General features: G+C 59.4%; 57 protein-coding genes, 1 tRNA gene and 1 pseudogene (2 of these 59 cut by a window edge). 28 read left to right on the top strand and 31 right to left on the bottom strand.

Annotated features, from left to right (window positions below; all coding sequences use genetic code 11):
* The 3 genes from ACR0JN_RS15215 to ACR0JN_RS15205 form a co-directional block, all read left to right on the top strand.
* Positions 1-838, top strand: partial view of an NADPH:quinone oxidoreductase family protein gene (locus ACR0JN_RS15215; RefSeq protein WP_480886778.1) — the 3' portion only. The gene continues 164 nt to the left of window position 1, outside the view; only the last 838 of its 1,002 coding nucleotides appear in the window; its start codon lies off the left edge, out of view; the stop codon is at positions 836-838.
* Positions 839-964: 126 nt separating this feature from the next.
* On the top strand, positions 965-1,414 hold the full coding sequence (aroQ, locus tag ACR0JN_RS15210; protein WP_480886775.1) for a type II 3-dehydroquinate dehydratase: 450 nt from the start codon (positions 965-967) through the stop codon (positions 1,412-1,414).
* Positions 1,411-2,166, top strand: a complete 756-nt coding sequence (locus tag ACR0JN_RS15205) for an autoinducer binding domain-containing protein (RefSeq protein WP_480816870.1) — start codon at positions 1,411-1,413, stop codon at positions 2,164-2,166. The genes aroQ and ACR0JN_RS15205 overlap by 4 nt, the downstream gene beginning before the upstream one ends.
* Positions 2,167-2,538: 372 nt before the next feature.
* On the opposite strand, the gene tsf is transcribed toward ACR0JN_RS15205, so the two are convergent.
* The 5 genes from tsf to ACR0JN_RS15180 all read right to left on the bottom strand — a co-directional run bounded on the left by tsf (position 2,539) and on the right by ACR0JN_RS15180 (position 6,358).
* Positions 2,539-3,414 (bottom strand): translation elongation factor Ts, encoded by an 876-nt coding sequence (gene tsf, locus ACR0JN_RS15200; protein ID WP_480816871.1) that lies wholly within the window; start codon positions 3,412-3,414, stop codon positions 2,539-2,541.
* Positions 3,415-3,490: 76 nt separating this feature from the next.
* Positions 3,491-4,291, bottom strand: coding sequence for a 30S ribosomal protein S2 (gene rpsB, locus ACR0JN_RS15195; protein ID WP_480498298.1), 801 nt, complete (start codon positions 4,289-4,291; stop codon positions 3,491-3,493).
* 192 nt (positions 4,292-4,483) lie between these two features.
* Complete coding sequence (gene olsA / locus ACR0JN_RS15190; protein ID WP_480886769.1) at positions 4,484-5,335, bottom strand: lyso-ornithine lipid O-acyltransferase; 852 nt, start codon at positions 5,333-5,335, stop codon at positions 4,484-4,486.
* Positions 5,322-6,077: an L-ornithine N(alpha)-acyltransferase gene (olsB, locus tag ACR0JN_RS15185; protein WP_480886765.1), complete on the bottom strand. Its 756-nt coding sequence runs from the start codon at positions 6,075-6,077 to the stop codon at positions 5,322-5,324. The genes olsA and olsB overlap by 14 nt, the downstream gene beginning before the upstream one ends.
* Positions 6,078-6,175: 98 nt before the next feature.
* A complete protein-coding gene (locus tag ACR0JN_RS15180) occupies positions 6,176-6,358 on the bottom strand; it encodes a DUF3553 domain-containing protein (protein ID WP_170430504.1) in 183 nt (60 codons plus the stop codon).
* Between the two features lie 42 nt (positions 6,359-6,400).
* On the opposite strand from ACR0JN_RS15180, the gene ACR0JN_RS15175 reads away from it, so the two are divergent.
* Positions 6,401-6,997: a histidine phosphotransferase family protein gene (locus tag ACR0JN_RS15175; protein ID WP_480886764.1), complete on the top strand. Its 597-nt coding sequence runs from the start codon at positions 6,401-6,403 to the stop codon at positions 6,995-6,997.
* Here the strand turns inward: ACR0JN_RS15175 and ACR0JN_RS15170 are convergent.
* From ACR0JN_RS15170 to ACR0JN_RS15130, 9 genes are all read right to left on the bottom strand, one after another.
* Entirely contained in the window at positions 6,994-8,256 is a 1,263-nt protein-coding gene (locus ACR0JN_RS15170; RefSeq protein ID WP_480886763.1) for a glutamate-5-semialdehyde dehydrogenase, read from the bottom strand. The two genes, ACR0JN_RS15175 and ACR0JN_RS15170, sit on opposite strands and share 4 nt — an antisense overlap.
* 39 nt (positions 8,257-8,295) lie before the next feature.
* Positions 8,296-9,402 carry a glutamate 5-kinase gene (proB, locus tag ACR0JN_RS15165; protein ID WP_480886761.1) on the bottom strand — a complete coding sequence of 369 codons (1,107 nt, stop codon included), beginning with the start codon at positions 9,400-9,402 and terminating at the stop codon, positions 8,296-8,298.
* A complete protein-coding gene (gene obgE, locus ACR0JN_RS15160; RefSeq protein WP_480816878.1) occupies positions 9,390-10,424 on the bottom strand; it encodes a GTPase ObgE in 1,035 nt (344 codons plus the stop codon). The genes proB and obgE overlap by 13 nt, the downstream gene beginning before the upstream one ends.
* A 37-nt stretch (positions 10,425-10,461) precedes the next feature.
* Positions 10,462-10,998, bottom strand: a complete 537-nt coding sequence (locus ACR0JN_RS15155; RefSeq protein ID WP_480816879.1) for a GNAT family N-acetyltransferase — start codon at positions 10,996-10,998, stop codon at positions 10,462-10,464.
* On the bottom strand, positions 10,995-11,603 hold the full coding sequence (locus ACR0JN_RS15150) for a LysE family translocator (RefSeq protein WP_480886758.1): 609 nt from the start codon (positions 11,601-11,603) through the stop codon (positions 10,995-10,997). The genes ACR0JN_RS15155 and ACR0JN_RS15150 overlap by 4 nt, the downstream gene beginning before the upstream one ends.
* Before the next feature lie 95 nt (positions 11,604-11,698).
* A complete protein-coding gene (rpmA, locus tag ACR0JN_RS15145) occupies positions 11,699-11,968 on the bottom strand; it encodes a 50S ribosomal protein L27 (RefSeq protein ID WP_010440093.1) in 270 nt (89 codons plus the stop codon).
* A gap of 11 nt (positions 11,969-11,979) precedes the next feature.
* The gene (locus tag ACR0JN_RS15140) at positions 11,980-12,588 is read right to left on the bottom strand and encodes a 50S ribosomal protein L21 (RefSeq protein ID WP_480886755.1); all 609 of its coding nucleotides are present in this window, start codon (positions 12,586-12,588) and stop codon (positions 11,980-11,982) included.
* A 208-nt stretch (positions 12,589-12,796) separates the two neighbouring features.
* Entirely contained in the window at positions 12,797-13,597 is an 801-nt protein-coding gene (locus ACR0JN_RS15135; protein ID WP_480886751.1) for a DUF2059 domain-containing protein, read from the bottom strand.
* Positions 13,597-14,439 carry a DUF2059 domain-containing protein gene (locus ACR0JN_RS15130; protein ID WP_480886747.1) on the bottom strand — a complete coding sequence of 281 codons (843 nt, stop codon included), beginning with the start codon at positions 14,437-14,439 and terminating at the stop codon, positions 13,597-13,599. The genes ACR0JN_RS15135 and ACR0JN_RS15130 overlap by 1 nt, the downstream gene beginning before the upstream one ends.
* A gap of 123 nt (positions 14,440-14,562) precedes the next feature.
* Here ACR0JN_RS15130 and ACR0JN_RS15125 point away from each other — a divergent pair.
* The 4 genes from ACR0JN_RS15125 (at position 14,563) to ACR0JN_RS15110 (ending at position 20,439) form a co-directional block, all read left to right on the top strand.
* Positions 14,563-14,652: transfer RNA gene (locus ACR0JN_RS15125), tRNA-Ser, on the top strand.
* A 171-nt stretch (positions 14,653-14,823) separates the two neighbouring features.
* On the top strand, positions 14,824-19,089 hold the full coding sequence (locus ACR0JN_RS15120; RefSeq protein ID WP_480886744.1) for a GAF domain-containing protein: 4,266 nt from the start codon (positions 14,824-14,826) through the stop codon (positions 19,087-19,089).
* Complete coding sequence (locus ACR0JN_RS15115; protein WP_480816885.1) at positions 19,086-19,421, top strand: Hpt domain-containing protein; 336 nt, start codon at positions 19,086-19,088, stop codon at positions 19,419-19,421. Before ACR0JN_RS15120 ends, ACR0JN_RS15115 begins: the two co-directional genes overlap by 4 nt.
* Positions 19,414-20,439 (top strand): adenylate/guanylate cyclase domain-containing protein, encoded by a 1,026-nt coding sequence (locus ACR0JN_RS15110; protein ID WP_480886742.1) that lies wholly within the window; start codon positions 19,414-19,416, stop codon positions 20,437-20,439. The genes ACR0JN_RS15115 and ACR0JN_RS15110 overlap by 8 nt, the downstream gene beginning before the upstream one ends.
* A 74-nt stretch (positions 20,440-20,513) precedes the next feature.
* On the opposite strand, the gene ACR0JN_RS15105 is transcribed toward ACR0JN_RS15110, so the two are convergent.
* Genes ACR0JN_RS15105 through ACR0JN_RS15090 form a run of 4 tightly spaced genes read right to left on the bottom strand, consistent with a single transcriptional unit; the run spans position 20,514 to position 25,625 of the window.
* Positions 20,514-21,458 (bottom strand): substrate-binding domain-containing protein, encoded by a 945-nt coding sequence (locus ACR0JN_RS15105; protein ID WP_480816887.1) that lies wholly within the window; start codon positions 21,456-21,458, stop codon positions 20,514-20,516.
* 41 nt (positions 21,459-21,499) lie between these two features.
* On the bottom strand, positions 21,500-22,507 hold the full coding sequence (locus ACR0JN_RS15100; protein WP_480886740.1) for an ABC transporter permease: 1,008 nt from the start codon (positions 22,505-22,507) through the stop codon (positions 21,500-21,502).
* The gene (locus ACR0JN_RS15095; RefSeq protein WP_480886738.1) at positions 22,504-24,030 is read right to left on the bottom strand and encodes a sugar ABC transporter ATP-binding protein; all 1,527 of its coding nucleotides are present in this window, start codon (positions 24,028-24,030) and stop codon (positions 22,504-22,506) included. Before ACR0JN_RS15095 ends, ACR0JN_RS15100 begins: the two co-directional genes overlap by 4 nt.
* 41 nt (positions 24,031-24,071) lie before the next feature.
* Positions 24,072-25,625, bottom strand: coding sequence for a UxaA family hydrolase (locus ACR0JN_RS15090; RefSeq protein ID WP_480886736.1), 1,554 nt, complete (start codon positions 25,623-25,625; stop codon positions 24,072-24,074).
* An 84-nt stretch (positions 25,626-25,709) separates the two neighbouring features.
* On the opposite strand from ACR0JN_RS15090, the gene ACR0JN_RS15085 reads away from it, so the two are divergent.
* From ACR0JN_RS15085 to ACR0JN_RS15035, 11 genes are all read left to right on the top strand, one after another.
* On the top strand, positions 25,710-26,447 hold the full coding sequence (locus tag ACR0JN_RS15085) for a GntR family transcriptional regulator (protein ID WP_480886733.1): 738 nt from the start codon (positions 25,710-25,712) through the stop codon (positions 26,445-26,447).
* A gap of 3 nt (positions 26,448-26,450) precedes the next feature.
* A complete protein-coding gene (locus ACR0JN_RS15080; RefSeq protein WP_480886731.1) occupies positions 26,451-26,879 on the top strand; it encodes an RbsD/FucU family protein in 429 nt (142 codons plus the stop codon).
* Positions 26,876-27,706, top strand: coding sequence for an amidohydrolase family protein (locus ACR0JN_RS15075; RefSeq protein ID WP_480886727.1), 831 nt, complete (start codon positions 26,876-26,878; stop codon positions 27,704-27,706). Before ACR0JN_RS15080 ends, ACR0JN_RS15075 begins: the two co-directional genes overlap by 4 nt.
* A 208-nt stretch (positions 27,707-27,914) precedes the next feature.
* A complete protein-coding gene (locus ACR0JN_RS15070; protein ID WP_480886725.1) occupies positions 27,915-28,433 on the top strand; it encodes a hypothetical protein in 519 nt (172 codons plus the stop codon).
* A 169-nt stretch (positions 28,434-28,602) separates the two neighbouring features.
* Entirely contained in the window at positions 28,603-29,631 is a 1,029-nt protein-coding gene (locus ACR0JN_RS15065; protein ID WP_480886721.1) for a zinc-binding dehydrogenase, read from the top strand.
* Positions 29,632-29,707: 76 nt separating this feature from the next.
* On the top strand, positions 29,708-30,583 hold the full coding sequence (locus ACR0JN_RS15060; RefSeq protein ID WP_480886718.1) for a branched-chain amino acid ABC transporter permease: 876 nt from the start codon (positions 29,708-29,710) through the stop codon (positions 30,581-30,583).
* Between the two features lie 3 nt (positions 30,584-30,586).
* Positions 30,587-31,684, top strand: a complete 1,098-nt coding sequence (locus ACR0JN_RS15055; RefSeq protein WP_480886715.1) for a branched-chain amino acid ABC transporter permease — start codon at positions 30,587-30,589, stop codon at positions 31,682-31,684.
* Entirely contained in the window at positions 31,681-32,445 is a 765-nt protein-coding gene (locus ACR0JN_RS15050; RefSeq protein ID WP_480886713.1) for an ABC transporter ATP-binding protein, read from the top strand. Before ACR0JN_RS15055 ends, ACR0JN_RS15050 begins: the two co-directional genes overlap by 4 nt.
* Positions 32,442-33,215, top strand: a complete 774-nt coding sequence (locus ACR0JN_RS15045) for an ABC transporter ATP-binding protein (RefSeq protein ID WP_480886710.1) — start codon at positions 32,442-32,444, stop codon at positions 33,213-33,215. Before ACR0JN_RS15050 ends, ACR0JN_RS15045 begins: the two co-directional genes overlap by 4 nt.
* Before the next feature lie 5 nt (positions 33,216-33,220).
* On the top strand, positions 33,221-35,107 hold the full coding sequence (locus ACR0JN_RS15040; protein WP_480886705.1) for an AMP-dependent synthetase/ligase: 1,887 nt from the start codon (positions 33,221-33,223) through the stop codon (positions 35,105-35,107).
* Positions 35,108-35,132: 25 nt separating this feature from the next.
* Positions 35,133-36,293: an ABC transporter substrate-binding protein gene (locus ACR0JN_RS15035; protein ID WP_480886702.1), complete on the top strand. Its 1,161-nt coding sequence runs from the start codon at positions 35,133-35,135 to the stop codon at positions 36,291-36,293.
* Between the two features lie 57 nt (positions 36,294-36,350).
* Here the strand turns inward: ACR0JN_RS15035 and rpsI are convergent, their stop codons facing one another.
* Entirely contained in the window at positions 36,351-36,836 is a 486-nt protein-coding gene (gene rpsI / locus ACR0JN_RS15030; protein ID WP_010440030.1) for a 30S ribosomal protein S9, read from the bottom strand.
* A 6-nt stretch (positions 36,837-36,842) separates the two neighbouring features.
* Entirely contained in the window at positions 36,843-37,301 is a 459-nt protein-coding gene (gene rplM, locus ACR0JN_RS15025; protein ID WP_480886699.1) for a 50S ribosomal protein L13, read from the bottom strand.
* A 241-nt stretch (positions 37,302-37,542) separates the two neighbouring features.
* On the opposite strand from rplM, the gene ACR0JN_RS15020 reads away from it, so the two are divergent.
* Positions 37,543-37,908 carry a nuclear transport factor 2 family protein gene (locus tag ACR0JN_RS15020; RefSeq protein WP_480816903.1) on the top strand — a complete coding sequence of 122 codons (366 nt, stop codon included), beginning with the start codon at positions 37,543-37,545 and terminating at the stop codon, positions 37,906-37,908.
* Between the two features lie 3 nt (positions 37,909-37,911).
* On the opposite strand, the gene ACR0JN_RS15015 is transcribed toward ACR0JN_RS15020, so the two are convergent.
* A complete protein-coding gene (locus ACR0JN_RS15015) occupies positions 37,912-39,315 on the bottom strand; it encodes an aminotransferase-like domain-containing protein (protein ID WP_480886696.1) in 1,404 nt (467 codons plus the stop codon).
* 98 nt (positions 39,316-39,413) lie between these two features.
* Between ACR0JN_RS15015 and ACR0JN_RS15010 the strand changes: the two genes are divergently transcribed.
* Positions 39,414-39,641 (top strand): DUF1127 domain-containing protein, encoded by a 228-nt coding sequence (locus ACR0JN_RS15010; RefSeq protein ID WP_480816905.1) that lies wholly within the window; start codon positions 39,414-39,416, stop codon positions 39,639-39,641.
* 60 nt (positions 39,642-39,701) lie between these two features.
* Here ACR0JN_RS15010 and ACR0JN_RS15005 read toward each other — a convergent pair whose 3' ends face one another.
* Positions 39,702-40,145 (bottom strand): PaaI family thioesterase, encoded by a 444-nt coding sequence (locus tag ACR0JN_RS15005; protein WP_480886694.1) that lies wholly within the window; start codon positions 40,143-40,145, stop codon positions 39,702-39,704.
* Between the two features lie 49 nt (positions 40,146-40,194).
* On the opposite strand from ACR0JN_RS15005, the pseudogene ACR0JN_RS15000 reads away from it, so the two are divergent.
* The 4 genes and pseudogenes from ACR0JN_RS15000 to gluQRS all read left to right on the top strand — a co-directional run.
* Positions 40,195-40,989: pseudogene (locus tag ACR0JN_RS15000) on the top strand (enoyl-CoA hydratase); the annotation flags it as partial.
* Positions 40,990-41,249: 260 nt separating this feature from the next.
* Positions 41,250-42,590, top strand: coding sequence for a methylenetetrahydrofolate--tRNA-(uracil(54)-C(5))-methyltransferase (FADH(2)-oxidizing) TrmFO (gene trmFO, locus ACR0JN_RS14995; protein WP_480886692.1), 1,341 nt, complete (start codon positions 41,250-41,252; stop codon positions 42,588-42,590).
* A 37-nt stretch (positions 42,591-42,627) separates the two neighbouring features.
* Entirely contained in the window at positions 42,628-43,242 is a 615-nt protein-coding gene (locus ACR0JN_RS14990) for a class I SAM-dependent DNA methyltransferase (RefSeq protein ID WP_480886691.1), read from the top strand.
* On the top strand, positions 43,239-44,111 hold the full coding sequence (gene gluQRS, locus ACR0JN_RS14985) for a tRNA glutamyl-Q(34) synthetase GluQRS (protein WP_480886689.1): 873 nt from the start codon (positions 43,239-43,241) through the stop codon (positions 44,109-44,111). The genes ACR0JN_RS14990 and gluQRS overlap by 4 nt, the downstream gene beginning before the upstream one ends.
* Before the next feature lie 54 nt (positions 44,112-44,165).
* Here gluQRS and hisI read toward each other — a convergent pair whose 3' ends face one another.
* Complete coding sequence (gene hisI / locus ACR0JN_RS14980) at positions 44,166-44,555, bottom strand: phosphoribosyl-AMP cyclohydrolase (RefSeq protein WP_480886687.1); 390 nt, start codon at positions 44,553-44,555, stop codon at positions 44,166-44,168.
* 48 nt (positions 44,556-44,603) lie between these two features.
* On the opposite strand from hisI, the gene ACR0JN_RS14975 reads away from it, so the two are divergent.
* Together ACR0JN_RS14975 and ACR0JN_RS14970 are read left to right on the top strand one after the other, a co-directional pair.
* The gene (locus ACR0JN_RS14975) at positions 44,604-45,056 is read left to right on the top strand and encodes an iron-sulfur cluster assembly scaffold protein (protein ID WP_480886686.1); all 453 of its coding nucleotides are present in this window, start codon (positions 44,604-44,606) and stop codon (positions 45,054-45,056) included.
* Positions 45,057-45,115: 59 nt separating this feature from the next.
* Complete coding sequence (locus ACR0JN_RS14970; RefSeq protein WP_480816912.1) at positions 45,116-45,754, top strand: MarC family protein; 639 nt, start codon at positions 45,116-45,118, stop codon at positions 45,752-45,754.
* Between the two features lie 187 nt (positions 45,755-45,941).
* Here ACR0JN_RS14970 and ACR0JN_RS14965 read toward each other — a convergent pair whose 3' ends face one another.
* The 5 genes from ACR0JN_RS14965 to sciP form a co-directional block, all read right to left on the bottom strand.
* Complete coding sequence (locus ACR0JN_RS14965) at positions 45,942-46,064, bottom strand: hypothetical protein (protein WP_480886684.1); 123 nt, start codon at positions 46,062-46,064, stop codon at positions 45,942-45,944.
* Positions 46,065-46,176: 112 nt separating this feature from the next.
* Positions 46,177-48,267, bottom strand: a complete 2,091-nt coding sequence (gene recG / locus ACR0JN_RS14960; RefSeq protein WP_480886683.1) for an ATP-dependent DNA helicase RecG — start codon at positions 48,265-48,267, stop codon at positions 46,177-46,179.
* Positions 48,264-50,390 (bottom strand): NAD-dependent DNA ligase LigA, encoded by a 2,127-nt coding sequence (gene ligA / locus ACR0JN_RS14955; protein WP_480886680.1) that lies wholly within the window; start codon positions 50,388-50,390, stop codon positions 48,264-48,266. Before ligA ends, recG begins: the two co-directional genes overlap by 4 nt.
* A gap of 123 nt (positions 50,391-50,513) precedes the next feature.
* Positions 50,514-51,230: a response regulator transcription factor CtrA gene (gene ctrA, locus ACR0JN_RS14950; RefSeq protein ID WP_480816916.1), complete on the bottom strand. Its 717-nt coding sequence runs from the start codon at positions 51,228-51,230 to the stop codon at positions 50,514-50,516.
* A gap of 83 nt (positions 51,231-51,313) precedes the next feature.
* The gene (gene sciP, locus ACR0JN_RS14945) at positions 51,314-51,607 is read right to left on the bottom strand and encodes a CtrA inhibitor SciP (protein WP_480886678.1); all 294 of its coding nucleotides are present in this window, start codon (positions 51,605-51,607) and stop codon (positions 51,314-51,316) included.
* A 128-nt stretch (positions 51,608-51,735) separates the two neighbouring features.
* On the opposite strand from sciP, the gene mnmA reads away from it, so the two are divergent.
* Positions 51,736-52,881: a tRNA 2-thiouridine(34) synthase MnmA gene (mnmA, locus tag ACR0JN_RS14940; RefSeq protein WP_480886676.1), complete on the top strand. Its 1,146-nt coding sequence runs from the start codon at positions 51,736-51,738 to the stop codon at positions 52,879-52,881.
* Here the strand turns inward: mnmA and ACR0JN_RS14935 are convergent.
* The 3 genes in view from ACR0JN_RS14935 to ACR0JN_RS14925 are tightly spaced (each overlapping or abutting the next) and all read right to left on the bottom strand, a layout consistent with a single transcriptional unit that may run on beyond the window.
* On the bottom strand, positions 52,878-53,459 hold the full coding sequence (locus tag ACR0JN_RS14935) for a hypothetical protein (protein WP_480886675.1): 582 nt from the start codon (positions 53,457-53,459) through the stop codon (positions 52,878-52,880). The genes mnmA and ACR0JN_RS14935 overlap by 4 nt on opposite strands.
* Positions 53,459-54,616: a lipid-A-disaccharide synthase gene (gene lpxB, locus ACR0JN_RS14930; protein WP_480886672.1), complete on the bottom strand. Its 1,158-nt coding sequence runs from the start codon at positions 54,614-54,616 to the stop codon at positions 53,459-53,461. Before lpxB ends, ACR0JN_RS14935 begins: the two co-directional genes overlap by 1 nt.
* Positions 54,616-55,146, bottom strand: the 3' portion of a protein-coding gene (locus tag ACR0JN_RS14925) for an LpxI family protein (RefSeq protein ID WP_480886669.1). The gene runs 264 nt beyond the window's last position; the window shows 531 of its 795 coding nt (coding positions 265-795); its start codon lies beyond the right edge, outside the window; the stop codon is at positions 54,616-54,618. Before ACR0JN_RS14925 ends, lpxB begins: the two co-directional genes overlap by 1 nt.

Raw genomic sequence — 55,146 nt, 5'->3', positions numbered from 1 at the left:
GCCCCGCCCCTTTGCGCCGGGCGGTGAGATCGCAGGTGAGGTTCTGGCAGTTGGTGAAGGGGTCACCGGATTTGTGGTCGGCGACAGAGTTCTTGCACTGACCGCTTTTGGTGGGTTTGCCACGCATCTGAATGTTCAGGCGACCTCGGCGATCAAGATGCCTGAGGCGATGCCCTATGACGATGCCGCATGTTTTATTTTTACCTACGGCACGTCGTACCACGCCCTGAAGGACCGGGCCGCTATCCAGCCTGGCGAGACTCTGCTGATTCTGGGTGCTGCCGGCGGCGTCGGAACGGCTGCCATCGAACTGGGCAAAGCGATGGGGGCCAGGGTGATTGCGGCGGTATCATCACCGGAAAAGGCGGAATTCTGCCGCCAGATCGGGGCGGATGACGTTCTTGTGTACCCTAAGGACATGACCAAGGACACGCAGAAGGTTTTTGCCAAGGAAATCAAGGCGCTCGCCAAAGGGGATGGCGTTGACGTGGTGTATGATGCGGTGGGTGGTGCATATGCTGAACCAGCGCTGCGCAGCATGGCGTGGAAAGGGCGCTATCTGGTTGTCGGCTTTCCGGCGGGTATTCCGAACATCCCACTCAATCTCGCGCTGTTGAAAGGCTGCCAGATCGTTGGCGTTTTCTGGGGCGCATCGGTGTTCCGAGAGCCCGAGGGCCATGCGGAAAACATTAGCGAATTGTTTGACTTATACCAAGCCGGACACATCAGGCCACGCATCAGCGAACGGTTCCCCCTGAGCCGCGCAGCCGAGGCATTGGCGCTTTTATCGGGACGATCTGTTCTCGGAAAAGTTGTGGTGACGATTGGCGAAGGCTGAACGGGCCGCCGCTAAGCGCATCGCTGCCTGTCCCAGGGGTGTTGCGGACTCGCCTCATAAGGGCAAACCCCGGTGGACATCCCCAACTGTTCGTGCCAATGAATTTGACATGGGGACAATGAAATAATGCATAAAATTCTGGTTTTGAACGGTCCGAACCTTAATCTGCTGGGTACGCGGCAGCCCGAGGTTTACGGCAGCACAACGTTGCAGATGGTCGAGGATTTGTGCACCAGCCATGGCGTGTCCGTCGGGCTGGAGGTTTCGCATTTTCAATCCAATCACGAAGGCGCGCTGATCGACGCGATCCACGGCGCGCGCGGTGTCCAGGATGGGCTGGTTCTGAACGCAGGCGCATACACCCATACCTCAATCGCGCTGATGGACGCGATTGCCTCGGTCGAGCTTCCGATGGTTGAGGTTCACTTGTCCAACATCCACGCGCGTGAGGCGTTTCGCCACAAGTCCTACATCGCCTCGGTTGCGTTAGGGCAGATCTGCGGTTTTGGCGCGCAGAGTTATGTTCTGGCGCTCGACGCTCTGGCAGCGCATTTGGGCAAGGAGAATGCGGGATGAACCTGTCCGAGTATCTCAACTTTCTGAGCTACACCAAGACTCTGGAAGAGCTTTGGGATGCGCATTGCCGCCAGATGGCACAATACGGGTTTGACCGTTTGCTGTATGGCTATACGCAATACCGCACCGAAACCTCGCTGGGGGACCCCGAGGATTTCGTGATCCTGACCAACCACTGTCAGGAATACCTGGACGGGTTTCTGCGGTCGGGCCTGTATTTCAATGCGCCGATGCTGAAATGGGCGTTGCAGAACGAAGGGGCCGCAAGCTGGCGCTTGATCGGCGAGATGATGTCCAGCGGAACCATGACCGCTGAAGAGCGGCGCGTTTTCGATTTCAACAAGGCAAAAGGCGCGACAGTCGGCTATACGATCAGCTTTACCTCGGTCTCGATGCGGTCCAAGGGCGCGATTTCGATGGCGCATTACGGCGACATGACTCAGGACCAGTTGGATTCGGTCTGGGATGAGCATGGCGATGACATCCTGTTGATGAACAACATGGCGCATCTGAAAATCCTGACCCTGCCCTATAACGCGCCGAACCGAGCCCTGACAAAACGCCAGCGCGAGGCGCTGCAATGGGTGGGCGACGGCAAGACCACGCAGGACATTGCTCTGCTGATGGGGCTGACCTCTGCCACCGTGGAAAAGCACCTGCGGCTGGCGCGTGAGGCGTTGTCGGTCGAAACAACAGCGCAGGCCGTATTGAAGGCGTCCTTGCAGAATCAAATGTTCGTGATGGAGGCCTAGCCTCTACCAAGCACAGCGTGTCCTTACTTTACCTAGGGTAAGGAAATCATGACTTTTCGTTCTAATACCAAAGTTGCAAAGTGTTAATGTTCCGTGAGTGGTGGCTTTAGCCAGGGAACATTTGGTCGGATCTTTGCAATACCAAAGCTCTCCGGTCGGTCTGACATCGGGGCGTCTATTCGTCCGCGTACCTTTGTCGGAATTTTTGAGGGGCCTCGACCATCCCCATCATGCGGGGCCCCTCATTCACCATCCTTAGAAAGTGCGGGCGCCTCGGCGTCTTTTTTTGTGTCTGCAAAAAAATCGGCCACGCACTGCGTGACCGACCTTTGCGTGCTTCCGGACCCCTTTTCTGGGGTCCTGGGAAATCGCTTAGCCTTGTGCGGCTTTGGCAACTTCGGCGGCGAAGTCTTCTTTTTCGACCACGATGCCTTCGCCCACTTCCAGACGGATGAAGCCAGTGATGGTTGCGCCTGCTTCTTTGGCCGCTGCTTCAACGGTCAGGTCAGGGTTCACAACGAACTGCTGGTTCAGCAGGGTCGATTCCGCGACGAATTTCTTCATGCGGCCGACGATCATCTTCTCAATCACCTGCTCCGGCTTGCCGGATTCGCGGGCGATGTCCATCTGAACCTGCTTTTCTTTCTCGACAACTGCCGGGTCCATGTCCGCCTCGGACAGAGCCGCCGGGTTCACGGCCGCGATGTGCATCGCAACCTGCTTGCCGATCGCTTCGTCGCCACCCGACAGAGCAACCAGAACGCCGATTTTGCCCATGCCGTTGGTAGCCGCGTTGTGGACGTAGGACACAACGGTGTCGCCCGACAGTTTGGACATGCGGCGCACCGACATATTCTCGCCAATGGTGGCGATCTTGTCAGTCAGGGTGTCGGCCACGTTCTTGCCGCCCAGATCAGCTGCCAGCAGGGCTTCGACGTTATCCACGCCTTCGGCTGCATAGGCGATCTTGCCAACCATTTCCTGGAATTCAGCGTTCTTTGCAACGAAGTCGGTCTCCGAGTTCACCTCGACAGCGACACCGTTGCCACCGCTGACGTGAACGGCAACCAGACCCTCGGCTGCGGTACGGCCCGATTTCTTGGCCGCTTTGGCCAGACCTTTGGTACGCAGCCAGTCAACGGCCTCGTCCATGTTACCGCCGGTCTCGGTCAGCGCTTTTTTCGCGTCCATCATGCCTGCGCCGGTTGCGTCGCGCAGTTCTTTCACCATTGCTGCTGTGATTGCCATCTTTTGGCTCTCCTCAATTCAAACGGATTTAGGGCAGGTCTACCCTGCCCCATATGTCAGTAACGTGACGGGCAGCTTACGCTTCGGCTTTGGCTTCCGGCGCGGCTTCTTCCGCAGGCGCTTCTTCGGCAACGGCTTCTTCCACCGGAGCTTCCTCGAATGCACCCAGATCAACGCCTGCTGCACCCATCTGAGCGGTCATACCGTCCAGCGCAGCGCGTGCGGCCAGATCGCAGTACAGCGCGATGGCGCGGGCTGCGTCGTCGTTGCCGGGGATGATGTAATCAACGCCATCGGGCGAGCAGTTGGTATCAACCACTGCCACAACCGGGATACCCAGCTTGTTGGCTTCGGCGATGGCCAGCGCTTCTTTCTTGACGTCGATGACGAACAGCAGATCAGGAACGCCGCCCATCTCGCGGATACCGCCCAGCGAGGCCTGCAGCTTGGCCTGGTCACGCTCCATGCCCAGACGCTCTTTCTTGGTCAGGCCTTCGGCGCCCGATTCCATCGCTTCGTCGATCTGGTTCAGACGGTTGATCGATTGGGAAACGGTTTTCCAGTTGGTCAGTGTGCCGCCCAACCAGCGGTGGTTCATGAAGTACTGAGCCGACTTTTCAGCAGCCTCTGCGATCGGCTGAGCCGCCTGACGCTTGGTGCCGACGAACAGAACGCGGCCACCTTTGGCGACGGTGTCACGTACGGCCTGCAGCGCCTGGTCCAGCATCGGAACGGTCTGCGTCAGGTCCATGATGTGGATGCCATTGCGCGAGCCGTAGATGAACGGGCCCATGCGGGGATTCCAACGCTGTGTCTGGTGACCAAAGTGAACGCCAGCTTCCAACAGCTGACGCATGGTGAACTCGGGAAGAGCCATGCTTTACTTTCCTTTTCCGGTTTACGCCTCGGCGGGGGTGAAAGAAGCGGATGCTCCAACCGGCGGGCCAGATAGGGATGTCTCCCCTACAAAGCCCAAACCCCGCCTGCGGGTTTGAATGGCGCGCGTATACGTTAGCGGCGATCACCCTACAAGGGAAAAAATCAAAAAAAATATGCTTGGCGCACTATTTTACGATATGCGCGCCAAGCTATGCGCGTGACGCACGGCCTCCTCACAATGCGCCGCCAACGCCTTGCGGTTGGCGAAATCGCTGACCTTTGCGGGACTGTGATAAATCAACTCGACCGAGCCCTGCCTGCGCGCCCCCAGCGTCTTGAGCAGATGCGGCGCGAAATCCATATCTCCCCACCAGCCATAGAACCGATCCGGTTCCCCTTTGGGCGCGTGATAGATGACCGAGACGGGTTGCACATACATGAAATCGCGCAGTTCTTCGGTAAAGAACGCCGCAAAAAGCGTTGTTTTAAATGGCAAAACGCGCAGGCCGTCTGTCGACGTGCCCTCGGGGAAGAACAATAGCTTGTGCCCCGCGGTCAGCCGTTCCTGAAACAGCAAGGTCTGTTCTCGCGCCTTTTTTGGGTTACGTTCGATGAAGACCGTGCCGGTCGAGCGCGCCAACCAGCCGATACCGGGCCATTTGGCCACTTCGGCCTTGGACACGAAGAACACACGTTTGCGGGAATTCAAAGCGAAAATATCCAGCCACGAGGAATGGTTCGCCACCACCGCCCCGCGCTGGGTCATCAACTCCCCGGACGCGCGGAACCCGATCCCGAGAATTCGAAATGCGTTCCGGCTGACAAACTGAGTGATGAACGGCGTAATCGGTCGGCGCACCCCGTAAATCGGTCGTTCGATCAGGCGCAGGGCCAGAAGGACAAACAACCCGCCGAACACCAAGATCGCAATGGGTAGACCTCTGAGCAGAATCAGCAGCCAACCGGTAAGGCCCAACTCAATCGGGTCGGGTGCGTCATCGCTGCGCCACGAGGCATCGCTCACAGGTTTATGCTCCGCCATAGATGCGCCTCTGCCGGTCGTTCATGCGCGCAGTGTCGAGGATCAGACAGACATCGGTGGTGTTGAAGGCATGGTCGATAAAGGCCCCCTCGCCCACGAAACCGCCCAGCCGCAGATAGGCTTTGATCAGCGCGGGCACCTGCACCATCGCCGCGCGCCGGTCCAGCGCGTCTGGTTCGACCAGATCCATCGACTGAAAGACCTCGGGCTGCGCCCGAACCCTCAGATCGGTGGGCGCAAGGTGGTTGTGGTGCAGCATCGACAGCGGCTGCGCCAGCGCCTGCACATCGGTGCCGTGAAAACTGGCGACGCCGAACAGAACCTCAATCTGGCGCTCGGTGACATAAGCGGCCAACCCGTTCCACAGATGGTATAGTGCCATACCTCCCCGATAATCAGGATGAATACAGGACCGGCCAAGCTCCAGCAGCTTGCGTCCGCTGTCCTTCAGCACGCTCACATCATATTCGTCTTCGGAATAAAACTGCCCCAGTTCTACTGCACGTTCGCCCGGTAACAGCCTGTAAACGCCCACAACTTCGCCGCTGAGGTTGTCGATCGCAAGCATATGGTCAAAAAACGGATCGAACCGATCCCTCTCCAGCCCCGCGTCATGATCAACCATCTCTCCCTCGCCGCCTAGTTCGCGCACGAACACGTCATAGCGTAGGCGCTGCGCGGCGTGCAGGTCGTCCTCGGTCTCGGCAAGACGGATGGTAAATGAAGGGCCAGCGTCGGGCATGTCAGTCCTTTGTGTCACACGCGGCTGGTATCGCAGATTTTCGGCCAAAGGCAACAGGATGACTCTGGTGATCCCTGTTAACCTTTCCTAAACCAGTTTCACGGATCAAAGACCGGCATCAGGGCGATGCGCGTTCCGTCGATCACCACTTTCCCCTGCTCGCGGAAATTCACGGTGATCTTGCCTGCGATGTTGGACTGAACCTGTCCGACGCCCCAATCGGGGAAATCCGGGTGGCGGACAAACATGCCCGGTGCAAGAATGGCATTCAGGTCTGTCATGCGGGGCTCCGGTCCGGTGGCAGGTACGCTCAGGAGGTACGCATGGGCACATCAGACGTCAACCTGGCCGAGTTGATCGGCTCTCGGATCTGTCACGATCTGATCAGCCCGATCGGGGCGATCACCAACGGGTTGGAACTGCTGGACATGGTTGGTGCCGTGCAAGGCCCCGAGATGGAGCTGATTTCGGGCAGCGTCGGCAGCGCGGGCGCACGGATTCGGTTTTTCCGCGTGGCCTTCGGGTCGGCCAGCGATCAGCCTTTGGGCCGTGCCGAGGTGGCCGAGTTGCTTAGGGACGTCGCGCAGTCTGGCCGGGTGCGGGTCAACTGGAACCTGACCGGACCAGTGCCACGCAATCAGGTGAAACTGGCCTTTCTGGCACTGATGTGCTGCGAAAGCGCCATGCCCTTTGGGGGGGAGGTCGAGATTGCGTCACAGGGCGAGAACTGGCTGGTGACGGGCACCGCCGATAAGCTGAACGTCGATCCGGACCTTTGGAAAAGCGTCGCGACCGGACGCTTTGCCACCAAGGTCACGCCCGCGCAGGTCCAGTTTGCCCTGCTGCCCGAAACCGCCGCTGCGATGGGGCGGCGGGTTGCGGTCGAAACGGCCTCAACCCGCGTCGCCTTACGGTTCTAGGCCCGGGTCGTACCGTTTCCGCGCACTAGGTATTTGAAACTGGTCAGCTGAGCAGCCCCGACCGGCCCACGCGCGTGCATCTTGCCGGTTGCGATACCTATCTCGGCGCCCATGCCGAACTCTCCGCCATCAGCAAACTGGGTTGAAGCGTTGTGCATCAGGATCGCACTGTCGAGCCGTTCAAAGAACCGGGCGGCGGCTGAGGCATCCTCGGTCACGATGCAGTCGGTGTGATTCGACCCGTACTGCCGGATATGCGCGATGGCGGCGTCGATATCGGCAACCGGTTTCGCGGCGATGATGCTGTCGAGGAATTCTTTGCCCCAATCATCCGCCGTCGCCTGGACCGTTCCATCCACGGCTAGCGCGCCCTCGGCATGCACTTCGACACCTGCCGCAAGCAACGCGGCAATGACATCGCGCCCCAGGGTTTCAGCCACGTCCTGATGGATCAGCAGGCATTCGGCAGCGCCACAAATCCCGGTGCGGCGGGTCTTGGCGTTCAGCACCACGTCTAGCGTTTTCTGAGGGTCGGCGGCCTTGTCGATGTAGATGTGAACGATGCCTTCGAGATGGGCGAAAACAGGCACCCGCGCCTCGCGCTGGACCAGGCCGACAAGACCTTTGCCGCCGCGGGGAACGATCACATCGACGTAATCTGTCATCGTCAGCAACTCCTGAACCGCGGCGCGGTCTCGGGTCGGGATCAGTTGGATCGCATCCTCCGGAAGGTTCGCAGCCTTCAGCCCCTCGACCAGACAGGCGTGAATGGCGGTTGAGGAATGGAAGCTTTCCGAGCCGCCCCGCAGGATCACCGCATTGCCGGATTTCAGGCACAAAGCCCCGGCATCCGCCGTCACGTTCGGGCGGCTTTCATAGATCACGCCGATCACGCCCAAAGGCGTGCGCACCCGCTGGATGTTCAGGCCCGAGGGCATGTCCCATTCGGTCAGAACCTCCCCCACCGGATCGGCCTGATCCGCGACCGTGCGCAGACCGTCGACCATGCCCTGAACGCGGCCCTCGTTCAGCATGAGGCGATCCATCATCGCCGGGCTCAGGCCCTTTTCACGGCCAAACTCCAGATCTTTCTGGTTGGCTTCGATGATCTCGGCCCGGTTCCGCCAAACCGCCTCAGCCGCCGCAATCAGGGCGGCGTGTTTGCGCTCTGCACTGGCAAAGGCCAGATCGGCTGAGGCATCCTTGGCACGTTTTCCGATATCGGCCATCAGGGCGGGGATGTTGTCGAGATCCTTCATTTCTTAAGCCTTTCAGGTCGGTACAGTCCAAATTTCAGGTTACAGCGCCAGATCGTCCCGGTGTATCAACGCGGCGCGACCGGGATAGCCCAGCGTCGCCTCAATCTCGGATGATTTGCGCCCCTTGATCGCATCCGCCTCTTGCGCGGTATAGCGGCTGAGCCCCTGCGCCAGCCGTCGCGCGCTGGGATCGAGGACAGCAACCGGATCGCCGCGCCCGAAGTCTCCGGTCACTTCGGTTATCCCGGCGGGCAGCAGGCTTTTGCCGTTGGCAAGGGCCTGCGCCGCGCCGTCGTCCACGGTAATCTCACCGCGAGGCTTCATCGCCGAAATCCAGCGCTTGCGGGCTGCGTGCGGGTCCAATGTCGCTGTGAACCACGTACAGTTTGCGCCATTTTCAAGCGTTTTCAGCGGGTTCAAAGGTGATCCTTCTGTGATAGCCATTGTGCACCCGGCGGCGGTGGCCATCTTGGCGGCCAGCAGTTTGGTCTTCATGCCGCCCTTGGACAAGCCAGACCCGGCGTCGCCTGCCATCGCCTCAATCTCGGGAGTAATTGCGTCGATCACCTCGTACCGCGTGGCGCTGGCGTCCTCGTTGGGATTTCCCGAGTAGAACCCGTCCACATCTGACAACAGGATCAACTGATCTGCGCCCACCGTAACCGCGATCTGAGCGGCCAGACGGTCATTGTCGCCATAGCGAATCTCATCCGTTGCCACGGTGTCGTTTTCATTCACGATGGGCACAACACCCAAACTAAGCAGCGTCTCCAGCGTCGAACGCGAGTTCAGATAGCGACGACGATCCGCGCTGTCTTCGAGCGTTACCAAAACCTGCGCGGTCTTGATGTCGTGCGGAGTCAACGCCTCTTCGTACGCGCGGGCCAGACGGATTTGACCAACGGCTGCGGCGGCCTGCGACTGTTCCAAAGGCAGGTTCGCCATCGGCAGGTTCAGAACCCCGCGCCCCAGCGCGATTGAGCCGGAGGAGACGAGAATAACATCCGTCCCCTGCCCCTTGAGCCACGCCACATCCTGCGCCAGAGAGTGCAACCAATCCGACCGCAACAAGCCGGTTGCGCGATCCACCAGCAAGGCGGACCCGATTTTGACAACCAGACGTTTCGCGGATGTCAGGGTTGCCAAGACTGCGCCTCCTCGGTGGGCTTTTGTCGCAGGCGGTTTTCGTCGATTTGAGCCCGCAAGGCGCGCAGCACCTCGGTCACGCCCAGATGGGCAACGCCGGACATGGTCATGACGGGGCCGCCGACGGCCTCTTCCAGTTCTTCCTTGGCGAGGTCCCGCTCTTCCTCATCCAGCGCGTCGATCTTGTTCAGCACGGTGATGCGGGGCTTTTCGGCCAGCTCTCCGCCATAGGCTTCAAGCTCGTGGATGATGGTGCGATAGTCTTCGGCCACGGTTTCAGACGTGCCATCGACCAGATGCAGCAGCACCGCGCAGCGTTCTACGTGGCCGAGGAATCGGTCGCCGATCCCGCGCCCTTCATGCGCGCCTTCGATCAGGCCGGGAATGTCGGCCACCACGAATTCAACGTTATCCACGCCGACAACGCCCAGATTGGGGTGCAACGTGGTAAAGGGATAGTCGGCGATCTTGGGGCGCGCGTTCGAAGTTGCGGCCAAAAAGGTCGACTTGCCTGCGTTGGGCATCCCAAGCAGGCCCACGTCGGCGATCAGTTTCAGCCGCAGCCAAATGGTGCGGTCGATCCCCGCCTGCCCCGGATTGGCCCGGCGCGGGGCCTGATTGGTGGCCGATTTGAAATGCAGGTTGCCGAACCCGCCATTGCCGCCCTTGGCGAGCAGCACGCGCTGGCCAACCTCGGTCAGGTCGCAGATGACGGTCTCTTCGTCTTCGTCCAGTATCTCGGTGCCCACCGGTACGCGCAGAACGATGTCGTCGCCATCTTTGCCGGTGCGCTGCTGCCCGCGACCGGGCTGGCCGTTCTTGGCAAAGAAATGCTGCTGATAGCGAAAGTCGATCAGGGTGTTCAGCCCGTCCACGACCTCGGCCCAGACCGAGCCGCCCTTGCCGCCGTCACCGCCATCGGGACCGCCATATTCAATGTACTTTTCGCGCCGGAAGCTGACGCAGCCGCTACCTCCGGCCCCGGACCGGATGTAGACCTTTGCAAGATCGAGAAATTTCATGTGTGTCCCCTACTGCAAAGGCCCCATCGGCCACAAGTCAGAGTTTTTTACTATAGGTCCAGGTGGGCACGTTCGCGTCGCGCGCCACCGAATAGATTTCGGCATCGCCAAGATACTGGAACCCGCAATGGGTCAGCACACGGGCCGAGGCCGGGTTGTCCTGAAACACGCTGGCGAACATGTTACCGTTTTCCAGCGGGTTCGCCTTGACCAGTGCCTCGACCGCCAGCGATGCGATGCCGGTGTTCCAATAGACCGGAGCGACCCAATAGCCGACCTCGGACTGATTGCGATCGAGCCGCGTCAGCGAAATCACACCGATCAGTTCCGGCCCGCCGTCCTTGGTGGCGTCCATCGCCCAGACGTCTTCATCGCGATCCTCGGCCATCGCGCGGGTCACGAACGCTTCGATCGAACCCGGCGGCAAAGGATGCGGGATCGATGCCGTATTCCGCGCCACACGCTCATCGCCTGCATAATATTCGATGAGACCCATATCCGACCGACGCAGCGGGCGCAGGTCGAACCGCTCGGTTTCAATGACCGGCTGGTTTATTATCGTCTCAATTTTCATTGGTGTGTTCCTCCTCCGAACAACACAAAAGCTACGGATAAAACAGTCAAACTCGCTAAAGTCCACATCAGATATTTTTCCGCGGGCCGTCCTTCAACCGCATGGGCGATTCTATCGCCTGCGAAGGTCCAGATCGGGTGCAAAACCACCTGACAGATCAACAAACAAAGCGCGATCGTGAGCGTTGCGTCGAAACTGGACGTGCCGGCAGCCACAAAGCCCGTGAAACCCGCGATAATCATCGCCCACGCCTTTGGGTTCAGCGGGTGAACCACCAGCCCTGCCCAAAACCCGGGCGCATCCGCTGCGCCACCGGTCCGCGACAGGCGCAGGTTCGCGATCTTCCACGCCAGCCAGCAAATATAGGCGGCCGAGGCATATTTCAGCGTCGTGAACACCACAGGGGCCTGTTCCGCCACCTGCATCAGCCCGAACCCAACGGGCCAGATGATCAACTGCTTGCCCAACACCACGCCTGCCACAAAGGGCAGCGCCGCCCGAAAGCCATAGCGCGCACCGGTGCCCAGCAGGACCATGTTGGCCGGTCCCGGCGTGCCGACCTGGCTGGCGGCGAAGATCAGGAAACTGGTGGTTGCGACTGTCATCGGGTTTTCAATCACGACTGCGTTAAAACGAGAAAGGGGACCGGCACTTTCTGCCGGTCCCCCATGAATTTTTTCTAAACCTTCTGGGTTTCGGCTTACTCTGCGGCCTCCGCCACTGGCAGGACCGAAATAAAGGTGCGGTTTTTGAGTCCCTTGTGGAACTTCACGGCGCCATCGACGGTTGCAAAGATTGTGTGATCTTTGCCCATGCCTACGCCTTCGCCCGGCCAGAACTTTGTGCCGCGCTGACGCACGATGATGTTGCCTGCGATGGCCGCCTGGCCACCATAAAGTTTCACGCCAAGGCGACGACCCGCTGAGTCGCGACCGTTACGGGAGGAACCGCCAGCTTTCTTATGTGCCATTCTCTCTCTCCTTAGCCCTGAGCCAACTCTTTGGCTTGCTCAACCCATTCGGGTTTCACTTTGATGGTGTCGATAGCAGCAATCTGCTCGTCCGACAAGGCGGCCAGAGCGGCAAAGCTCTCGATACCTGCGTCGTTCAGCTTTTTGGCGGCGGCGGGGCCGACACCGTTCAGCTTGGTCAGGTCGTCAGCGGCAGCAGGTGCCTCTGCTTTGGCTTCCGCTTTCTTGGCAGGCTTCTTCGCTGCCGGAGCAGCTTCGCCAGCCGGTGCGGAACCGGTTGCAACTTTGATGCCCGACTTGTCAGCGCCCGACGACAGGATGTCGGTGATCTTGACCAGAGTCAGCTTCTGACGGTGGCCAACGGTACGCTTCGAGCTGTGCTTACGACGGCGCTTGACGAATTTGATGACCTTGTCACCTTTGATCTGTTCGATCACTTCGGCCTGTACGCCTGCGCCTTCAACGAAAGGTGCGCCAACAACCGGAGCGTCACCGCCCAGCATCAGAACATCGTTGAATTGAACTTTTTCACCTGCGTCGGCAGCCAGCTTTTCAACACGGAGCACATCGCCCGCCTGAACCTTGTACTGCTTGCCGCCAGTCTTGAGGACCGCAAACATGCGTCTTTCCTTTTCATACCCGCGTTCTGTGGTCCCCGTATGGGTGTTTCGGCTTTCGCCACCTCGAACAGCGCGCCCTTTTCGGGCTGTGTGACTGACCCCCGGACCAATCCAAAAGGGTCAAATAATAACGAGACCCGGCGCGGAAAACCGGCCGGGATGCGCGCTTATCCATAGATTGCGGATGAAAGTCAACACCAAAGCGGCGCTACAGGTCGGAACCTTTCAGCGCCTGCGCCACCGCCTCGCCCAGACGGTAAGAGATGAGATCGTACATGCGGTCAAACCCGTCAAATAACGCCTCGTTCAGCGCGCGCCCGGTGTCGGTTCGGGAAAAGGCGATGTTTTCGCGCATCTGGGCCTCGTCCAGGGGGCGATAGGCCATCAAAAGAAAGGAATACAGCCACGTCGTTGTTTCGACGGTCATTGTATCCTGTTGTGAAAGCAGCTCGGCCAGCAATTCGCCATCGTCACCACGGGATTCGCTGTCGAGACCCTTAAAGAAGTTGTAATCCGAACTCAGCGCCCCCTGCACATTCTGTTCGACCAGATTGTTGACCTGAATATACTCCTCGACCAGTTCGAACAGCATCGAGTCTCGCTCGGTGTTTTCATAGGCATCCCGCGCCATTTCCTCGATCGCATCGTCGGAAATCGCCCTGCGCGCCGAGTTTTCAAGCGCGATGATCGTCTGCCCCAGATCGCTTTCGAAAAAAACCGAGGCCTGTTCTAGCTGCGCATCCGTCAACCCCTGATCAAAGGCAGTCTCAATCTGGTTGCGCATCCATAAAGGGTCATAGATGTCTTCGACCTGAGCCTGAAAGAACGCCCCTCCGGAATTGCCCAGAAGCGTTTCATCCAGTTCCCGGCGTTGATCGCGGCCTTCGCTGGCCAGTATCTCCATGACCTGTTCCAGTTGCAGCGCCTGCGACAAGCGCACAACCCGTTCGTCAGCGAATAGCGGGGCCGCCCAGAGAAAGGGAACCGTAAGAAGCGTTGCAAGGCGCATCATATGTCCTGCGCGGGGTGCAGTTCCGCCATACGAGCGGCCAGAACCTCGAACCGCATGGCCATGATTTCGTACTGGATGGCGTTCAGCAGTTCATACACCTCTTGCATCAGGGGGTGTTCCAACGCATCGACATAGGCATCCACGTCGTCGTCCGAGAAGTCCTGATAGGTATAGGCCGCCCCGGCCAGCGCCGACAGTTGCAACGCCTGACGCATACCGGGCTCATTGCGCTTCATCATTTCGCGCAGTTCATCGGCTCCGAACTGAAGTTCGATCACACCCGAGGCACTTGCGGCCAGCAAAAACCGCAGCTGAATTTCCTGCAGCGCCCGCAGCGACGTGTCGCTGCCATCCACCGCTCGGTTCATCCGTTTGTAGCTTTCGACCCGCTGCGATCCCTTCTGGATCAGGTCAGCGACGATTTTCTGCCCTTCCAGATCCTTGGCATCATCGTCTTCGATGAGGTGAGAGGCATTCTCAGCCTCCACCAACCGCTGGCCCAAATCCGAGGCGTAGAATTCAACCGCGTGGGAAAGCGCCTCATCGCTCAATGTCTGTTCAAGGATCGAAACCGCCGTTTCGTGCATGGTGTCAACGTCGAACACCTCTTCCGTCAGGCGCGTCCAGTCCGAGCCGAACCCGTCCGGATCAATCCCCAGCATCTGCGGCGCCGAGCCCGAGGCATGAGCGATGCTTTGCAAAGCCACGTCAAAGCCGGTTGTGGTCAAAAACGCCTCAACCCGGTCGCGATTGGCCGCTGCCACCTGCAACGGGATCAGAACAAGCGCCAAGAGCGGCAGGAACAGGGAAAGGGCGAAGTGTCGGGCAGTATTTGTCATAGCCGTTAGCCTAGGTGTTTTACGTCCGCAGGCAATGGAAAATCCCGCCTTTGCGCATTTCAGGAATTTTCCGCTTGCACCCCTGCCCGTTCGCCACTAAATCCCCCCCTCACAGACCCCCGCGGAGAGGTGCCGGAGTGGTCGAACGGGGCGGTCTCGAAAACCGTTGTGGGTGCAAGCCCACCCAGGGTTCGAATCCCTGTCTCTCCGCCACCATCCCTGCAAATTGCAAAGCTTTGGTTCTGACGGTTCTGCACGTCAGGAGGCGCGAACCCTTCACAGCGCAACAAAACCTGTGCCCAAGCTTGAAAATTGGCTATCCTCCAAAGCCATCCGCAGAATCCTGAATTGGCGACGGGATACCGGCACTGGGTGATTGTTTTAATGGAGTTTGAAGACCCGAATTCGAGACCGGAAGTTGATCCGGCGCGCTTTGTCCAAACACTCGAACAGCGTCTGGCAGATGAACGGGCGCGGTTTGCTGCGACGTCTGACATTCTCAAGGTTGTTGGCCAGTCGCGGGAAAGCCTGCAGCCCGTTTTCGATGCCGTTGTGAAAGCCGCCGCCGAGATCTGCAACGCCAGCTATTGCCTTCTGTTGCAATGCAACACCGAAAAATCGCAATTCCGGGCCAGCCATGGCTACGCCAAGGATCAGCTGGACGCAGAGGGTGTTCGCGAGACAATACCGCTGCACCCCAATACGATCGTTGGTCAGGTGGTGCGAAGCGGCGATATCGTCAGGATCGAAGACACGCAGTCCGAAGACTATTACGATCACCGACTGGCCCGGAAGCTGAACCTTGCACTGGCGGTCGGGGTTCCTATCCGTGTGGATGACGAGATTTGGGGCGTCATTTCGGTGGGCTGGCCAGTCGGGCGCACTCCGCCCGAGGACGATATCGAACTGGTGCAGACCTTCGCCGCGCAGGCAAGCGGTGCGATCAGGAATGCGCGCCTGCTGAATGAAACGCAGGAGGCGCTGGAGTATCAGGAGGCAACTTCGGAGGTTCTTGGGGTGATATCGCGCTCACCCAATCAGCTTCAACCGGTGCTTGAGACGATCCTGAAAGTCGCCTCGCGCCTGTGTAATCCCCAGACGGCTTACGCCACCCTGATCAGCCCTGAGGACAACAAATATCGCGTCGCGGCCACGCATGGCATGACGGATGAGTTTCGCGACTTCCTGTCCGGCGTCGCGTTTGAGGCGGATATCACCAGTTGCACCGGGCGCGCCGCCCTGTTGAAGGAAACGGTGTATATCGAAGACACCGAAGCCGACACAGACTTCGAATGGAAAGATGCCGCGAAACGGGGCAACTTCCGCTCAGCCCTTGGCGTTCCTCTGGTCAAGAACGACGTTGCCCTTGGCATCATCACTCTGGGTCACGAAAACCCTCATGCGTTCACGAAGAAACAGATATCGCTGCTCGAGACCTTTGCGTCGCAGGCCGTCATCGCGATTAACAACACGCGCCTGTTTCAAGAGGTTCGGGACCGCACCGCCGAACTCTCCGAGGCGCTGGAGTACCAGACGGCGACATCCGATGTTTTAAGCGTCATTTCCCGTTCGCCGAATGAGGTGCAGCCCGTGCTGCAGGAAATCCTGGAAGTCTCGGTCCGTCTGTGCCAGCCCGAGGTCGCCTATGTCGCACTTCTGAACGAACAGACCGGAGTTTTGGACGTTGTCGCCACCCATAATGTGAACAAGATGTTCGAGGATATTCTGGCGCAACAGACATTTACTCCCGGTCGGGACACGGTCACCGGGCGCGTTGGGCTGACCGGCCAGACGATCTACATCCCGGATATCGAAGCCGACCCCGATTACGGCTGGCACGAACACACCAGAAAAGGTGGGTTTCTGTCCGGGCTGGGCGTGCCACTGAAAAAGGGTGGCAAGACGATTGGCGTAATCACCATGGCGCATGTCAAACGGCATGCGTTCTCGGAAAAACAGATTTCGCTGTTCGAGACATTCGCGGCCCAGGCGGTGATCGCTCTGAACAACGCGCGGCTTTTCTCAGACCTTCAAACCTCGCTGGTGCGTCAGACGGCCAGCGCGGACATTTTGCGCGTCATCAGCGGTGCGCAGGATGATGCCAAGCCGGTTTTCATGGCCATCGCCGACGCGGGACTGCGGCTGCTGGATTGCGATGGCGCGGCTGTTCTGATCCGGGATGGAGAATTCTTCTCGCCCATCGCCGGTAAGCGGGATAGCGGGCCGATGGTCAGTCTGGACCCCAAACCGGTTCGGATCGATCCTGAAATGAATTATCCCAGTCAGGTGTTTGAGACCGGAAAGATGGTCCACATTGCTGATTTTTCAACCGAGGACCTGCCCCCGCACGAGGTTGAGGCGGTCCGGAAATTCGGGATGAAGACCTGTATCTACCTGCCGCTGATGCGCGATGCCACTTGCGTTGGAGTGTTGATTTTCACCCGAAGATCAAAGCAGCTGGCTTTCAGCGCCGAAGAAATCGAACTCGCCGAAAGCTTCGCCGATCAGGCGGTGATCGCGATACAAAACGCGCGGCTGTTCAACGAGACCCAGACCGCGCTGGCGCGGCAAACAGCGACGGCGGATGTTTTGCGGGTGATCAGCGAATCCCCGACCGATACCAAGCCGGTGTTCGATGAGATCGTGCGCCTTGCGGTCTCGCTTGTGTCTTGCGATCTGGCCATTGCCATGAAAAGCGATGGCACGCATTTTTGGCAGGAAGCTGTGGCAGGCCCGGATGGGGTGCAAAGTGAAATCACCTCTGACCGCCATCCGATAGACCCGAAACTAAACCTTCCGTCGGGCTGTATCGCCACCGGAAATATTCAGCATATCCCGAACTGGTCCGAAGCCGATCTGCCGGACAGCACTCGCAAAGTTCAGATCACCAAGGGGTTCAATTCCTCTTTGATGCTGCCATTGCTGCGGGGAACCGAGTGTATCGGCGCACTTTCCTTCATTCGCAAGACGCAATGTGCGTTTTCGGAAGACGAGATCGCCATGGCGGAATCCTTCGCCGATCAGGCGGTGATTGCCATCGAAAATGTCCGGCTGTTTCAAGAGGCGCAAGAGGCCCGCGCCGCGGCAGAAAAAGCCAACGAGGCTAAAAGCGCCTTCCTTGCCACGATGAGCCACGAAATCCGCACGCCTATGAATGCGGTGATCGGGATGAGCGGGCTGTTGATGGACACCGAACTGGACGCCGAGCAAGGGGACTATGCACGCACGATCCGCGACAGCGGGGATGCGCTGCTTGGGATCATTAACGAAATCCTCGATTTCTCGAAGATCGAAGCAGGTCAGATGGATATCGAAGCCCATCCGTTTGATCTGCGCGAATGCATCGAATCCGCGCTTGATCTAATCAGCGGACGGGCGGCTGAGAAACAACTGGATGTGGCATATCTGATGGCAGATGACGTGCCGCCCGCCATCAGTATCGACCTGACGCGGTTGCGGCAGATACTGCTGAACCTGCTGTCCAACGCGGTCAAATTCACGGACACGGGCGAGGTTGTGCTGTCGGTGACCTCCAAGCCGACCTCCCCCGGCCAAGTTCAATTACAGTTCGAAGTGCGCGACACCGGGATCGGTCTGACCGATCAGGGCAAAAGCCGCCTGTTCCAGTCCTTCAGTCAGGCGGATTCCTCGACAACCCGTAAATATGGCGGCACCGGTCTGGGCCTTGCGATCTCGAAACGGCTGGCCGAGTTGATGGGCGGCACGATGTGGGCTGTCAGTGAGGGCGCGGGCAAGGGTTCGGTTTTTCACTTCACGATTCAGGCTAAGCGCGCCGAGATGCCCAAGACTGACGCCCGCAATCTGGTCGGGAAACAGCCCGAATTGGCGGGCAAGCGCATCCTCATGGTGGATGACAACGATACGAACCGAAAGATCCTGCGGCTGCAGACCGAGAAATGGGGGACGACGACAACCGCCCTGCCCTCAGCCGCTGAGGCATTGGTGCTGCTTGGTCAAGACCCGGCCTTCGATCTGGCTATTCTGGATATGCATATGCCCGAAATGGACGGCATCGCTCTGGCCCGGAAAATCAAACAGCTTTCCCCCGATCTGCCTTTGATCCTGTTCAGCAGTCTCGGCGTGCGGGACAGTGACGCGCCCGAGGGGCTGTTCGCGGACTATCTGGCAAAGCCGTTGCGTCAGTCCTCTCTGTTCGACACGCTGGTTTCGCTCTTTGGGTCCCGACAGGACGCTCCTGTGGAAGCAACTCCTTCACCGACAACCGATCCGGACATGGCCGCAAGGCACCCGCTGCGCATTCTTCTGGCCGAGGACAATCTTGTGAACCAGAAGCTTGCCATTCGTCTGCTGCAGCAATTGGGCTATCGCGCCGATCTGGCCAGCAACGGGCTTGAAGCGCTGGAAAGCGTGGTGCGGCAGACCTACGATCTGGTGTTGATGGACGTTCAGATGCCTGAGATGGACGGTCTGGAAGCATCCCGACGGATCAATGATCGATATGGCGACAATCGGCCTCGGATCGTTGCCATGACCGCAAACGCGATGCAGGGCGACCGCGAGATGTGTCTTGAGGCAGGCATGGATGACTATGTCGCGAAACCCATTCGCGTGAACCAGCTTGTCGAAGCCCTGCGCAACACCCCGCAACGGAAGAAGGACAGGACATGAGCGACCCGGCCATCGACCTTGAGGTTTTCTCGGAGCTCCGATCAGAGACCGGAGCGGAGTTCGCAGCTGAACTGGTGACCACCTTTTTGGACGAAGCCCCCGGCATGATCGCAAGCCTGAAATCTGCGGCACAGGCTGGGGATGCCGACGGGTTTCGCCGCGCGGCGCATTCGCTGAAATCCAATGCCAGCGTTTTCGGGGCCATCAGGCTGGCCGCCTTATCCCGTGATTTCGAAATGGCGGAATTAACACAAGCAGACCCGGACTTCCGCGCGCTGGACGCAGAATTCGCGCGCGTCGATGCCGCGTTAAGGAGTGTGTTGAATGGTTGAGGCCCACGGGCATCTACTCATCGTGGATGACAACAAGGTCAACCGCCTGCTTCTGTCGCGGAATGTCGAGCTTTTGGGTCACCGGGTTTCTCTGGCGGAAAACGGCAGGGTCGCCATGGAGATGCTGGGGCAGGACAGTTTCGATCTGGTTCTGCTGGACATCGAAATGCCTGAAATGAACGGCTTTGAAGTGCTTGAGGCGATCAAATCCGACGTAACGCTCAGGGATGTGCCGGTGATCGTTACCTCGTCCGTTGAAGGGTTGGATAATGTCGTGCGCTGCATCGAACTGGGGGCCGAGGATTACCTGCCCAAGCCGGTGAACAAGGTGCTGTTGGGGGCGCGTCTGGCCTCAAGTCTTGAAAAGAAACGCCTGCGCGACGAACAAAAGCGGCTGCTGGAGCGGTTTGCAACGCATGAGGTGGCACATGATCTGCAGGAATCGGGCTTTGCCATCGGCGGCAGCAGGGTTTCAGCCTCGGTCCTGTTTTGCGACATTCGCGATTTCACGGCTTTGTCCGAAAACCTCTCACCAGAAGCGACCATCGAATTGCTGAACATCTATTACGCTCTGATGTTCGAAGCCGTCAGTAGCAACGGCGGCATTGTCAGCCTGATGATCGGAGACGGTCTGATGGCGCTGTTCGGCGCGCCGCAGCCGCTCGACAACCCGGCCCAAAGCGCGGTGTCAGCGGCGCAGGAGATGTTCAGCATGATCGACGTTCTGAACACTGAACGTGACGCCGAAGGCGCGCCCGCAATCCGGCTGGGGATTGGCATCGCCACTGGCGAGGTCGTGGCGGGCTATGCCGGAACGGACGAGCGCGCGACGTATACCTGCATCGGAAGCACCGTGAATTTGGCGGCTCGGCTCGAGGCGCATACCAAGGCCGTGGATCGAAAAATGTTGATCGACGGGCGCACAAGGGCGAACCTGACAGACGCGCTAAAGGTTGAGGAAATTCGGCAGGTGGAATTCAAAGGCTTCTCGGATACGCTGGATATTTATGCCCTTTGATCAAGCGGCGCTAAAGTCCCCAAACGAAAACTGGCCCACCAAATGGCGGGCCAGCGTCCCTGAATGATCAGGGCTTAGTCGTACAGAACAGCCGCGATCTTGGGATCGTCGATGTTCGAGGCGTCGTAGTAGTAGAAGCCTGTGTCGATCAGCGCGGGAACCTCTTCGCCTTTCATGGCCGAGACTGCGGCTTTCACCGTCTCATAGCCGATACCAACCGGGTTCTGGGTGATCGCACCGGCCATCAGACCGCTCTTGATCGCGTCTTTCTGCGCCTTGCCGCTGTCATAGCCAATGATGACCAGACCTTCGGTGCCCAGTTCCTGCACGCCATTCACAACACCGATGGCCGAGCCTTCGTTGGTGCCGAAGATGCCGTTCAGGTCCGGGTTCGCGGTCAGGATTGCTTTGGTCACCTCGGTCGATTTCAGGTGGTCGCCCTGACCGTACTGGACGGTAACAACCTCGATGTCCGGGTATTTCTCGGCGATGCGGTTGACAAAGCCATCGCGGCGGTCGATGCCCGTGCGGCTGGTCTGGTCATGTGCCACGACAGCCACCTTGCCTTTGCCGCCGATTTTCTCGGCCATCTTGTCAGCCGCCAGAGCTGCGGCTGCGGCGTTGTCGGTTGTTGCGGTCGATACCGGAATGTCACTCTCGACACCGCTGTCGAAGGCGATGACCGGGATGCCTTTTTCGTTAGCCTGACGCAGCAGCGGAATTGCTGCCTGGCTGTCCAGCGCGGCAAAGCCGATGGCTTTGGGGTTGTTGGCCAGCGCCGCGGCCAGCATGTCGATCTGGCGGTCGACCATGGTTTCGTTGTCGGGTCCTTCAAAGGTGATAGTGACATCGAATTCGTCCGCTGCCTGTTCAGCGCCCGATTTCACGGCCTGCCAGAACTGGTGCTGGAAGCCCTTCGATACCAGCGGGATGTAGATCTCTTCCGCTGCAGCCATCGAGGCCGGGGCGGCCAGGGTCGCGGCACTCAGCGCCCCCAGAATGAAACGACGTGTAAGCATGTTTTTCTCCTCCACAGTAGGTCGTTTTGTCGTTGATGTGTTCAGCCTGTCTTTTTGCGCCGTGCCATGTCGGCGTAGACAGCCAGAATGATGATTGCGCCGGTGACAACGGTCTGCCATTCCTGCGCGACGGACAGCACGCGCAGCCCGTTGGTCAGCACGGCCATGATCAGCGCACCGATCAAGGTGCCAAGGATCGTACCGCGACCGCCCGACAGCGACGTGCCGCCGATGACCACGGCTGCGATGGCCTCTAGTTCATAACCAAGCCCCAGCGCGGGCTGAGCCGAATTCAGGCGCGAGGCGATCAGGATACCGGCGATGCCGCAGATTGCCCCCGCCAGCGCATAGATGCGCATCTTCCACATGTCCGTGTTGACGCCCGACAGGCGCACGGCCTCTTCGTTCGATCCCAGCGCAAAAGTGTACCGCCCCAGAACCGTGCGACCCAGAATGTACGAGGCTGCGATGGCGACCAGGAACAGGATCAGCACGCCGTTGGGAATGGGCAGCGCCGGAAAGATCTCTCCGATCAGCGACCCGCGCGAAATCAGATCGAAGCCGGGCGTGTTGTTGAAGTAGATCGGGCGGGTACCGGAAATGACCAGCGACAGCCCTTTCAGGATCAGCATCATGCCCAGCGTTGCGATAAAGGGCGGGATTTTCATCTTCGCCACAAACGTGCCCGAGCACAGGCCGCAGAACGCGCCCGCCGCGATAGCGGCAGCGACGCCCACCAGCAGCGGCAAGCCGAGATAGGTCAACGCAACGCCAGCAATCACCGCGCAAAAGGTCATCAGCGTGCCCAATGACAGGTCAATCCCGCCGGTGATGATGATCAGCGTCGCCGCCACTGCCAGAACGCCATTGACCGAGGTCGCCTGTAGAATGGCGATCATGTTCGATGTCTGCATGAAGTTCGGCGAGGCGATCGAGAATCCGATCAGCAGGGCGATCAGGCTGGCGAAGGCCAGCAGCTTTTGATACGCGCCGCTTTCGGATAGGCCCGCAAGGGGTTTCTTCTTTTCGATATCAGTTACGCTGGTCATTGCATTGTCCCCGTTACCTGCATGGCCGCCGCACGTTGCGTGGCCAGATGCATGATGTCTTCCTGAGTGGTGTCTTTTCCGCCGGGCAGAATGCCGGTCAGCCGGCCCTCGCACATCACCGCAATACGGTGGCTGAGGCGCATGATTTCCGGCAGTTCGGAGGAGATCACGATGATTGTCTTGCCCTGCTCGGCCAGTTCTTCGAGCAGCTTGTAAATCTCGGATTTCGCGCCGATGTCGATGCCGCGCGTGGGTTCGTCAAAGATCAGGATATCGCAATCGCGTAGCAGCCATTTGGCGATGACCACCTTCTGCTGATTGCCGCCTGACAGCAGCCGAACTTCCTGCACATCCGAGGGCGTCCGGATACCCAATTGCGAGATATATCCCTTGGCCGTTGTGCTGATTTCGCCGTCGTTCAGCACACCGCCGGTGGCGGTGAACAGGTCCATCGAGGCCAGCGCGATGTTGTCGCGCACGTTCATACCAGTGGCTAGGCCGAAATGCTTGCGGTCTTCGGACAGGTATCCGATCCCTGCTTTCACGGCGTCCTTGGGGGATTTGATCGACACTGTCTTGCCGTGCACGCGGATTTCGCCGCTGTCTTTCACGTCGGCTCCGAAGATCGCGCGGGCCACTTCCGTGCGCCCTGCCCCCATCAGACCGGCGAAGCCCAGAATCTCGCCCTTCTGGACCGAGAAACTGACATCCTGAATCTCTTTGCCTCGGTTCAGACCCGAGACTTGCAGTGAGACCTCGGCGTCGCCAAGGTCTGGCACGTCCAAAGGCTCTTCGTTCACCTCGCGACCAACCATCATCGCGATGATCTGGCTGATCGGTGTTTCCGCCGCACCCACAGTGCCGACATATTCGCCATCGCGCATCACCGTCACGCGGTCGGCGATCTGTTTCAACTCGTCCATCTTGTGGCTGATATAGACGATCCCCACCCCTTCGGCCTTGAGGCGGCGGATGATCACGAACAGCTCGGCAATTTCGGCATCGTTCAGGGCCGCCGTTGGCTCGTCCATGATCAGAACCTTCGAGCGATGAGACAGCGCCTTGGCAATCTCGACCATCTGCTGTTTGGCAATGGTCAGTGTGCCGACCTGCGTCTTGGGGTCGAGATTCAGGTTCATCGACGCGAAAATCTCGGCCGTTTGTGCATTCAACGCGGATTCGTCCAACCGCCCGAAGCTTTTGCGCGGTTCCCGGCCGATAAAGATGTTTTGCGCCACGGTCAGGTCGTTCATCAGGCTCAGTTCCTGATGGATGATGCCGATACCCAGATCCTGCGCTTCGCCCGGTGTCGTGGGGCTGACTGATTTGCCCTCGATCTCAAGATTGCCGCCGTCGCGCTGATAAATCCCCGAGAGAATTTTCATCAACGTGCTTTTCCCGGCCCCGTTCTCGCCCATCAGAGCGTGAACCTCGCCCGAAAACAGATCGAACTGCACGGATTTCAGCGCGTACACACCGGGGAAATGTTTGTCGATCCCCGTCATGTCGACCAGTTTTGTCATGTCTTCTCCCATTTTGCCCTTCTCCTCACGGGCCGCGCAGGCTACATCACCGCGCCGATTTGCCAGGGAACGAATTCGACGCCCCCAAAGCCAAGTTCCTCGCTTTTGGTTTTCTCGCCGGATGCGACGCGGATCAGAATCTCAAAGAGTTCCTCGCCCTTCGCCTCAATGCTGATCCCGTCGGTGACGATGTCGCCGCAGTTCAGGTCCATGTCATCGGCCATACGGGCGTACATTTCCGAATTGGTGGCCAGTTTGATGCAAGGCGTGGGTTGATACCCCGAGACCGAGCCCCGCCCGGTGGTGAACACGATCAGGTTCGCGCCCGAGGCCACCTGTCCCGTGACCGAACACGGGTCAAATCCCGGACTGTCCATGAAGACGAACCCGTTCTTGTCGATCTTTTCGCCGAACTTGTACACTTCACGCAGAGGTGCCGTGCCGCCCTTGGCGACCGCACCCAGTGATTTTTCCAGAATGGTCGTCAACCCGCCGCGTTTGTTTCCCGGGCTGGGGTTGTTGTCCATTTCTCCGCCATTTCGCTCGGTGTAATCCTCCCACCAGTGGATGCGCTCGATAAGTTTCTCACCTACTTCTGCCGTCTCCGCGCGGCGGGTCAGCAGGTGTTCTGCTCCATAGACTTCGGATGTTTCGGAAAGGATTGTCGTGCCGCCGTGGCGCACCAGAAGGTCTGATGCGTAGCCAAGCGCGGGATTGGCGGTGATGCCGGAATACCCGTCAGACCCGCCGCATTGCATACCCACCGTAATCGCACTGATCGGTGCCGGTTCGCGGGTGGCCTGATTGGCCAGTTCCGCGATACCGCGCAGTTCATCCAGACCACGTTCGATGGTGCGTCGGGTGCCGCCTTCGTTCTGGATTGTCATGTACCGCAGCGCGCCATCGGCGCGGATCGGACGCCCGCCCACCAGATCGGCAACCTGCATGACCTCGCACCCCAGGCCGATCAGCAGGATACCGGCGAAATTCGGATGCTGCGCATAGCCTGCCAGGGTTCGGAATAGCGTTGCGTACCCTTCGTCCTTGGCGGACATGCCGCAACCGGTGCCGTGCACGATCGGAACAATCCCGTCTACGTTGGGATAGGCATCCAGAAATCCGGATTTCTCTGCCGCCTCGGCGATGAACCGCGCGACAGAGCCCGAGCAGTTCACAGAGGTCAGGATACCGATGTAGTTACGTGTGCCGACTTTCCTGTCAGCGCGATGGAAGCCCTGAAACATACGGGTCCCGGAAATCGCAGGCAGCGGCGTGTTTGCGCTGGCGTGGGCGTAGTCCTGCTGGTGATCGCCCATCCCAAGGTTATGGACATGCACATGCTCACCCGGAGCAATGTCGCTTTTCGCCTGACCGATGATCTGCCCATAGCGAATCACGTTTTCGCCTGCCGCAATGGGGGCCGTGGCGATCTTGTGCCCGCGGGAAACCGGGCTTTGAACCGAATCCGACAATCCGTCTGGCCGCTCACCCCGGTCCAGATCACGTAGCGCAATGATAACATTATCTTTTGGGTTCAGCTTAACCGCGTCGCGCTTGGTGTCCTTGCGGACTGTGATGTCGTTCTGTGCTTGCATAGGATTCTCGCTTGCTTGGCTCGGAGTGCTACGTTGAATTTAGGTACTTGTCAACTAACATGTTAGAATGGTAAGTCATGAGGCATGAACAAGCCTCGCGACATTGATGCATCGGTTCTACCCGCCATATCGACCATCGAGGGGTCGCTGGCACAGAGGGTATATCTGTCTGTTAAACAGGCGATTTTGGACCTCGACTTCCCACCCGGATCGAACCTGCGAAAAGCGCCCATTTGCGAGCGTTTGGGGGTGTCGCGCGCGCCTGTTGCCGAGGCGATTGCGCGCCTTGCAGCCGAAGGTCTAGTGGATGTCGTACCACAATCAGGGACGCGGGTCTCTTACTTCTCGATGACCGAAATCCGCGAAGGCGCGTTCCTGCGCGAGGCGCTGGAACTGGCCACAGTTGCCAAGGTCGCGCGTGATATGACCGAAGAGCAGCGCAAGAAACTCAGCCGTAATATGAGATTGCAGGAATTGTTGGTCGAGGACGACGACATTCCCGGCTTCTTTCGTGCGGATGAAGAATTTCATGCGCTGCTGATGGAGTTCACGGGAATCCTCAAGCTGCCTGAAGTGACGGAAACCGTTTCCCTGCAGGTCAACCGCGCGCGGATGTTGCTTTTGCCGTCACGGGACCGCATCATCGAAACCCTCGCCGAACACCAGACGATTTTAGAAGCGATCAGTAACCGCGATGAGCAAAGGGCGCAGGACGCCATGCGACACCATCTGGGTCAGCTGATGCCCCGAATTGAGATGCTGCGGCAGGAAAAGCCCGAGCTGTTCAACGCCGCATCCCGGCCTGTGCAAGAAGTAGGATAGAAAATGCTGCGAAACCTCGACCCACTGCTTTCCCCGGACCTGCTGCACGCGTTACGCGCGATGGGACATGGGGACGAAATCGTCATCGCAGATGCGAATTTCCCGGGTTCCAGCATCGGCCCGGCCTGTATTCGGGCCGACGGGTCCTCGGCCAGTGATATCCTGCGCGCGGTGCTGTCCGTCATGCCGCTGGACAGTTTTGTCCCTGACCCCGCGCTGACAATGCAGGTGGTCGGAGATCCGGACACCGTCCCAGAAGCCGTGGCCGATTTTCAACGCATTATCGACAGTGTCGCCGATAACCCGGTTCAAATTCAGGGGCTGGAACGCTTCGACTTCTATGACCGCGCCGCCCGCGGTTTTGCCGTTGTCCAAACAGGTGAGCGCAGGCTCTATGGCAACATCATACTGAAAAAAGGCGTTGTGGCATGAGGATCGACGGGCATCAGCATTTCTGGTCCCTGGCGCGCGGAGACTATGGCTGGCTGACGCCGGACCTCGCGCCGCTATACCGCGATTTTCTGCCCGTTGATCTGGAGCCAATGTTGCATGCGTCGGGAATAAACGGAACCATTCTGGTTCAGGCCGCGCCAACGGTGGCCGAGACCGAGTACATGCTGTCCTTGGCCGACAGCAATGCGTTCATCAAAGGCGTCGTCGGCTGGGTCGATTTCGAAGCCGCTGATGCGCCCGCACAGATCGAAGCTCTGACCGCGCATTCGGCATTTGTTGGTCTGCGCCCGATGATCCAGAATATCGAAGATCCGCTTTGGATGTTGGGTGACGCTTTGACCCCGGCTATGGAGGCGGTGCAAAAGCACAATCTGACCTTCGATGCGCTGACCCTGCCCCGGCACCTTGCCCCGCTGCACCAACTGCTGGTGCGTCATCCGAAGATGCGCGTTGTCATCGACCATGGGTCGAAGCCGCTGATCCGCGACGGCGTGATCGAAGGCTGGGCCGAAGACATGGCCGCGCTGGCCCGCGACACGGATGCTTGGTGCAAGCTGTCCGGTCTGGTCACCGAAGCCGCGCCGGAATGGACGGTCGATGACCTGCAGCCTTATGTCGAGCATTTGCTGAACACCTTTGGCCCGTCGCGCCTGATCTGGGGCAGCGACTGGCCGGTCAGCACGCTGGCCAGCAGTTACGAGCGTTGGCTCGACACAACCGATGCGCTTCTTGCCGGTTTGACCGACGCAGAACGACAGGCGGTTCTGGGCGGCAACGCCGCGCGGGCCTATAACCTGCGGGACTGATCGCGGCCTGCCGCTTGTCAGGCAATGTGACAGTTTCAAGAGCTGTGCCCCACAAAACGGACCCCGTGCGCGCGATCTCGCCGTGCACGTTATGCGCGATCAGCGTGGCTTGGCTCATTCCCCGGATTTGACGCGAAACAGTGGGAAGTCCCCTATGCGCAGGGCTAATTTCGAACCATCTCTGCGACACATTCCATAGGAGGCACCCATGTCGCGTATTCTTCTTATTGCCGTCATCGCCGTAATCGGCATTGGCGGGTATTACGTCCTGAACAAGCCCGAGCCAACCCCGTCCGAGCAGTTGCAATCCGCTGCGGAAGATGCCGGGGAGGCCGTCAACGAAGCCGCCTCGGCCGCGCAGGAAGCGGCAACCGAAGCGCTGAATTCGGCCACTGATCAGGCCAGCGAAGCGGCATCGTCCCTGACCGAGCAAGCGGCCGAGGCGGCCTCATCCCTTGCGGATCAGGCGTCAGATGCGGCCACGCAGGCGGGCGACGAAGTGGCCTCGCTGGCGGGTCAGGGTCAGGAATTGCTCAATACCTGGGTTCAGGAGGGTATGCTTACCGCGCAGCAATTCGACTATGACGCGATGGTTGCATCGGTGCAGGACAGCGCCCTGACGCAGGACATCAAAACGCAGGTGATCCGGATTCTGGACGACATCAAAGCAGCTCCCGAGACGGCCCTGACCAAGCTGCAGGACCTGCAGAACCTGATGACCCAATAGAAAAAAACCGGCGGGGCCCAATTCAAAGCGGCCTCGCCCACCCGCGTGCCGTCACGTCAGGGCGCGGTCCGATTGACGCCCGACCCTTTGTTTGTTTGGCTTGCCCTCAATCCCGCAGCGATGTGTACTTCTTGCACCTCGCTGCAGCAAATTCTCTGAGGACCTTCCCATGACAACCCTGCCCGCATCCATGTTTTCGACCGTTCTGAAACATGACGGTTATTCCGGTTCCGCCACCGGCCCCGCGATCGAAAACGCGGGCGACTGGTTGGCCGAAGCCGAACTGCCCGTTCCGCAACCCGGCCCCGGACAGGTGTTGATCCGGATGCGCATGGCCTCGGTCAACCCGTCGGATCTGCACTTTATCAAGGGCGAATACGGGCAGCCCCGGGTCAAGGGTGCCCCTGCCGGGTTCGAAGGCTGCGGCGACGTGGTCGCGACCGGTGAAGGCGCCGAAGGGCTGCAAGGGCAGCGCGTTGCCTTTGTTGCCGCAGGTTCGGGCGCTTGGGCTGAATATGTTGTGACCCAAATGCAGACCTGTATCCCGTTGCGCCCCGATATCTCGGACGAGGATGGCGCGGCGCAGATCGTGAACCCTCTGACCGCGATGGCGATGGTCGATATCGCCAAGCAGGAGGGTGAGGCCTTTGTGGTGTCCGCCGCGACCAGCCAGTTAGGCAAGCTGATGTGTAGCCTTGGGCGTGATCTGGGCCTGAAACCCATCGCGCTGGTGCGCCGGGCCGAGGCCGTGGACAACCTGAAACACCTCGGCGCGGCTGAGGTGTTGGTCACGACGGACCCTGACATCGGCCAGAAATTCGCCGATCTCAGCGCCAGCCTGAAACCGCGCGTGTTTCTGGATGCGGTCATGGATCAACTGTCGGAACAGATATTCACCGCCATGCCCAACCGCGCGCGCTGGGTGTGTTACGGCAAGCTCAGCAATGAGGCCCCAACCCTGACCCAAACCGGCCAGTTGATCTTTATGGGCAAACGGATCGAGGGGTTCTGGCTTACCAACTGGATGATGTCCACGCGGCCCGCCGATCAGATGCGCGTGGTTGCCGAAGTACAGGCCCGTTTTGCCGACGGGCGCTGGAAAACCGATGTGTCGGCGCGGCTTACCCTGAAAGAACTGGTGCCAAATCTGGCTGAAGCGCTGAAAAAGAGTGACGGCAAGGTGATGATCACGCCATAGTAGAACCAAACCCGCCAACAACAAGAATACTGCGGGTGGTTCAGAGACTGGGCAAACCGGCACGGGGGAGGTGAATTTGGACAACGCGCAGCTGCTGATCAGCGGGCTGGCGAATGGCTGTGTGTACGGCCTGATCGCGCTTGGGTTCGTGCTGATTTATAAGGCGACCGAGGCGGTGAATTTCGCACAGGGCGATTTCATGATGCTGGGGGCCTTTGTTACAATCGGGCTGACCAACACCGAATATATGGGGCTGCCCTTCTGGCTGGCGCTGCCGATCTCGCTGGGGATCATGGGGGCGTTGGGGTATCTGCTGGACCGCCTCATCATCCGCCGACTGTTTGGCGAAAGTCAGACCGCCGTTGTCATCCTGACCATCGCTTTGGGCTTCGTGATCCGCTTTTTTGCGGGGCTGATCTGGGGGCATGAGCCCCAGACCCTGCAGAACCCGCTGGCTGGGAAAGAGGTGCGTTTTGGCGGGCTGGTCTTGGGGATGGAGGATGTGGCCGTCATTATCGTCACCGTCCTGCTGACCTGGGGCCTGTATGTCTTTTTCAGCAAAACCAAGCTGGGGCTGGCCATGCAGGGAGCCTCGCAAAACCAGTTGGCAGCCTATTACATGGGCATTCCGGTCAAGCGGGTTCAGGGGTTCATCTGGGCTCTGGCCGGAGTGGTCGCCGGGATTGCGGGCATTCTATTCGCCGCGAAAGGCTCGGTTGATCCCACCACGGGCCTGCTGGGCATCAAGGCCTTCGCCGCCGCCGTGATCGGAGGGTTTGGCAGCCTGCCCGGCGCTCTGGCGGGCGGGCTGATCGTCGGCGTCATTGAACCCTTCGCCAGTCGATACATCGCAGCCGGGTACAGCCAGATCGCACCTTATGCCTTGCTGCTGGCGGTTCTGATCTTCCGCCCCAACGGGCTGTTCAGTCAGGTCCGGCTGAAAAAGGTCTGACGGATGCGCATCGTTTTCAAAACCGACTACATGCAGGATATCCGGCCGTGGAAGGACCGCTATCAGCTTGGCCTCTACCTGATCCTGCTGCTGGTCGTATTCGCCGCACCGTGGTTGCTGGACGACTTCTATCTGGGCGAACTGACCAACGTTCTGATCTGGGCCATCGCTGGTCTGGGGCTGATGATCCTGACCGGGCATACGGGTCAGGTCAGCCTTGGGCATGCGGCGTTTCTGGCCTTTGGGTGCTATGCCAATGTGAACCTGATCGAGGCGGGCGTGCCGTTCCTGCTCGCCTTTCCACTGGCCGGTCTGCTGACCGGAATTGCAGGTGTCACGGTGGCTATCCCTGCCCTGCGACTGCACGGCATCTATCTGGCGATTTTCACCATGGCGCTGTCGATCCTGATGGATGACGTGATCGTTCTGGCGGAACCCCTGACCGGGGGCGTTTCCGGTAAGTATCTGGGCGGGGTCGAGATTTTCGGACACCTCGTCGACCGCTGGGCGACACCCAACGAATTCTACTGGCTGGTTCTGACCGTCGCGGTGATTGTGACGCTGGGCTACATCAACCTGTTGCGCGCGCCCTTGGGCCGCAGCTTCATCGCCGTGCGCGATTCAGAGGTCTCGGCGCAGGCGATGGGGGTCGATATCGCCAGAACCAAGATGATCTCGTTCGCTCTGTCCTGCGCCGTGACCGGCTGGGCCGGGGCGCTCATGGGCATGTTCGCGGGGGCCTTCAACAACGAAACCTTCAACGTCCTGATCTCGATCCAGTTGCTGATGATGATCGTGATCGGAGGGCTCGGCTCGATCCACGGCGCGTTCCTGGGGGCTATCGTGATCGGCTTTCTGCCGCAGTTCTTGTCGATTTCCAAAGAATATGTGGGGGCCGTGTTCGGCGGCAATACGGTTGCGATTCCGGGGCTGGAATTCGGCATCTTCGGCATGATCCTGATCGCCTTCATCCTGTTCGAGCCGATGGGCATGTATGGCCGCTGGCTGAAAATCCGCACGTGGTTCGAACTGTTCCCCTTCTACCGCAAGGACATGTTCAAACGGCAGAAATCATACCTCAAGACGGAGCGTCTGAGATGAGCCTGCTTGAGTTCGAAGGCGTCACGCTGAAATTCGGCGGGGTAACTGCGGTCGATAACTTGTCGTTCGAGGTGGAGACAGGCGAGGTATTCGCCATAGTCGGCCCGAACGGCGCAGGAAAATCCACGGTATTCAACCTGATTTCCCGGTTCTACGAACCCAATGCGGGGGCTATCCGGTTCGATGGGCACGATCTTCTGCGAGTCAAAGCATCGGGCGTCGCCGCCTTTGGCGTCGCGCGGACGTTCCAGAACATCGAACTGTTCGAACATGCCACCGTCCTGCAAAACCTGCTGGTCGGGCGGCATCGGCACCGCAAGACGAAACTGATCTCAGAAATTCTGTTCACCCCCTCCGCCCGGCGTCAGGAGTTGGAGAACCGAGAAAAGGTCGAAGAAATCATCGACTTTCTGGACCTGCAGGCGTTTCGCGACAAGATGATCTCGGGCCTGCCCTACGGCGTCCGCAAAGTGGTCGAGGTCGCGCGGGCGCTGGCGACCGATCCCAAACTTTTGTTGCTGGACGAACCGGCCTCGGGCCTGTCGGTGGAAGAGACCACCGATATGCGCTGGTGGATCGACGACATCCGGCGGCAGATGGGGATCACCGTGTTGATGGTGGAACATGACATGGGGTTGGTGTCGGGCGTGTCAGACCGGGTGCTTGCCATGGCCGATGGGGCCAGACTGGCGCTTGGCACCCCTGCCGAGGTGCAATCGCACCCGGCGGTGGTCGAGGCCTATTTAGGCAAAGCTTCATGACCGAACCGATCCTAAAAATCCGCAACATCGAAAGCTTCTACGGGCCGATCATGGCGATCCGGGGCGTTTCGCTGGACGTCTCGCAGGGGCAGATCGTTTCGATCCTTGGCGCGAACGGTGCCGGGAAAACGACACTGATGAAAACGGTGTCGGGCGTGATGGACCCGGAAAAGGGCACAATCACGTTTGACGGGAAAGACATTCAGGGCTCGGAACCCCACAAGGTTGTTCAACAAGGCATCGTGCACGTCCCGGAAGGGCGCGAGGTGTTCCCGCTGCTGACCGTGAACGAAAACCTCAGCCTTGGGGCCTATACGGTGGCGGATAAATCGCGGATTGAACAGGATCGCGAGATGGTGTTCAGCTATTTCCCGGTCCTGAAAGACCGCCGCATGCAAGAGGCCGGCACCTTGTCCGGCGGTCAACAGCAGATGCTGGCCATCGGGCGCGGACTTATGGCGAATCCGAAGATCATGCTGCTGGACGAACCCTCGCTTGGCCTCTCGCCGCTGCTGGTGCAAGAGATTTTCGGTATTCTCAAACGCCTGAACGACGAGCAGAATATGACCATGATGCTGGTCGAACAGAACGCCCATGCGGCGCTAGAACTGGCACATCATGGTTACGTGATGGAGGTCGGGCGCATCGTGATGGACGGGGCCGCAGATGACCTGCTGAAATCCGAGGACATCCGGAATTTCTATCTGGGTGTTCAGGAAGAAGGCGCACGGGAAAACCGCCGCTGGAAACGCAAAAAGACGTGGAGGTGAGCCGAATGGACGCAAGCCCCCTGCCCCCTCAGATCGGCATCAACGGCGTTCAGTTCAACGCAACCCCCGGGCAGCGCCCGCTGCGGGTGGATGGCTGCACCACCATTGCCGAGCTGTTCCAAAGCCGCTGCGCGGAGTTGGGCGACCGGACGGCGCATCGCGAAAAGAACCTCGGGATCTGGAAATCCTATTCCTGGATCGATTACTGGCAGCACGCCAAGTGGATCGGCCTCGCGCTGCTCAAACTTGGCCTGCAGCGTGGTGAGGTTGTTTCGATCCTGTCCGAGGATCGCAAGGAATGGGCCTGGTTCGACATGGGCGTCCAAGGCGTCGGCGGCATTGCCTCGGGCGTCTACACCACGGATTCGGCCAGCCAGTTGAAATACCTGATCAACGACAGCGACAGCCGGTTCCTGATCGTCGAAGACGAAGAACATCTGGACAAGTTCCTTGAGATTGAGGACGAGGTTCCCGGCCTGCTCAAGGTCATCATTCTGGAAGACGAAGGCCTGCACGACCTGAACCACCCGCGGTGCATGATGATCGGCGACCTCTACGCGCTTGGAAAACAGGCCGAGGCCGAAGACCCGGGCCGGTTCGAGGCCGAGATCGCGCTGGCAAAACCGCAGGACACCGCGCTGCTGGTCTACACCTCGGGAACAACGGGTCAGCCCAAGGGCGCGATGCTGAGCCATGAAAACATTCTGGCTGCCATTGAATCCGGTGCCCGATCCCTGCCTGCGCTGGCCAGCGACGAGCAGCTGTGTTTCCTACCGCTGTGCCACATCCTCGAACGCGACGTGTCGATCTATTTCCCGCTTGCCGCGCGGTGCACCGTGAATTTCGCCGAAAGCCCGGAAACTGTGTTTGCGAACCTGCAAGAGGTCTCACCCACCACATTCACCGCTGTTCCGCGCGTTTGGGAGAAGATCTACGCCCATGTCCAAATCCTGACGCAGGACGCGACCGGGCTGGGGCGCTTGGCCTTTGGGCTTGCGCTGAAAGCGGGGTTTGCGCGGGCGGAACACCTGAATGCCGGGAAACCGGTCCCCGCCTTGGTCGCGGCCCGGTTTTGGCTCTGGGATCATCTGGTTCTACGAAACCTGCGGCGGATGCTCGGCATGGACAAATTGCGACGCGGCGGCTCGGGGGCCGCTCCGATTTCAGTGGACTTGCTGAAATGGTTTTGGGCCATTGGCGTTCCTCTGGTCGAAGGGTTCGGGATGACCGAAACGGCGGGGCTGGCCACGCTTAACACCACTGAAGACAACCGGGTCGGGTCCGTTGGCAAAGCCGTGGCGGGAACGGATATCCGCATCTCGGAGGACGGTGAAATCCAATTGAAAGGGCTGAACATCTTTCAGGGCTACTGGCGCAACAACGCCAAAACCGCCGAGACATTCACCCCGGACGGATGGCTGCGCACCGGCGATATGGGCCGCATCGATGAGGATGGATTTGTCACCATAACCGGTCGGATGAAAGACATCATCATCACCGCTGGCGGCAAGAACATCACCCCGTCCGAGATCGAAAGCCGCCTGAAGTTCAGCCATTACATCTCGGACGCGGTGATCATCGGTGACCAGCGTAAGTACCTGACCGCCCTGATCATGATTGATCAGGAGAATGTCGAGAAATTCGCGCAGGATCGGAAAATCCCATTTTCCAACTTCGCGTCGCTATGCGCGGCCCCGGAAATCAATGGACTTGTCGGGGCCGAGGTCGATGCGGTGAACGCAGAATTCGCACGGGTCGAGCAGATCAAGGATTTCCGGCTAATCAACGTCCTGCTGACCGCCGAGGATGACGAACTGACGGCGACAATGAAGCTGAAACGCGGGTTGGTGGAAAAGAAACACGGACATCTCATTGAAGAGATGTACAATTAGACGGAAAAGTATCGGGAGGAAAACTATGAGCAATCTGTTGAAGAGTCTTGCAGCCGCAACGGCTCTGACTGCATCCGCCACGCTCGGATGGGCAGAAACCCCAGGTGTGACAGACGATGAGATCGTGATTGGGTCTGTCAACGACCTGAGCGGTATTTTCGCCGCCGTGGGCGTTCCGGCCACCAAGGGTGCGAATGTGGTTTTTGACCGCGTCAACGCCGAAGGCGGCGTGCATGGCCGCAAGATCCGCTTTGTGGTCGAGGATAACGGCTATCAGATGCCGCGCGCGATGCAGGGCTATAACAAGCTGCTGAACCGCGACAAGGTGTTTGCCATGATGCAGTCGCTGGGCACGCCGATGAACCTTGCCGGGTTCAAGCTGCTGGACCCGAAGGGCATTCCAAATGTTGCACCTCTGACCGCAGCGCGGCAGATGCTTCAGGAGCCGATGAAGAACAAGTTCACCTCGTTCTCGACCTACTATGATCAAGCCCGGATCGGGGTGAAATATCTGAACGGTGAGTTCGGGTCGCAGACCGTCTGCACCATGTATCTGCCCACCGATTTCGGTGAAGAAATCCTTGAAGGCAGCAAGGCCGGGGCCGAAGAGGCTGGGATCACCTTTGGCGCGGAGACCACGCACAAACCGGACGAGACTGATTTTGTCGGCTCTCTGAGCAAGCTGAAAGAGGAAGGCTGCGATATTGTCACGATGGCGCTCGGTGTGCGTCAGGCGATCACCGTGGTTGGGACGGCCAAGAAAATGGGGTTGGAGGACATGAAGTTCCTCGGCACCTCGGCCAGCTTCCTGACCGTGGTGGCGCAGGTGCCCGGAGGCGTGACGGATGGATTCTACGCCGCTGCCTCATGGCTGGACCTTTGGGCGCGTGCTGAGGAGCCCGCTCCGGCTGCGTTCATTGCAGAGTACAAAGCGGCCACGGGGGAAGACCCCGTCGGTTTCTCGATGCTGGGCTATTCCGCCGCCGAGATGATGGTCAAAGCGTTGGAAGCGGCGGGCCCCGATCTGACCCATGACAGCTTCATCGCGGCCATGGAGACGCTGGACTACACTGACGAGTTGGTCGGCAACCATATCACCTATGGGCCGGACGATCACCAAGGCGCAGATACGGTGTTCGTCAGCGTCGTGGACAACGGAGCCTGGAAACTGGTTTACGAAGAATAAACCAAAGAAAAAGGGCTCGCATTTGCGAGCCCTTTCCCATTCGGTTGTCCGCAGCGATTAACGCTTGGAGAACTGGAACGAACGACGCGCTTTGCGCTTACCGTATTTCTTACGTTCCACAACGCGGCTGTCGCGGGTCAGGAAGCCAGCGGCTTTCAGAGCGCCACGCAGGTTGGGATCGTACAGTTGCAGCGCTTTCGAGATGCCGTGCTTGACCGCACCGGCCTGACCGGTCAGGCCACCGCCTTTGACGGTTGCAACAACGTCGAATTCGCCTTCAACACCGGCAACCTGGAACGGCTGGCGCAGGATCAGTTGCAGAACCGGACGAGCGAAATACTTGTCCTGATCTTTGCCATTCACGGTGACCTTGCCGGAACCCGGCTTGATCCAAACGCGGGCAACAGCGTCTTTACGCTTGCCGGTGGCGTAGGAACGGCCCAGTTCGTCACGCACGGGTTCACGCACGATGACTTCTTCGGCCACGGTTTCAACGCCTGCGACGGCGCTCAGCTCTTCGAGAGTATTGATCTGATCAGCCATCGGTCATTAGCTCCGGGTGTTTTTCTTGTTCATGGACTTCACGTCCAGAACTTCGGGCGCTTGCGCCTCATGGGGATGATCGCCACCGGCGTAAACACGCAGGTTGGTCATCTGCTTACGTGCCAGACGGTTGCCCGGCAGCATGCGCTTGACGGCTTGGGTCACGACGCGCTCGGGGTGTGCACCCTCGAGGATCTGCTGCTTGGTGCGCGACTTGATGCCGCCCGGGTGGCCAGTGTGCCAGTAGAAGTTTTCTTCGCGCTTCTTGCCGGTCATCTGGATTTTGTCAGCGTTGATCACGATGACATTGTCGCCCATATCCATGTTCGGGGTGAACGACGCTTTGTGCTTGCCACGCAGACGCATGGCGACGATCGAGGCAAGACGGCCCAGAACAACGCCCTCGGCGTCGATCAGGATCCATTTCTTGTCGATGTCTGCAGGTGTTGCAGAAAAGGTTTTCATGGCAGGATAGTCCTGTTTGATGTGAAAGACCGCCCCAAAGGCGGAGCGGCCCGAATTCGATGGAGCGTATTTAGAGGGGCTGTGTTTTCGCGTCAATACACGTGAATATGTTTTTTTTGTTTAATTACAAAAGTTTATAAAATAGGTATTATTTTACCCCAATCTGTAGCGCCCCGAATTACCCGAGATGCCCCCCCCAATGGTATAGTCACCGCAGGATTTCGGAATAAGGAGCGTTTCTATGCAGGAATTGCAGCAAACCATCGCGGATTACGGCGCGGCATGGCAGGAAACGGATGGCGACAAAAGGCTTGGGCTTTTGCGGCGTTGCTTTGAAGAGGATGGCCGCTATGTCGATCCCACGGCCGATGTGGCCGGGCTGGAGAACCTGTCGGCTCATATCGGAGAAGTTCTGGCCTCCGCCGACGGGCGCGTTGACATCACAAGCCAGCCTAGCGTGCATCATGATGTTGTTCACTTCACCTGGCATATGGTGGATGCGAACGGGGCCGAAATGGTCTCGGGTCATGATTTCATCCGGTTGAGTGCATCCGGCAAGATCGCTCATCTGGCTGGGTTCTTCGGCAACCCCGCACCCTTAGGCTGAGGTCTAAACGCTGATCTGTTCCGGCGGGGTGTCCAGCAGCGCCCGCAACCGCTGCATCGCATCTTCGAACCGTTCAAGTGAGACATGGCCGTTCATCGCAATGCGCACGGCATTTGGCGCACGACCGTCGCGCAGGGCGAACTCGTCGGCGGACCTGAGTTGTATCCCCTCCCGTTCCGCTGCGCGGCTGAACGCGGCGGCGCGCCAACCCGACGGCAGGTTCAACCAGACAAACGGCACATCCGGAGCCCAGTTCAGATCGAACCCGCCCAGAGCGTTGACGGTGACACGGACGTATTCGCTCATCTTGGCGCGCACATCTCGGGCGATCTGCGGGGTGCGGGGATCGGACAGCATCAAGCGGGTCAGTTCGGCCAAGGGCTGCGCCAGCCCAAAATACCCGTATTCCGCAGACCGCCGCAGGTCCACGCTGCGCTCACGTGGCGCAATCGCAAAGCCCACACGCAACGCGGGCGTCAGGGTTTTCGAGATCGACGACACGTGCCACCCCCGCTCGGGCGCCAAAGCGCGATAGCTGGGTTCACGGGCATCGCCCATGCGATAGCAATCGTCTTCAATGATCTGCACATCAAAACGCCGCGCGACTTCGACAACCTCTTTCCGGCGCTCCAGCGGCGAATGCGATCCGGTCGGGTTCTGAACCTCGGGCGAGACGCAAACGGCCTGCGCAGGTGTCTGGCGCAGGACATGTTCCATGGCCTTTGGGTCGATACCCCATTTGTCCATTTTCACGCCAACAACTTCAGCCCGCATCAGTTCGCCCGCCCGCCGGAACCCGGCATAAGACAGGTCCTCGACCAGAACGATCGGCTTCGGACCGCGCAGGATCGTCTGAAACACTAGGCACAGCCCGTTTTGACCGCCATGGGTCAAAACGATGTCGTCATGGGACAAAGGCCCCAGCGGAAGGTCCGACAGCCAATCGACCACGGTTTGCCGCATTGGTTTGTAGGCGTCGCGGGTCGGGTAATTCAAAAACAGCCCCGGATCAGATTGCGACACTTTCTGCAGGCATTCGCGAATCAAGGCCACCTGCCCCACATCCGCAAGGCGCGGGCTGAACAGGCTGACATTGGCGTTGTACTTGTCATCGCGCAGATGCAATTGCCGGGCCCAGACATCGTCCAGAATGGGCGATTTTGGCGGGGCGACAAATGTACCACGCCCGACCTCGGCATGTAGCAGGCCCTCATCCGTCAGAATCGTATATGCCCGGGCGACGGTACCCGGCGTGATTTGTAACCGATACGCAAGTTCCCGCACCGGAGGCAGCTTGGTTCCGACCTCCAGCAGTTTGTTATCTATGGCTTTTCGGATCGTGTCAGCGACCAGAGTATACTTCGGACCCTTTGATTTCGGCAGCGCCTCTGGCCAAATTGTATCCATTACAATTCTTCCTTTGATTCCGACACAATTTCGAATGTATCAAAATATATACCGGACATTTATAATTTGTGTCAATACAATTTGAAAGGAATACCCAGATGACACGCACAATGCACAACCCCGCCCTTATGCTGCTGAACGACAGTCCCCGGCTGCCGCTGATCGCTGCGCTGGCCGTGCGGTTTGCGGCGGTCGTCACGCAATGGGAGCGCCGTCGGCGCAGCCGCATTAACCTGAGCTACCTCGACGACAGGCTGCTGAAAGATGTCGGGATCACCCCGCATCAGGCCCGGCGCGAAACGAAACGTTACTTTTGGATGAACTAACGATCCCCAGTCCCATTTTTGGGACCTCTTCCTGGGCCGGGGCTTGTCCCCGGCCATTTTTTATCCAAAGTTGGCGGCTGCAGACCCGGCGGGCGGGATCGAATAGGTCATGCTGGCCCGCGCAACTGGGTCGTCGGAACCTTCCGAGAACAGCAGAACATCCCCGACGGCCAGTGTGCGGCCCAGTTTCAGCAACCGGCATGTGGCGATCATGTCCGCGCCGCCTTTAGGTTTGCGCAGAAAGTCCAGAGAGCTGCTGGTCGTGACCGCCAGAGACTGGCGGCCCTTGCGCGCCAGCACCATCGCGTAGACACACACATCCGCCAGACCGAACATCGAGGGGCCGGACACGGTGCCACCGGGCCGCAAATGGCGGTCCGCTACCATAAGGCGCATGGTGATTGTGTCTTCGGTCAAATCCTCAATGACGAAGTCTTTGTGAACCTGCGGAAATACCTGCCCCAGGTATTGTGACAGTTCGTCCTTGTTCATCGCCAACGCCATGCTTCCCCTCCTTCTCTTCCCGCCCTAGAGTTGGCCCAAACGCCAGCGGGAGGGCAAGATGGCAATTTTGGAACGTAACGACACCGGCGCGGTTGCGCATCTGCAGATGAACGCGCCGGACCGGCTGAATGCCCTCAGCGATGAGATGCTGTCCGCACTGCAGGACGAATTCGACGCGCTGCGCGCAGACAGTTCCATCCGCGCGGTTATCCTGTCGGGGGCGGGCAAGGCGTTTTGTGCGGGGCATGACCTGAAGCAAATGACCGCCGGACGGCAATCCGAGGACGGCGGCAAAGCGTATTTTCAGGACCTGTTTGCGCGCTGCACCAAAATGATGATGTCGATCCAGTCCCTGCCCCAACCGGTGATCGCCCAGGTCCACGGAATCGCCACGGCAGCCGGGTGCCAGTTGGTCGCTACCTGCGATCTGGCGGTTGCCGCGGACGGTACGCGCTTTGGTGTGAACGGGGTGAATATCGGGCTGTTCTGTTCAACGCCCATGGTGGCGCTCAGCCGAAATATCCCGCGCAAACAGGCGTTCGAGATGCTGACAACAGGCGACTTCATCTCGGCCGAACGCGCGGCGGAACTTGGGCTGATCAACCGCGTTGTGCCCGAAATGCTGCTGGAACACGACACCAATACGCTTGCTGCACAGATTGCCGAGAAGCTTGCGGTCGCAGTAAAAATCGGAAAACAAGCCTTTTATCAGCAGCTTGATATGCCCGTAGAACAGGCCTATGCCCACACGGGTGAGGTAATGGCACAGAATATGTTGCACCGCGATACTGAAGAAGGCATTTCCGCCTTTATTGAGAAACGTCCGCCCAATTGGACCCAATAACGCAATTGTTTTGTACGTTTTTTGCCACTGTCGTCATTTTTTCACTTTTCAAACAGGCGGCACTGTGGCAAATCTAGGTCGAAGCTAGGGCTTCAAGCACTCTTATGGGTCGTCGTGGGCGGAAGGTCCCTCCAGCTGGTCTCTCTCACCGGCGTTAACATCCCCGCAGCGGCGACCCCAAGAACCCCCATCAAATAAGCAGTGATTTATGCGGCGCAGTCCAGTTGCGTTGGCCTGTGCTGTGTCCTATGTGGCACCCCATGACACAGGAATTGCATATCGTGGGCGGCGGCATGGCCGGGTCCGAGGCCGCATGGCAGGCCGCTGAGATGGGCGTGGATGTCGTCATCCACGAAATGCGTCCCAAAGTGGGCACCTTTGCGCATCAGACCGGCAATCTGGCCGAGATGGTCTGCTCAAACTCGTTCCGCTCGGACGATGACGAACAGAACGCCGTTGGATTGCTGCATTGGGAAATGCGCGCGGCGAATGGGTTGATCATGACCACCGCCGATACGCATCGCCTGCCCGCCGGCGGCGCGTTGGCCGTTGACCGCGATCCGTTTGCCGAGGACGTGACGGCCAGGCTGCGCGCTCATCCCCGCGTCTCGGTCACGGGGGAAGAGGTCACATCCCTGCCCTACGACGGCCATTGGATATTCGCCACCGGCCCCCTGACCTCTCCGGCGTTGGGCGAGGCGATCCGCGCCGAAACCGGAACCGACTCGCTGGCCTTTTTCGACGCCATTGCCCCCATCGTCTATGCTGACAGCATCAACATGAGCAAAGCGTGGATGCAGTCACGATACGACAAGGGCGAGACCGAGGAAGAACGCACCGCCTATCTGAACTGCCCCATGGATCGCGACCAGTACGAGGCATTCATCAACGCCCTGCTCGCCGCAGACAAGACCGAGTTTCACGAGGGCGAGACGGCTGGGTATTTCGACGGTTGCTTGCCAATCGAAGTGATGTCGGAACGCGGGCGGGAAACCCTGCGCCACGGGCCGATGAAACCGGTGGGTCTGACCAATCCGCATCAACCGGACGTCAAACCGCATGCTGTGGTTCAGCTACGGCGCGATAATGCGTTGGGCACCTTGTTCAATATCGTCGGTTTTCAGACCAAGATGAAATACGGCGCCCAGACCGAGGTGTTCCGGATGATCCCCGGACTGGAAGACGCCAGTTTCGCCCGGCTGGGGGGGATTCACCGCAACACGTTTATCAACTCGCCCACTCTGCTGGACGCGCAGATGCGCTTGAAATCCAAACCGAATATCCGCTTTGCGGGGCAGATCACTGGGGTCGAAGGCTATGTCGAAAGCGCAGCTATGGGTCTTTTGGCGGGTCGTCTGGCTGCAGCCGAGATTTTGGGTCGCGCACTACCGGGGGTCCCGCAGGACAGCGCCATGGGTGCGCTGATCCACCACATCACCGGTGGGGCCGAGGCAAAAACCTTTCAGCCGATGAACGTAAACTTCGGCCTGTTCCGCCCTGTGGACGGACTGAAAGGCGGGCGTCGGGGCCGCAAGGACCGTTACAAGGCCTATACGGACCGGGCAAAAGCAGAATGGACCGATTGGCTCGCGAAATGCTGACTGGACGTGTTTCAGCGGGGCAGCGTAACATGCAGGCATGAGCGACGATTTTTTCAAGAACACGTACGACCTTGAAACCCCCGAGGATACGCGCGAGCACTACCAGAAATGGGCCGCGTCCTATGAAAATGAGGTGGCCGAGCAAGGCTATGTGACCCCGGGCCGCGTGGCGCAGGCGCTGTGGTCCAAGTTGCCCGAGGCGCAAACGCCGATCCTGGACTACGGCTGCGGAACGGGCCTGTCCGGGCTGGCCCTGCGCGCTGCCGGGTTCGAGGTTATCGACGGTATGGACCCCACGCCGAACATGCTGGAGGCTGCGGCAGCCAAAGGTGTCTACCGAAAGCTATCCGGTTTTGAAATCACCGATCCCGAGCCGCTAAAACAGGACGCCTACAATGTGATCACAGCGATTGGTGTTGTTGGCGCGGGTGCTGCGCCGCCGGAAACCTTTGATTTGTTGATGCGTGCGTTGCCAGTCGAAGGGTTTCTGGCGTTTTCCTTTAATGATCATACGCTTGCCGATCTTTCCTATACCTCACGTCTGAACGACTGGCTGGATATGGGGGCCGCCCGTTTATTGTTCCGCGAACATGGGCCGCACTTGCCGGGCATGAATATGAACTCTGATGTGTATGTGCTAGAAAAGACGTGACTTTCATCACCCGGTTCGCGCCGTCGCCAACTGGCCCGCTGCATCTGGGCCACGCCTATTCTGCACTGTTGGCCAGCGATATGGCGAGGGCCGAGGGCGGAGAGTTCCTGCTGAGGATCGAGGATATCGACCAGTCCCGCGCACGCCAGCAGTGGGAAAATCAGATCTATGATGACCTTGCGTGGTTAGGTCTGCGCTGGCCCAAGCCCGTGATGCGCCAGTCCGAGCGGCTGCACGCCTATGAACAGGCGCTGGACAAGCTTTGGCAGCTTGAGCTTCTATATCCCTGTTTTTGCAATCGAAAAGACATCGCCGCCGCCGCGAACGCGCCGCAGGAAGGTGCTCCGATGCACGGGCCGGATGGCATCGTCTACCCCGGCACCTGCAGGATTATGTTTCAGCATGATCTTCGTTCGCCACGCCCCACGGACCAGCCCCTGAGGCTGAATATCGCCAAAGCCGCGCGTTTGGTGTCGCGTGACTCCAGTGGGTTTCAAGAACACGGCACAGGCCCGAACGGCGAAACCGGCAGGATCACCTTTTCGCCCGAAGAACTGGAGACCACTATCGGAGACGTCGTGCTGTCCCGGCGCGGTATGGGCACGTCCTACCACCTGTCCGTGGTGATCGACGACGCCGCGCAAGGCATCACCTACGTCGTGCGCGGGCAGGATCTGTTTGAGGCCACGCGCATCCACGTGCTGCTGCAGGCCCTGCTCGGCCTTCAGACGCCCGAGTATGTCCACCACCGACTGATCCGAGACGATACTGGTAAACGCCTGGCAAAGCGGGACGACGCCCGCGCCATCTCAAAATACCGTGCCGAAGGGGCAACGCCGCAGGACATCCGCACGCTGGTTGGCCTCTGACCCGCTTTCATCTTTTCGAAAATACTCTCGCCGAAGGCATGGCGCTTGCGCCATTCAGCCCATCGGTTTCATCAACTCCACCTCAACGCCATTCTGCACCGACGTATAGAAACAGGTCCGGCGGTTCGTATGACAAGCCGGACCGGTCTGACGCACCAGAACCAGCAGGCAATCCCGGTCGCAATCGACGCGGAAATCGACCAATTCCTGCACATGGCCCGAGGTCTCGCCCTTGATCCAGAACGCCTGCCGCGAGCGCGACCAATAGGTCACGCGCCCGGTCTCCAGCGTTCGCTCGACCGCTTGCGCATTCATCCAGGCCATCATCAGCACCTCGTCGGTCGCTTCGTCCTGCGCGATGGCGGGGATCAGCCCGGCCTCATTGTATTTCAGCGTCGCTGGGTCGAACGTGACGGTGTCAGACATTACAAAAACCTTTTGCATCCCGTGGGCTGGTCACTATGTATGGGGAACACGCAACGAGGGAAAGCCATGAGCGGCGAGAACGACCTGATCAAGCTCTATTCCGGACGGATTCTGGCGCTGGCCGCGGATATTCCGCATCTGGATCGGCTGGAAAACCCTGACGCGACGGTCAAGAAACGCTCCCCCCTGTGCGGATCGACCGTGACGGTTGACGTGAAGGTGCAGGACGGACGTGTCAGCGCCTTCGGGCAGGATGTAAAGGCCTGCGCGCTGGGTCAGGCCTCGGCCTCAGTTGTCGGCGACGCAGTGATTGGCGCGACGCGGGCGCAGGTTGAAACCGCGCGCGATCAGTTGGCCGCGATGTTGAAACAGGACGGCCCTGCCCCGGACGCGCCGTTCGACGGGCTGGAAGTGCTGATGCCCGCGCGCGAGTACAAGAACCGGCACGCCTCGATCATGCTGGCGCTGGACGCAACGGCCGAGGCGATGGAGCAGGCCGAACAGGCCAACTGCGCCTGAGCGTGGCGTTTTAGGGCAAACCCGTCTAACCTCCGTCAGATATTGGGGGAAGTTCGGGTTTGAACGACTTACTTGAACATTTTGTAACGCTCTGGGTCGTGATCGACCCCATCGGCACCATCCCCGTTTTCATTGCCGTCACCGCCGGGATCGAGGCGACAGCGCGCCGCCGCACCGCTTTGTTGGCTGCCCTTGTCAGTGCCGGTATTTTGCTGTTCTTCCTGATCTTCGGCCAATTGCTGATCGAGGCGCTGGATATCGGCCTGAATTCCTTTCAGGTTGCCGGTGGGATCATCCTGTTCCTATTCGCGCTGACGATGATTTTTGGCGAAAGCAAACAGGTGGTCGAGCAGCGTCAGGCCGAAGAAGACGCGGATGACAAGATGCACAAGCAAAACCCGGCGATTTTTCCATTGGCGGTTCCTTCGCTGGCCTCGCCCGGCGCGATGCTGGCGGTTGTGATTCTGACGGACAACAACCGGTATAGCGTTGTGGATCAGGGTGTTACCGCCCTTGTGATGCTATCAGTTCTGGCCGTTGCATTTGTTCTGATGCTACTGGCCGAGCCGATCATTCGTCTGATCGGTCACTCTGGCGCGGCCATCATCAGCAGGGTGATGGGCATGATTTTGGCCTCGGTAGCGGCGAACTCGGTCCTGTCGGCGATGCTTGAGATTATCAAAACCGGCCAGCTTTAAGAAAAAAACCGCCGCACCTTCCGGGCGGAAAGGGCGGCGGCAGGTAATGCGTTTCTCGTGTGGGGTCCGGAAGACCGCGCGGGGCCGAGGCATGGCCCCTCAAGGGGTTTGGGACAGGCAGGTCACCCTTGACTGAAATGGGAAGACACGCGCGGTTTGATCGGCACGAGAGCGCAGGCAGAAAGGCTTAGAACCCGACAGGCATATGAAGCGCGACCATCAGGATCACGACCAGCGACATCACACCGGCTGCATCCTGCAGGATCGTGGATTGCGAGCGGTCAAACGCGGTCTTGATCTGGGTCAGCATGTGTCACCTCCGGTCAGGGAATTAATCCTTTGTTGACCTTTTGTTCTCATATTTTACCGAGTCGGTAAAGAACTTTTTAAGAACATTTGTGAACTAAATGGTGACTTCCAATCTAACCCACTGAAATCAAACGGATCGCCTGATCCTGCTTCATCAGCCAAAGCAGAACACGCGCCGCCCGACCCCGTTCCGTTTCAAGTTTGGGGTCTGCGTTCAGCAAGGCCCGCGCATCTGTCTGGGCGACAGCCATCAGGCCCGCTTGCCGTTCAAGGTCGGCGATGCGGAATTTCGGCAAGCCGGATTGCGCAGTTCCGATCAGGTCGCCCGCACCCCGCATCTGCAGGTCGGTCTCCGAAATGCGGAACCCGTCCTCGGTTTCGCGCAAGACTTCCAACCGTTTGCGCCCGCCCTCGCTGAGCGGGGGCTGATACATCAACAAACAGGTCGATTCCGCGTCGCCCCGCCCCACGCGCCCGCGCAATTGGTGCAACTGGGCAAGACCGAAGATTTCAGCCCGCTCAATCACCATGATCGAGGCATTGGGAACGTTGACGCCAACCTCAATGACCGTGGTGGCCACCAGCACCTTGGTCTGCCCGTTCTGAAAAGCCTCCATCGCCGCGTCCTTGTCGGCGGGCGGCATCTGGCCGTGCACCAGCCCAACATTGCCGTCGCCCAGAATGGCGCGCAGCCGTTTGAACCGTTCCTCGGCCGCGGTCAGGTCGGACACCTCGGATTCGTCGACCAGAGGGCACACCCAATAGCATTGCCGCCCCTCATCAATCGCGCGCTGCAGATGGGCAACGACGTCATCCATGCGCCGTGTGCTAACGATGGCAGTTTTGATGGGCTTCCGCCCGGGCGGCTTTTCGTCCAGCACCGAGACGTCCATATCGCCATATTGCGCCAGCGCCAGACTGCGGGGGATCGGCGTGGCGGTCATCACCAGCACATCCGCACCCTGCCCTTTGTCCGACAACTCCATCCGCTGGCGCACGCCAAAGCGATGTTGTTCGTCAACGATGGCCAGCCGTAGCGCGTGGAATTCTACATCACTTTGGAACACAGCATGGGTGCCGACCAAAATCTGGATGTCGCCGCTTCGTAATGCGGCCAGCTTCGCCTTTCGTTCCGCTCCCTTATCGCGCCCGGTCAGGATTTCCAGAACCACACCGGCCTCTTCGGCAAGGGGCCGCAACCCTTCCAGATGCTGCCGGGCCAATATTTCAGTCGGGGCCATCATGACGCCCTGCCCGCCGGCCTCGACCGCCACCAGCAAGGCCATGAACGCCACAAGCGTTTTGCCCGCACCCACATCGCCCTGAAGCAAGCGATTCATACGCGCGTCCGAGGCCATATCCGCCGAGATTTCCTTGATCGCGCTGCTTTGCGCGCCCGTTGGTCGATACGGCAGGCTGGCCAGAACCTTGGACTGCAGCGCGCCGGTTCCAACGCTGACAACCCCGCGCGCCTTTCGTTCCCTTTGACGCGCCAGAGCCAGCGTCAGTTGATGCGCCAGCAGTTCATCATAGGCCAGACGCTCCCGAGCTGGTGCAAAAGGCGCAACATCATCCGCGCCCTGCGGGTTGTGCGCGGCCCTAATAGCTTCGGCCCAATCTGGCCAGTTCTTTTGCGAAAGCTGAGCCGAGTCGATCCATTCCGCCAATTCCGGTGCGCGGGCCAGCGCACTGCGCGCCGCTTTGAAGGCAGTCTTTTGGGTCAGGCCCTGCGTCAGATGATAAACCGGCTCGAACTCTGGAATCTCAGTCGCCTGTTCCACCGGCAGCATATGGTCGGGATGCACCATCTGCGCCATGCCGTCAAAAAGCTCTAACTTGCCCGAGATCACCCGGCGCGCCCCCTGAGGCAGCACCTTTTTCAGATAATCCCCCCGCGCGTGGAAAAAGACCAGTTGGAAATCGGCCTGAGTATCTTCGACATGAACCCGATAGGCACCGCCCTTGTTGCGCGGCGGTCGGTGCGCGCCAACCGTCACTTCGACTGTAAGCGTGGTCGGTAGATCGGCCCCCTGGATCGTCTCGCGCCTGCGCCGGTCGACAACCGCATAAGGCAGGCCGAACAGCACATCGCGGGGGCTTTCGATCCCCGCTTGCGCCATCACCTGAGCCGTTTTCGGGCCGACGCCCTCTAACGTTTCAAGCCCCGCGAACAGCGGGAAAAGCTGTTCCGGTCGTCCGCTCATGCGCCGTCGATCAGCTGCAACCAGCCATCCTCATCCAGCGTTTCAATGCCAAGCTCGGCGGCTTTTTTCGCCTTGGAGCCCGCGCCCGGACCGGCAACCAACAGGTCGGTTTTTTTGCTGACCGAGCCTGAAACCTTTGCGCCCAACGCTTCGGCCCGCGCTTTGGCTTCGGCGCGGGTCATCTTTTCCAGCGTGCCGGTGAAAACAACGGTTTTGCCTGCCACCGGACTGCCGGAGGTATCCGGCCGTTTCGCCTCTTGCACCTGCAGTTGCGCGACCAGAGCTTCGATGCTGGCGCGTTCCGCAGGCTGTGCAAAGGCCGAGACCAGCGAACGGGCCATGATTTCCCCGATCCCGTCGATGCCGATCAAGTCGTCCCATTCCGGCCCCTCAAACCCCGAGGCGGCGGTGACGGCGCGCTCAAACTCCGACCAGCTTCCGTAATGGTTCGCGATAAGATTCGACGCGGCTTCGCCCATGTGCCGAATACCCAGCGCAAACAGCAAGCGCCCAAAGGGAATGTTGCGCTTTTCGTCGATCGCAGCCCACAGGTTGCCCGCGCTTTGCGTGCCCCAACCTTTGCGGTTGGCCAGCTTGTTCAGATTGCCCCCATCCCTTTTGTGCAACGTGAAAATATCGACCGGTGTTCGGATCGGCAGATCGGGATCATCATAGAACATCTCAATCTGCTTCGCGCCTAGCCCTTCGATATCGAACGCCTTGCGTGAGACGAAATGTTTCAGTTTTTCAACGGCCTGCGCGGGGCAAATGACGCCACCTGTGCAGCGTCTGACCGCATCGCCCTCTTCTCGAATGGCGTCGCTTTGGCATTGCGGGCAGGTTGTCGGGAATTTGTATGGCTCGGCCCCTTCGGGCCGTTTTGACAGATCGACATCGGCGATTTTCGGGATCACGTCGCCCGCGCGATAGACCTGCACCCAGTCGCCTTCGCGAATGTCCTTGCCATCGCGGATCGTTCCGCCTTTGGCGTCCTGCCCGGCGACATAATCCTCGTTATGCAACGTGGCGTTCGAGACCACGACGCCGCCAACAGTCACCGGATGCAGCCGCGCGACCGGGCTGAGCGCACCGGTGCGGCCGACCTGAATGTCGATCGCCTCGAGTCGGGTCCAAGCCAATTCAGCGGGAAACTTGTGCGCAATTGCCCATCTGGGGGTCGTCGAGCGGAACCCGAGCCTGGCCTGCAGCGCCAAATCGTTCACCTTGTATACAACGCCGTCGATGTCATAGCCGAGGGTCGCGCGCTGTTCTTCGATGCTGCGGTAATGGTTCAACATGTCTGCGGTCGTTGGGCAAACTTTTGTGAGTGTGTTCGTGGAAAACCCGAAGCTCTTGAGCCGTTGAATCGCCGCCATCTGCGTGTCAGCCAAAGGTTCGGACAGTTCCCCCCAAGCATATGCAAAGAAACGCAAAGGGCGCGATTGGGTGATCGAGGCATCCAACTGGCGCAGAGAACCCGCCGCTGCATTCCTCGGGTTGGCAAAGAGTTTGCCTCCGGTCTCGGACTGGCGCGCGTTCAGGTTTTCGAAATCCTGATGGGACATGTAAACCTCGCCCCGGACCTCCATGATATCCGGTGCGCCGTCGATCTTCTGGGGAATGTCCGCGACCGTGCGTGCATTGGCCGTTACGTTTTCGCCAACTTCCCCATCACCGCGCGTTGCGGCCTGCACCAGTTCCCCTTTTTCGTAGCGCAGCGAAAGCGACAGCCCGTCAATCTTGGGCTCCGCCGTGAACGCCAGTGGGGCCTCGGTATCCAGCCCAAGGTATTTTCGGATGGAGCGGTCGAAATCCGCTACATCCTCATCATCGAAGGCATTGCCCAGCGACATCATGCGAACCGCATGCGTGACCTTCGAGAACCCGTCGGCCGCCCGCGCACCCACCTGGTCCGAGGGGCTGTCCTCACGTTTGAGATGCGGAAAACGCGCTTCAATCTCGGCATTGCGGCGCTTGAGCGCGTCGTATTCCGCATCCGAAATCTCGGGCGCGTCCTCGGCGTGATACAGCGTGTTTGCCCGCGAAAGCTGTTCGGCCAGACGCGCAAGCTCTTCTCGCGCTTGCTGCTCTGTCAAATCCTGCGCTGAAACTGAATCGCTCATGCCCTCGCCCCGTCACTTAATCTTGGACCTCAGTGATAGGGCGAGGCCATGGCCAGGTCCAGACGTGCTGAGACGTGAGTGGAGGTGCCGCCCTGGACCGACGGCGGCACAGGTTTGGTCAATTCAGGCGCTGACGGCCATCCGGGTCTCGTCCATGCTGTTGGACTGAGGATCACGCAGCACATATCCCCTGCCCCAAACGGTTTCGATATAATTCTCACCGCCTGTCGCATTGCTGAGTTTCTTGCGCAGCTTGCAGATGAAAACGTCGATGATTTTCAACTCGGGTTCATCCATGCCGCCATACAAGTGATTCAGGAACATTTCTTTGGTCAGCGTCGTGCCTTTACGCAAACTCAGCAGTTCCAGCATCTGGTATTCCTTGCCTGTCAGATGAACCGTCTTGCCGTCCACTTCGACCGTTTTGGCGTCGAGGTTAACAGCAACCCGCCCGGTATGAATGACCGATTGCGAATGCCCCTTGGAGCGGCGGATGATCGCGTGAATGCGGGCAACCAGTTCTTCGCGATGGAAAGGCTTGGTCAGGTAGTCATCTGCCCCAAAGCCGAAGCCCTTGATCTTGCTTTCGGTGTCGTCGGCACCCGACAGGATCAGAATCGGCGTTTCAACCCGCGCGATCCGCAACTGGCGCAACACTTCATGGCCGTTCATGTCCGGCAGGTTGAGGTCCAGCAAAATCAGATCGTAGTCATAGAGCTTTGCCAGATCGATGCCCTCTTCCCCCAAATCCGTTGCATACACGTTCAGGTTCGCATGCGTCAGCATCAGCTCGATGCTTTTGGATGTTGTCGGGTCATCCTCGACAAGAAGTATTCTCATTTACTGCTCCAATTCGGGTCAACTATTCCTATTGAAATTAACCCTGACTAATAATGGTTAATCTGACGTTACCGTTGAATCATTTATTCGATATCACCTTTAGGTTGTCTATATTTTTTTAAGGCCGTCACCTTCAAGGCGTCCACACCGTGTTCTGCGACCGCCGAAACCCATGTGTTGAATTCTTCATCGCTGATGCCATAGCGTTTCTTGGCGTCCGACAAGGTGATCAGCCCATACAGTACGCCGCGCACGACAATTGCCTTGCGCGAGGCGACCCAGCGGCGCGTGTCTTCGGGCGGCAGATCGGCGCGAGTCAAAACCGTTCCATCCGGCAGGGTTACGGACCTTGGCCCTTCAACTTTGTGCAAATACATCTCTCTGCCCTTTCCTGGTGCGACAAAGCTGCATCCAGGGTACTTAATGGCGCGTGAAACCGCCCCTTGAGAGTGTCTAGAATTTTCCTATATTCTGCCGGTCTTTCTTAACTCGGACTGGAATCGCCATGGCCCTCGCTGCCGAGACCCAACTCAATTCGCTTGGCTTTGCCAAACCGCCCTCGGAAACGCGGGTGGTGGTTGCCATGTCCGGTGGCGTGGACAGTTCCGTTGTCGCGGCGCATTTGGCCGATCAGGGCTATGACGTGGTGGGCGTGACGCTGCAGCTTTATGACCACGGCGCGGCGTTGGCCAAGAAGGGCGCGTGCTGCGCCGGCATCGACATCCACGACGCGCGGCGCGTGGCCGAGGAGCGTGGCTTTCCGCACTATGTTCTGGACTATGAGAACATCTTCAAGGACGCCGTAATCGACGAGTTCGCCGACAGCTATCTGGCGGGCGCGACGCCAGTTCCATGCATCCGTTGCAATGAGCGGGTGAAATTCAAGGACCTGCTGGAAACCGCCAAAGACCTTGAGGCCGACTGCATGGCCACGGGTCATTATATCCAACGCAAGATGGGCCCCAAAGGCCCGGAGCTGCACAGCGCCGAGGATGCCAATCGCGATCAGTCCTACTTCCTGTTCTCAACCACGCCCGAGCAGCTAGACTTCCTGCGCTTCCCGCTGGGTCACCTGCCCTCGAAAGACGCCACGCGCGAGATGGCGGCGCAATACGGGCTGGCCGTGGCCGACAAGCCCGACAGTCAGGACATCTGCTTTGTGCCCAACGGCAACTATGCCAGCGTGATCGAAAAGCTGCGCCCCGGTGCGGCGGAACCGGGCGAGATCGTGCATGCCGATGGCCGCGTTCTGGCGCAGCATAACGGGGTCATTCACTACACCATCGGTCAGCGGCGCGGCCTGGGCATCGGCGGGCTCAGCGAGCCGCTTTACGTGGTCAAGCTGGACGTGGACAAGAAACAGGTCGTCGTCGGCCCGAAAGAGATGCTGGCGACCCGCACCGTTCCCGTGCGCGAGATCAACTGGCTGGGGGATGAGCCTTTCACGTCGCGCGACGAATGGCACCTGTCGGTCAAAGTTCGTTCGACCCGCCCGCCGCGCGAGGCGATTGTGCGCCCCTTGTCTGAAACCACTGCCGAGGTGGAACTGCTGACGCCCGAGGAAGGCATCTCTCCGGGTCAGGCTTGCGTGTTCTATGAAAGCACTGGCAGCCGTATCTTCGGCGGTGGGTGGATCTGGCGCGGTTACTAGATCGCGTCGGTCCACGAGTTGCTGAGGATATAAAGCCCGGCAAAGATCATGACAAAGGGCACCAATTTCTCCAACCGGTGGGCAAGGTTCCCGGTCATGAACGGTGCCTTGGACCCCAGCAACGCGACCGAGGCCAGACCCAACGCCGCGCTGCCCGCGCCGATAAGCCCCGCAATTCGGAAGCCGGGCGCGGAGTCGGCCAAAAGCGGTGCCAGCACGGCAAAGGTATCCATCGACAGGCTGACAAACAGCATCGAAATCACGAGGGTCGAGGCTCCGGTTTCGATCTTGGGGTCCTGCGTTGGCAACGCGCCGCGAACCTGACGCAGAACGCCCAGCACCCCTAAGGTCAGAGGGATAACGCCCAGATAACCGGCCCAATGGGGGATGACGTCATCGACGCCTACCGCCACCAGATAAGCGGCGGCAATCACCAGTATCTGCGCGGCAAGAAATCCCAGAACGGAGCGTTTCGGCCCCGACACCATCATCAATGCCAGCAAGGCCGCGACATTGTCGAGGTTCGTCAAAACCTGCGCCGTAAAGGCCGACAGCGCAAAGACCGCATAATCCAGCATCAGGCGTTCATCCGGTCCAAAACGGCCCGCGCGGCGCGCAGGCCCGGTGCTTCGCCGCCGCGACCAAGCCGGTCCATGGTCAGGTCCATTGCCTGACGCTGCGTATCGGGGGCGGCTGCGACCTGCCTTATAGCCTCGGCAATCTTGTCGGGCTGGCAATCGTCCAGAAGGCATTCGGGAACCGCGCGGGTTTCGGACACCAGATTGACCAGCGTCACCGTGTCCAGACTGACCATTCGTTTGGCGATCAGCGTGGTTAGCCAATTCAGGTTATAGGCAATCACCATCGGCGTCGCCTGCGCGGCCAGTTCCAAAGAGACCGTGCCCGACGCCGCCAGAGAAAGATCGGCTGCGGCAAATGCGGCCCTTTTCTGCGCCTGCGCTTGATCCGATGGTAAATCTCTCGGGTCGACAACCAGAGGCTCTCCCGGCCAATCCTGCACGTGATCTGAGACCGCTTCTACCATGTGCGCAACCGCCGGAACCACAACACGTGTGTCGGGGCGATCTTGCAGAAACTGCTGCAAAGCGTCGCCGAAGATCGGGGCCAGCCGTTCGACCTCTCCCTTGCGAGAGCCGGGCAGCGCAAGGATGATCGGAACATCTCCCAGACCATGATCCGCGCGAAACTGTGCAATATTCTGTTCCGAGGCGACGGGTTCGTTCACTACCGGATGGCCGACGAAATCACATTCCATCCCGGCGCGTTCCATATAGGGCGGCTCAAAGGGCAACAGCGCCAGAACATGATCAATGACCTTCGCCATCTTGTCCGCCCGTCCCGGTCGCCATGCCCAGACGCTTGGAGCGACATAATGGACGGTTCGGATATCGCTTGACGCTTTGACAATTTTCGCCACGCGCAGGCTGAAATCCGGACTGTCGATGGTAATCAGCACATCCGGTTTCGTGTCCAAAACCGCCTGTGCGGTCTCGGCGATCCGGCGTTTGAGGTGGAAGAACTTGGGCAGAACCTCGACCAGCCCCATCACGCTGAGTTCGGACATGGGAAAGCGGCTGTTCAGTCCTTGGGTCTGCATCAGCGGCCCGCCGACGCCTTCGAACTGCACGTCGGGAACAAGCGTTTTCAGCCCCTCCATCAGCGCGCCGCCAAGCCGGTCGCCCGAGGGTTCACCGGCGACCAGAAAAACGCGCATCAGACGAGCCGCTCGCGCACATAAAGAAACAGGCCCAGACGATTGCACTCAGCAATCACGCGCTCCCGCTGCAGGACGATCACGCCACCCTTTTCGATGACAATGCCGGACAGCCCTGCGGCCACGGCACCGGTCACCGTGTCCGGCCCAATCGCTGGCAGATCGGCGCGGCGATCCTGATCCGGCTTGGGTCCCTTGAAAAGGATGCCGCCACCTGCATCCGGGCGTTGCGTCAGTGATTGCAGCATCCAGGCTGTGCCGAAAATACTCTCGACCGCGAGTGCCTGTCCCTTGGCCACGGCGCAGGCTTGCCCGATATCCGCCGCTCCCATGGCATGCAAAATCCCGGCGGCCCGGTCGGCATCCGCCAGATCAGCCTCGGACGGTTGCGTCTCGGTCAGGCACCCCAGAGATGGCAGAAGGCCCGGCGCGATCTCATGTGCGGCGCGCACGTGCAGGCCCGCGTCCTCAAAAATCCCGATCGCGGCGCGCAACGCGCCGTCATCCCCCGACATGATCGCCTGCTGCAG

The organism is Ruegeria sp. G12 (assembly GCF_056533565.1).
This window is presented reverse-complemented; position numbering and strand designations above follow the sequence as displayed.

Excerpts from the sequence above, each read along its gene's own strand:
- aroQ (WP_480886775.1), top strand. The coding sequence starts at position 965 with ATGCATAAAATTCTGGTTTTGAACGGTCCGAACCTTAATCTGCTGGGT.
- ACR0JN_RS15205 (WP_480816870.1), top strand. The coding sequence starts at position 1,411 with ATGAACCTGTCCGAGTATCTCAACTTTCTGAGCTACACCAAGACTCTG.
- tsf (WP_480816871.1), bottom strand. The coding sequence starts at position 3,414 with ATGGCAATCACAGCAGCAATGGTGAAAGAACTGCGCGACGCAACCGGC.
- rpsB (WP_480498298.1), bottom strand. The coding sequence starts at position 4,291 with ATGGCTCTTCCCGAGTTCACCATGCGTCAGCTGTTGGAAGCTGGCGTT.
- olsA (WP_480886769.1), bottom strand. The coding sequence starts at position 5,335 with ATGGCGGAGCATAAACCTGTGAGCGATGCCTCGTGGCGCAGCGATGAC.
- olsB (WP_480886765.1), bottom strand. The coding sequence starts at position 6,077 with ATGCCCGACGCTGGCCCTTCATTTACCATCCGTCTTGCCGAGACCGAG.
- ACR0JN_RS15180 (WP_170430504.1), bottom strand. The coding sequence starts at position 6,358 with ATGACAGACCTGAATGCCATTCTTGCACCGGGCATGTTTGTCCGCCAC.
- ACR0JN_RS15175 (WP_480886764.1), top strand. The coding sequence starts at position 6,401 with ATGGGCACATCAGACGTCAACCTGGCCGAGTTGATCGGCTCTCGGATC.
- ACR0JN_RS15170 (WP_480886763.1), bottom strand. The coding sequence starts at position 8,256 with ATGAAGGATCTCGACAACATCCCCGCCCTGATGGCCGATATCGGAAAA.
- obgE (WP_480816878.1), bottom strand. The coding sequence starts at position 10,424 with ATGAAATTTCTCGATCTTGCAAAGGTCTACATCCGGTCCGGGGCCGGA.
- ACR0JN_RS15155 (WP_480816879.1), bottom strand. The coding sequence starts at position 10,998 with ATGAAAATTGAGACGATAATAAACCAGCCGGTCATTGAAACCGAGCGG.
- ACR0JN_RS15150 (WP_480886758.1), bottom strand. The coding sequence starts at position 11,603 with ATGACAGTCGCAACCACCAGTTTCCTGATCTTCGCCGCCAGCCAGGTC.
- rpmA (WP_010440093.1), bottom strand. The coding sequence starts at position 11,968 with ATGGCACATAAGAAAGCTGGCGGTTCCTCCCGTAACGGTCGCGACTCA.
- ACR0JN_RS15140 (WP_480886755.1), bottom strand. The coding sequence starts at position 12,588 with ATGTTTGCGGTCCTCAAGACTGGCGGCAAGCAGTACAAGGTTCAGGCG.
- ACR0JN_RS15135 (WP_480886751.1), bottom strand. The coding sequence starts at position 13,597 with ATGCGCCTTGCAACGCTTCTTACGGTTCCCTTTCTCTGGGCGGCCCCG.
- ACR0JN_RS15130 (WP_480886747.1), bottom strand. The coding sequence starts at position 14,439 with ATGACAAATACTGCCCGACACTTCGCCCTTTCCCTGTTCCTGCCGCTC.
- ACR0JN_RS15120 (WP_480886744.1), top strand. The coding sequence starts at position 14,824 with ATGGAGTTTGAAGACCCGAATTCGAGACCGGAAGTTGATCCGGCGCGC.
- ACR0JN_RS15115 (WP_480816885.1), top strand. The coding sequence starts at position 19,086 with ATGAGCGACCCGGCCATCGACCTTGAGGTTTTCTCGGAGCTCCGATCA.
- ACR0JN_RS15110 (WP_480886742.1), top strand. The coding sequence starts at position 19,414 with ATGGTTGAGGCCCACGGGCATCTACTCATCGTGGATGACAACAAGGTC.
- ACR0JN_RS15105 (WP_480816887.1), bottom strand. The coding sequence starts at position 21,458 with ATGCTTACACGTCGTTTCATTCTGGGGGCGCTGAGTGCCGCGACCCTG.
- ACR0JN_RS15100 (WP_480886740.1), bottom strand. The coding sequence starts at position 22,507 with ATGACCAGCGTAACTGATATCGAAAAGAAGAAACCCCTTGCGGGCCTA.
- ACR0JN_RS15095 (WP_480886738.1), bottom strand. The coding sequence starts at position 24,030 with ATGACAAAACTGGTCGACATGACGGGGATCGACAAACATTTCCCCGGT.
- ACR0JN_RS15090 (WP_480886736.1), bottom strand. The coding sequence starts at position 25,625 with ATGCAAGCACAGAACGACATCACAGTCCGCAAGGACACCAAGCGCGAC.
- ACR0JN_RS15085 (WP_480886733.1), top strand. The coding sequence starts at position 25,710 with ATGAACAAGCCTCGCGACATTGATGCATCGGTTCTACCCGCCATATCG.
- ACR0JN_RS15080 (WP_480886731.1), top strand. The coding sequence starts at position 26,451 with ATGCTGCGAAACCTCGACCCACTGCTTTCCCCGGACCTGCTGCACGCG.
- ACR0JN_RS15075 (WP_480886727.1), top strand. The coding sequence starts at position 26,876 with ATGAGGATCGACGGGCATCAGCATTTCTGGTCCCTGGCGCGCGGAGAC.
- ACR0JN_RS15070 (WP_480886725.1), top strand. The coding sequence starts at position 27,915 with ATGTCGCGTATTCTTCTTATTGCCGTCATCGCCGTAATCGGCATTGGC.
- ACR0JN_RS15065 (WP_480886721.1), top strand. The coding sequence starts at position 28,603 with ATGACAACCCTGCCCGCATCCATGTTTTCGACCGTTCTGAAACATGAC.
- ACR0JN_RS15055 (WP_480886715.1), top strand. The coding sequence starts at position 30,587 with ATGCGCATCGTTTTCAAAACCGACTACATGCAGGATATCCGGCCGTGG.
- ACR0JN_RS15050 (WP_480886713.1), top strand. The coding sequence starts at position 31,681 with ATGAGCCTGCTTGAGTTCGAAGGCGTCACGCTGAAATTCGGCGGGGTA.
- ACR0JN_RS15045 (WP_480886710.1), top strand. The coding sequence starts at position 32,442 with ATGACCGAACCGATCCTAAAAATCCGCAACATCGAAAGCTTCTACGGG.
- ACR0JN_RS15040 (WP_480886705.1), top strand. The coding sequence starts at position 33,221 with ATGGACGCAAGCCCCCTGCCCCCTCAGATCGGCATCAACGGCGTTCAG.
- ACR0JN_RS15035 (WP_480886702.1), top strand. The coding sequence starts at position 35,133 with ATGAGCAATCTGTTGAAGAGTCTTGCAGCCGCAACGGCTCTGACTGCA.
- rpsI (WP_010440030.1), bottom strand. The coding sequence starts at position 36,836 with ATGGCTGATCAGATCAATACTCTCGAAGAGCTGAGCGCCGTCGCAGGC.
- rplM (WP_480886699.1), bottom strand. The coding sequence starts at position 37,301 with ATGAAAACCTTTTCTGCAACACCTGCAGACATCGACAAGAAATGGATC.
- ACR0JN_RS15020 (WP_480816903.1), top strand. The coding sequence starts at position 37,543 with ATGCAGGAATTGCAGCAAACCATCGCGGATTACGGCGCGGCATGGCAG.
- ACR0JN_RS15015 (WP_480886696.1), bottom strand. The coding sequence starts at position 39,315 with ATGGATACAATTTGGCCAGAGGCGCTGCCGAAATCAAAGGGTCCGAAG.
- ACR0JN_RS15010 (WP_480816905.1), top strand. The coding sequence starts at position 39,414 with ATGACACGCACAATGCACAACCCCGCCCTTATGCTGCTGAACGACAGT.
- ACR0JN_RS15005 (WP_480886694.1), bottom strand. The coding sequence starts at position 40,145 with ATGGCGTTGGCGATGAACAAGGACGAACTGTCACAATACCTGGGGCAG.
- trmFO (WP_480886692.1), top strand. The coding sequence starts at position 41,250 with ATGACACAGGAATTGCATATCGTGGGCGGCGGCATGGCCGGGTCCGAG.
- ACR0JN_RS14990 (WP_480886691.1), top strand. The coding sequence starts at position 42,628 with ATGAGCGACGATTTTTTCAAGAACACGTACGACCTTGAAACCCCCGAG.
- hisI (WP_480886687.1), bottom strand. The coding sequence starts at position 44,555 with ATGCAAAAGGTTTTTGTAATGTCTGACACCGTCACGTTCGACCCAGCG.
- ACR0JN_RS14975 (WP_480886686.1), top strand. The coding sequence starts at position 44,604 with ATGAGCGGCGAGAACGACCTGATCAAGCTCTATTCCGGACGGATTCTG.
- ACR0JN_RS14965 (WP_480886684.1), bottom strand. The coding sequence starts at position 46,064 with ATGCTGACCCAGATCAAGACCGCGTTTGACCGCTCGCAATCCACGATC.
- recG (WP_480886683.1), bottom strand. The coding sequence starts at position 48,267 with ATGAGCGGACGACCGGAACAGCTTTTCCCGCTGTTCGCGGGGCTTGAA.
- ligA (WP_480886680.1), bottom strand. The coding sequence starts at position 50,390 with ATGAGCGATTCAGTTTCAGCGCAGGATTTGACAGAGCAGCAAGCGCGA.
- ctrA (WP_480816916.1), bottom strand. The coding sequence starts at position 51,230 with ATGAGAATACTTCTTGTCGAGGATGACCCGACAACATCCAAAAGCATC.
- sciP (WP_480886678.1), bottom strand. The coding sequence starts at position 51,607 with ATGTATTTGCACAAAGTTGAAGGGCCAAGGTCCGTAACCCTGCCGGAT.
- mnmA (WP_480886676.1), top strand. The coding sequence starts at position 51,736 with ATGGCCCTCGCTGCCGAGACCCAACTCAATTCGCTTGGCTTTGCCAAA.
- ACR0JN_RS14935 (WP_480886675.1), bottom strand. The coding sequence starts at position 53,459 with ATGCTGGATTATGCGGTCTTTGCGCTGTCGGCCTTTACGGCGCAGGTT.
- lpxB (WP_480886672.1), bottom strand. The coding sequence starts at position 54,616 with ATGCGCGTTTTTCTGGTCGCCGGTGAACCCTCGGGCGACCGGCTTGGC.